The following is a 54,467-nucleotide window of genomic DNA, read 5'->3' as shown; positions in this document are numbered from 1 at the left end:
AATCAAAGTCAAATTCTTCAGCAGCACATCATATTATTGTTCACAATCGTCCCTCGCGCGTCCATCAGACCGCTAAGAACAGAACTGAAGATATTGGCTTGCCGTGCCGCCTGAATGTTTTCGAGAATGATATCATCCAGAAGCTCCATTTGCTGTGACTTAAAGCCGATTTGCCCGCAGATATTCTTGAGTTTGGATAAAACAACGGCATTCCCCTCAATGGCATCAATATAGTAAACAAGACTTTCGCTTAAATTGAACATCTGCAGCAAATGCCGGTTTTCCATCGATACCGTAATCTTCTTTTCCAATTCGGAACTGATTTGACGAATCGCTCTGAGATGACTGACAAAATGACGAACCGTGTACAGGAGAAACCCCAGCATCACATCTCGAATATCTGCGGTATTCCGATATTCCCGTTCGGTGAAGCTCAACTCCCCGCCGGTATGAATAAATATCAAGCGGTCCGAATGAATAATGATGCCGGTCACCTTGATGCCCAATTCGATGGACTGAAGAACCATGGCCCTGTCCGGCACCTTCCAGATAGCCAGCAGACGTCCCCCCGTGGTATCAAGCCGCGGAACTTCATCAACATCCAGCGTTGAAGCCATATCATATTCATCGATTTGAAACTGCTCTCTGAGCACGGCCCGTTCCTGCTCATCCGGCGCAAGAGCAACCAGAATCTGCCCCTGACCCTGCGGCGATGCAATAACCCGATTATTGATTATTTCGTACTGCTTGATCATCGTTTTGTCTCCTGAGAGCTGCATCTCTTGACTCATCTTGGCTGAAATTTTCCAGTTCCTCGCGGCTCAGTACGGCAGCTTCAACCACGTACAGCTTTTGAACAGGGCATAATTATACGCGCAGGGTATAAATAATCAAGAAAGCTCCCCCCCCCGTTCAGACCATTGAAACCGCTAACTCCGACACATGTTCCGACCAGGGCCAATCCATATCGGCAGGAAAGCAAGCTGGCTGAGGACCGAAAAACTGATCAGCGCCGGCAGCGAGATGTCATAGAGTACCCCCATCAGCAGACTGCCCAAAAACCACGCCAACCCGTATCCCGCATTAAAAATCCCAAACCCCGTCCCCCGCCGTTTGCAGGGAAGTCAAATCGCTTTGACTTCGTTTCCGTTTCATGGACCTTAGACGGTGTTCTGGGCTTTATGCCGATAGGCAAATACCGTCACGTTCTCAAGCGTAACCATGCCCTCCTGAATCATCGCGTCGAGTTCGGGCAATATGGTCTGAATCCTTTCCGGCTTATCCACAATCTCAATCACGATCGGCAAATCTTCCGATAGACGCAGAATCTTGGCCGTATGCATCCGACTGTCAGCGCCAAAGCCCATAATACCCCGCACAACGGTCGCTCCGGCCAGTCCCTTTTGCCGGGCCAGGCGAACGATCGCCTCATACAGCGGCTTGCCTTCATATTTATCCGCCTCGCCGATAAAGATCCGAAGCAATTGTGATTCCGATGGCAGTTGCATCTGTGCCTCCCTGGATTATAATGATCCAACTTAAAATGTTCCATTTCGTCGCGGCTAAGTACGTCCGCTTCAACCACGTGCTTCCTGAGCTGGCGGAATAATCAGTCCCGCTGGGTATATCAAATCCACTTTCCAAGTGCCAAACCCGCAATCATCGCAACAATCCCCAGCGTATTGTGCAGCAGAATATTGCCCGCCGCTTGAACCCACTCGGCGTCCTCCAGCAGCCGGCTGGTTTCAAAAGCAAACGTCGAAAAGGTCGTAAACGCACCGAAAAATCCCAGAAATACGATAATTCGCATCTGACCCGACAGCGTCAGCCGCTCTTCCAGAATCGCCCATACCAGCCCGAAACACAGACAGCCGACAACATTCACCACCGCCGTCCCCAGCGGAAACGCCGTCGAAACATGCTTCTGCACCAGCCCCGAAAGCCAGTACCGGGCCAGCGTTCCGGCCGCCCCTGCAAGACTCAAATACAGCAATTTTAGCAGCACAATATACTCCTGCACTTATGTATATGTTTTTTTGATTCCAGCATGATCAGATGGGGGATATCGTTTGTAAAAAATACTCCCACAGTCTGTTCTGCTGTAGGAGTTATCAGCCCTGGCAGGCGGTTATACGGGGAACTCCATCCCCATTCCAAATCGATTGATTCAGACATCATCCCAATTGTACACAAAATCCACACCGTGTAAAAGCTTTTTTTGAGTTTGTCGCGAATAGTCCCGCCCGGCATAAAACCCCGGGCTGGTCATGTCCGTTTATTCGCCTGGCGGAACTGCCGCGGCGTCATCCCCGTCACCTGCTTGAACGTCCGCGTAAAATAGCTCTGATTATTATACCCCACCTCAAAACACACCTGCGTACAGTTCATCTCCGTCTTAAGCATCAGCCGCTTGGCCGCATTGATCCGGACATTCGTCAGATAATCAATCAGCGTAATGCCCATCTGCTCCCGAAACAAATGTGCCAGCCGCGACACACTCAGATGCGCCTCACGCGCAATATCCGCCAGCGTGATCGGCCGGTTATAATTCGCCTCCATATACTCCATCGCAGGACGCAGCTGACTCATCTTCCGCGCATCCTGACACGAATACACACTCTCGATAAAATCATCCAGCGCCCGACTGATCCAGGCACACAAATCATCCTGCGTATGAATCGACAGCACCTTGTTGATATAGTCCAGATTCTTATTCAGCAGCACATTGATATCCACCCCCCCCTGCGCCGCCGCACGACTGAGCACACTGAGCAGTTCCACCAGCCGCGCCTTGAGCACATTCATATCCCCGGGACTATGAAACAAAATCATCCCCAGCAGATTATTCAAAATCTCCCTCGCCCCCGTCCGATCGCCAATCTTGACCTTGGCAATCAGCTCCCGCTCCGACTCATACGGATACGGTTCATCCGCACCAAGCCGCTTGCTCTCCTGAATCACCTCGCTGATACGCGACTGCTGCTGGGTCTTCTGACGCCGCCACTGCACCACACACGGATCCAGTTCCGCCGTCTGATACAGCAGCACATAGAGAAATTCCGCCGCCTCATGAATCTTCCGCGCGGCAACCACCTGCAGCTCCTGGGCGGCTTTGTGCAAATCAAAAAAATCATAACGAAGCCCCCGAAGCCGTTTCTTCAGCTCCGCATCAAACAGCTCATCCGGACGCTCCCAAAGGCACTTGCCGAAAAACATCCCGCCCAGCGGCGTCTCCCCATCCATAATCGGCACACACACCAGCACAATCCCCGCATGACACAAGCTGATATACGGCTGACCCGTCTCTAAGGCGATATTCATACTCCGTAATCGGTCTTGCCGACACCGTGCCGCCCCGATCCGTGAATTCCGAATCAACCGGCAATAATACGGATGACACGGCTGCGAACACAGACCCACTACCTCCTTGCCGTCCAGCCCGGTACACTCCAGCGGCAATTGATAATTAGCGACAAAAGACGTCTGTATCACCTTGAATTGGTCCCTGCTAAGCTGGTCTTTTAAGTCCAGTTTGGTCGATATCGTCCCTTGCATAAACCCGCTAATCTCCAAAATTATCTAATCCCTCTGAATAGCAAAATATTATTATAGTAATTCACAAACAATTATACAAGCCCCAAATACCCGACTCAAAAGCCCCCATACCCGCAGCAGGAGACCTCAAGGCTTAGGTCCTGACCACCTTGGCCTTCTTCGTCCTGCCAACATTGACAAAAAAATACCGCAGGGCATCAATCGGATGGTCATACACCCCATCCTTCTCCGGCAGCTCGCTGGACGGATTGGCCGGATAATGATAACACCGCATCGCCTCAATCAGCCGTCCGCACTGGGGATCAATCACCAATCGGCTCTTGCCGTCGCCGGACTTGACCACCTGCCGAATCAGCTCAATCCCCTCCACAATCCGCGACGCATGATACGTGCACTGAATCCCCCGGCGTGCAAGCTCCATCACCGGACTGGTCCCCGTTACCAGATTCCGCTGGGCACCCGCCGGATCACAATACGTCCCCGCTATCGTATCCAGCCCCCCGGGCGTCCGACGCAGCACCACATCAAGATGCACCGACAGCTCTTCCCCGGCCTCCTGATACTCATCCAGGACTCGAACCACACCCGCTTCATCCTGCTGAATCCACAGGCACACATACGGACTGCGATGCCCAAAATCCATCGCCAGATACAGCGGCAGCCCCGGATCATACGTCACCGGACGGACATGCGTTTCCATGGCAAAGTCCGCAAACACCGCATGGTCCATCCGAGGCCGCAGACACAGCATCTCCGACTCAAACGCCGCCCGACTGCTCCGACGCATCTGGTCAATCACATCGTCAATCTTCAGATACCCCGACGCCTGCTGGGCCTTGCCCCCGCAATCCGACCACAACGGACACTGCGAACAGGTCCGCCCCTCGCACCGCTCGATCACCTCCCACACACACCAGCGAAACAGCCGAATCTTTGATTGATACGTCCCGTCAATCAGCCGCTGCATCACGCCGTACGGCTGATGCATCGTGCTGAAAATCTCCATCGCACCGCGAATCCCGTCCCGCGTCTTGGGCACAAATTGCGCCGCCCGAAACACATCCTCCTTGAACAGCTCCGCCTCATCGCACCGCAGCTTGTGAATATGAATCCCGCGCACATCCCGCGGCGAATGCGCCAGCACACCGACATCCGACCGGTTGCTGAACCGGCACCGCCCCACCCGCACCTTGCCCTCCAGCATCGGCCGATACGCATCCGTCAGCGCATAGTCACAAAAATACTCATACATCCGACTGCTCTGGTCCAGCGACCCCGCCAGAATTCGCGTCTTGCACCCCGGCTTAAAGATGCTGTCCAATAGCGTCGCCACCGCCGCCAGCCGCGTCTTGCCGCCCCCGCGTCCGGCCCACACGATGCAATCCGCCGAGTCCTCCGCACCCACCGCCTCCGGCAGTCCCGCAAAATCCGCACTGTAGGCATGCCACAGATAATCCATCGGCGCATTATGCCCCGAACAAACCGCCTTGTCCGGCACATCCAGCCCCAGATGCGTCTTGACATAGGTATGAAGTTCCGCCCGCGACTGCGGCGCGCAGACTATCTCCGCCGCCGTCTCCACCAATTGCTCCTGCACCTCCACCGCCGCTTTCTGCGCACGGCATCCCCCTGTTGGCACCTTCTTCTTCGCCATTGTCAAGCTCCTTTATGAAAAATGGATAAATATGAAATGAATAATATGAAATGCATCGTATGGGCACCCGCCGGCCGCTCTTCATAATACAGCAACCCCCAGCACAAGCGACGGGATTTGTATCAATATACGCCCATACTCATTCCAACAGTAAGGGCAGGCCCCCATGCCTGCCCTGATTATCCAACGTCGCCGAAACTGAACGCTTCGATCTATCCCCCATTCTTGTATTCTTGTATCCCTGTATTCTTATATTCTTATATTCACCATCGCCTTGCCGTACACCAGCGTCCCATCGGCCAGCTCACCCGACACCGTCACTTCCACCGGCCCATCCGCAACGGCATTCAAAAACGCCTGCTTGTCAAACCACCCGACAACAAACACATCTCCGCCGGATACCACCCGCCGTTCAAATACCGACTCCACATCCCCCGGACTCAGCCGCAGCCGGGTATCCAGCCCATTCACACCCGCCGGCAGCTTGAGCATCGCCGTCACATACCGCGACGTATCACTCCGCCGAATCGTCGTCGGCACCATCGTCAGCATCCCCGCCTGTTTGCGAATCACGCGAATGACCGTCTCATCCGGCGGCGACACCATAATCCCATCCGATATCGCCAGCCCTGCCGTATAAACCCCAACCGGCAGACGCACGATTGCCGCAGGCTGTCCGTCAATCAGCGTCAGACCCGCCACCTGCCAGATATACGCAACGATATCCTCCCCCGATGACCTGCTGCCGTCCAGAACCACCTCGGCCGTCCCATCCGCATCCGCATACACCGTCTGATCCGGCCCTGCATCGACTTTGGTCTCCACAACACCCGCCGACCGCATCACCTCCATCACCTCCGCATCCGTCAGCGTCCCCCGATAAATCCGCACCTCATCCAGCGTACCCGAATAATACATCGGCTGGGGTGCGAACGACCCAAGACAGACATCCTGCCCGGCTGCCGTATCCATCGCACACGCCTTCACCTCGCCGGTAGCCTCCCGCTCCCCGTCCACATACAACCGAACCTCCGACACATCCGGCGTCCCGTCATTGTCCAGCACCGCCGCCACATGATGCCACTGCCCGTCGTTAATCCGTGTCGTGCCATAGATATACCCGCCCTCCACTTCCGCACGCAGTGTCCCGTTTTCATTGACCCGCATAATCCACTTGCGGCCTGTCTCTTTGCTGCCCCAGCTGACAATTTGTCCGCCGGCTTGGGTCGTCTTAACCCACGCCATACACGTCCGCGACAGTTTTCCCGTAATCCCCTTATATCCCGGCACCGTCATACAGTCATTGATCCCATTAAACAGCAGCGCGTTGCCGATCTTGCCCACAATCCAGGGATTGCTTTCTCTGTCATTAACCTGCCCATCATGCCCGCCGGCACTGTCCGCCGCCGTCGGCCCCGATTGCTCATCCAGCTTCCAATAGGCCTCCAGTGTCGTCGGCACCGTCATACCCGTCTGAACCGTAATCGCCGCCGATGTCAGGGCGTAATCATAAACCCGCACCTCATCCACCAGACCCGAAAAATACTGCGGCAGCGGCATAAAACTTCCAATCGCCGCATCCTGCCCGACCGCCGTATCCATCGCACAGGCCTGGAGTCCGCCGATAGCCTGACGTACCCCGTCCACATACAGCCGAACCTCCGATACATCCGGCGTCCCGTCGCTGTCCAGAACCGCCGCGACATGGTGCCATTGCCCATCGTTCACAGGCATTGTCCCGTAAATATACCCGCCCTGCACTTCCGCACGCAGCGTCCCGTTTTCATTCACACGCATCACCCATTTCTTGCCCGTCTCATAACTGCCCCAGCTGACAATTTGTCCGCCGGCTTTGGTCGTCTTGATCCAGGCCGTACAGGAACGCGACGCTGTGCCGGAAATGCCCTTATACCCCGGCACCGTCACATAATCATCCACCCCATCCAGCACCAGCGCATAACCGCTGACGCCGTCAGCACGAATCGCCTCATCGCTGTGGAGCAGGTATCCTGTGTGACCGCCCAGGCTGTCGGCAATCTCTACTCCCGACACCTCATCCATCGTCCAGTACGCCGAAGGCTCATCGACCACCAACGGCTTAACCTGATTCACAATCACCGCATCGCTGACAGCATAGTTGTAAATCCGGACCTCGTCCACCAGCCCCGCAAAATACTGCGGCTGCGGCAAAAACACACCGATAGCAACGTCGTTGCCCAAATCCGTATCGATCGAATTCAGGCCGATAGCCCCAACCTCATCCAGCGCCCCGTCCACATACAGACGAATGTGCATCACCGTCGGCAACCCAACACTGTCCAGCACCGCCGCCACATGATGCCACTGCCCGTCGTTAATCGCTGTCGTGCCATACACATACCCGCCCTCAACCTCCGCACGCAGCGTCCCGTTTTCATTGACCCGCATAATCCACTTCCGGCTTGTTGCTTTATTGCCCCAGCTGACTATCTGCCCACCGGCCTGCGTCGTCTTGATCCAGGCCATGCACGACCGCGACCGCATCCCGGTCACCCCCTTGAACCCCGGAATCGTCACATAATCGTCCACCCCGTCCAGCACCAGCGCCCCTCCCGCTGCACCGCCAACCCATGCTCCGCTGCCGTCGTTACCCATCAGCTTGCCCGGATGTCGCCCCAGGCTGTCTGCCGCATCGGTTCCCATCGTCTCATCCAGCGCCCAATGCGCCAAAGGCTCATCGCGCATCGGGTCCGACGGCTGTATCGTCATATAGGTATCGATGGAACTGTGCAGCGCCGAAATCGCCGTATCATCCAGGGCAATATCATACACCCGGACATCATCCAGAAATCCGCCAAAATACTGCGGCAGCGGGATAAATCCGCCAATCCCCACGTCCTGACTCGCCGCCGTATCAATCGCACACGCCTGCACGCTGCCGACTGTATCCCGAACCCCATCCACATACAATCGGACTTCCGAAATATCCGGCGTCCCGTCGCTGTCCAGCACAACCGCCACATGATGCCACTGCCCGTCATTGAGCGGCATGGTGCCAACGATCCACCCGTTCTGAACCTCGGCACGCAGCACCACCGCCTTTTCCCATGAATATGTCCCGACTTCATCCAGTCGCACCACCCACTTCTTGCCCGTCTCAAGGGCGCCCCAGCCGATAATCTGACCGTCATTCATCCGGGTCGTCTTAATCCACGCCGTACACGTCCGCGACGTCTTGCCCGTAACCCCCTTATACCCCGGCACCGTCACATAATCATCCACCCCGTCCAGCACCAGCCCATTGCCGTTGCGCCCCGGCATCCGCACCTCATCTGAGGCATTCACCAGCATCCCGTCATGCCCGCCCACACAATCCCGCACCGCCAGCCCCGAAGGCTCATCCATCATCCAGTACGCCGCAGGCAGCGCCGGCACCGGCCAGATCAAACGCCGCAGTTCCTCTTCCTCCAGTGCCACATCATAAATCCGTACCTCATCCAGCAAGCCCGTGTAATAAGAACCAACTTGAGAGGAATTGCCCCCTACAACAAACCAGCCCCTGGTGTTAGTGCTGATTAATAAATCCGGATTGGTCACCATATCCGGCGATTCAATAATACCATCCACATACAGACGGATATGAGACACTTTGGGGGCCTCCGAAATCGGCAGCACCGCCGCCACATGATGCCACTTGCCGTCATTGACCACCGTACTGCCTCGGACTAAGCCGCCCTGCACATCAACTAAAATCTTTCCCGTCGCACCCACACGAAAAGACCACAGACCTCCGTTGGTCGATGTTGAACCCCACGAGACAATCGAGCCGCCGTCAGCGTCCGTCGTCTTAATCCATGCCGCACAGGTGCGGGAAATAATATGGCCAATACCCGGATACGAAGATTGAACAAAGCTGTAATTCTCTAAATTTAACGCGTTGCCCCACCGCCCCGCAACCCACGACTGTAACGGACTTCCTTCCAATACCCCGTCGTATGAATTAAATTGGGGTTGCGCCACACCGCTGTTTTTGACCTTCGTCCCGGTTATTTCATCCATCTTATAATAAAGGACCGGCTCAGCGTTTCGCTGCCCAAGAACAATCTGCTTGCCCCCCGTCGTCATCGCCAGCCCGTAGGCCCCAAACCGCACCATATCCCGCGGCGTCCCCAATGTCAGATTCGCGGCCGCTGTCGGGCTTGAATTATAGGTATTTTCAAATACCCCTATCTGATCCGTGCCGCCAAACAGTAGATATTCTCCCAGGCCCGTCGTTGAACCCGTATAGTATCCATTCAAACTCCGATCCAATTCCATCGGGGTAGTTTCCGCACGGCTTTGTGAATATGTCTTGCCGGAACTCAAATCATAAAAAAAACTCCGGCCTGTACTGGTCGGCACCCCCATCACCATCCCGCCGCTTTGCTTGAGGTCTTTCATCGTCACTTGGACCCACCCCGTCTCCAGCGTCTCTATCAGGCTCGCCCCCGACCCATCCACCGCAATCCGCCGCAGCCCGCCCGCCTGGTCATACAAACACAGCACCGACGGCTCCGGCGTCGTAGTAATCTGCGCCCCCACCGGAAACTGTGTCGTCGTCATCGGCACCATCGCCTCCGTGGGCCGCATTATATGATCATCATAAATCCGCACCTTCCACGTCCACGTCATCCCGCTGGACGCATCATAAACCGCATGCACCACCGCCACTGCACGCGGCTGCCCCGGCAGCGTTACAATATCATAGATAAGCCCGTTGGTCGTATCATCCCCCCGTCCCGGCAGTTCGATCTGTAAATCCACCTGCCGTGTCGTCAAATCAATCCGCGTAATCACATGCCGCGCATGCGTCACGATATACAAATACTGCCCATCATCCGATAGCGCCATGTTGTATTTTTCCGAAAAATCGACATTGACCTCCCCAAACCCGAAGGTGCTTTCCACCACCCCCAGATAGGGGTCAATCACCGCAACATACCGCGTCGGTGCCTGCTCCGGCCGCACTACCACCGCATACAGCCGCTCAGCCCGCGCATCATACACAATCCCGCGCGCATCGAGTCCCGTCATGATGGAGTATTTCGTCGAAGGAGAAATAATTTGACCCGCCCACACCCCCATACTGCACAACAGAAACCATACCCAGACCACCCACACCCCTTGACCCCGCGTTTTCATAATCCAACCCTTTCCTTATAAAAAATCATTCTCTGCCTGTCCCGGCAGACATAAAAAATAACAGCCATAATGACGGTGTACCCGGCCGGGGGACAGAAAACCTCCTAATCCCTGTATATAGGTCAATACAATTATATGAAATTCTCCCCCATCAAGTCAAACTATTTGTGCAAATCCCCCTCTCCCCCATCGTTTTTTCAACGTTGCCGAAGAATCCAGCTTCAGTCTTTTATTTCACCCCCCACGCCTATCCATAGCAAGGGCAGGCCCTGGGGCCTGCCCTTTTAAGCTTAACGTCTGTCCGCCAAAATGAATGTTTAGAGGAACCCTTAAAATTGGTTTCGTATGTGGTGCCTCGGAGGATAGTTTTCTTCTGGTATTCCGGTATCCTTGTATCCTTATATTCTTACTTGCCCACCTCAAAACTCACTGGCAATCCCTTCTCCGGCTCAACCAGCAGATTCGTCACCGTATAAGACAGCTTCACCGACGCATCATCCTTGCCGCGGGCCACTTTGACCAGCTTGGTTGTCCGTGCTCCCAGCGTCAGCTTTGCCGGCCCGACCTTGCCTGTCCGCTTCAATTCCAGATTCACAAACGCATTATTGACAATCTCAAAATAAAACGCATCGTCGGTGGTCAGATACGCCGGCCGCACCGTCACGGATTTCTCAAACAGCGGCAGCAGATACTCCTGCCTGCCCACCAGCATGTTCCCCACCCACACGATCGTCCGCCCCGCACGCACGGCCTCTTCGACCGCTTCCACCGTCCGTTCTTTGGCCAGCACCAGCGTCAGTGTTCGGTGCTTGTCCGGCGTGTACTGGGCATCATACGACGGCTGATGAATATCCGAATTGCCCAGCATCGTCATCCCCTTGTCCAGGCACCACCGATGCGCCAGCGGATAATAATCATCCCCATTGGCCACTTCCATCCCGTGCAGCCACTGCTTGTCAAACATCGTCGTCTGCACATCTTCCCACTTGCCCTTGTCTTCACCCTTCCAGGTATGATGATTCCAGAACACAAACCCTTCCTGTTCGTTGGCCACCCGCACTGAATCCAGCACATTCTTGTTGTCAATCGGGTCAATATCGGTGATAAAGATGGCGTTGTAATGCCCCGGCGGTGTATCTTTGGTAATCTCGCTGCCTTTGATCAGCAGGATATTCATCTCTTTGGCCTTACTCTCCGCAATCGCATAGGGCCGGGCATGATTGGTCGGGATATCCTCCTTGTGCGGCTGGTACTCGATATGGTCGGTCAGGGCAATCGCATCCAGCCCTTCACGCCAGGCCTCTTCCACACGCACCGTTGGCCAGACCAGCCCATCCGAAAACACCGTATGCACATGAAAATCACACACCAGCGTCTTGTAGTCATTCGTATCCGGAAAATACCGCAGCCCCGGACGCTCCGGCTCCGCCCACACACACGCCCCCAGCAACACCATCAACACAACACCTCGGACAATACCCTGCAACTTCATCTTTGGTTCTCCTGATTCTGTTTCCATTCCAGTTCTCATAACATCCCATCCATCAACTCACGCAGGAGCAGGCCCCCGGGCCTGCCCTTTTTAGCTTATCGTCTTAAAATGGGTTTCGTATTTGATACTTCGGATTAAGATTTATCTTCTTGTATTCCGGCATCCTTGCATTCTTATATTCTTGTATTGCAGCCCAGGCCTCCGTGCTTGGGAATCAATCCCTATCCGCCCCTGGCGGAATCCTTCATTTTGCATTTTGATTTTTGCTTTTTAATTTTTTTCAAGCAGTTTCTCCGTCTCCTGTTTCACCCAATCCGGCCGATCCGTCGTAATACTCGCCACCCCCAGCTCAATCAGCCGCCTGGCCTCCGTCGGCTTATTCACCGTCCAGGCCGCCAATTCCAGTCCCGCCGCCCGAATTTTGTCCGCCAGTTCAGCCGTTACACCCGCAAAATGCAAATCCAGCCCATCCAGCTTCTTTTCTTTGGCCGTCTGAATCACCGCCGGATCAATCGGAATATACGCCTGCGTAATCTTGTCTTTCTCTCCGCCTGCCAGCCAGTACGCCGGAATATCCGCCATCCGCTCCTTGCACGCACTGATCGTATTCAGATTAAATCCGATAAACACAATCTGCTTGCGATGAGCATTCCCTTCGAGCATTTTTGCCAGCGCCGGCACCAGCCGCTTGTCGCTTTTCAATTCCACATACAGCCGCCGTCCCTCCGGAATCGTCGCAATCACCTCCTCCAGAAATGGAATCTTCTGCCCGGCAAACTCCGCCCCCTTGAACTTGCCCGCATCCAGCGACCGCAGCTTCGCCGAGTCCGTCGCCTCGACCTTCATATCCACTCCCGTCGTCCGCCGCGTCGTCGCATCGTGAATCACCATCACCCGCCCGTCCGCCGACAGATACACATCCACCTCCACCGCATCCGCCCCCACCTTCCACGCCAGCTCAACCGCCGCCAGTGTATTCTCCGGCGCCGCATACGACGCCCCGCGATGTGCGACATACTCTACGTGTTTTGTCTTCATATCCGCTCCCGACGAAGCCCCCGCCGAACAGGAACTCCCCATAATCACCCCCACACACATCACCGCAGCAGCGGCCGCTTTGCTCATACGTCCCATCTGATCCTCACATGTTTTTGATGATTTATAACCTAAAGGATGGCTCTAAATATAGCGTTCCGGCGGTAAAGAGAAGATTTTGCTCACTGGCAAGGCAGGCAAAATGAGCTTTATCTGGCCAATAAAGCGGCTTTTGCCTGACGCCGCCAGAGACAAAAAGAGTCCTGGGTCCGCCAAAATGAAAGATTAGAGGAACCCTTAAAGCTCCAACCCATAATACAGAAAACAGTCGATCGCTTCAACACCAAAGGTACAACATAAAAAAATGCAGGGAAAGCCCCTTTTTCCTCACTCAATCCCCGCCAGGGGCGACACACTGTTATTCTTGAGTTCTTATGTTCTTGAGTTCTTGTGTTCTTGAGTTCTTGTGTTCTTGAGTTCTTGTGTTCTTGATACATCAGACGAATCGCACACCGGTCTGGTTACACCCTCCCCGCCAAATCCCTGCCCTTTGTCCAGAGCCGCTGAGGCTTTCCTGTCTGGAGCTGTTTATCCCCCAGGACAACCCTGGCATCAATCCACCATGTTCTGTTTGTTAATAGACCTTCTGAGCCGCTTCTTCCCGCGTGGCTACATAATTGCTCTGTGAACCATCTCCCACCCCGCCGGTGTACCAGCGAATCTGAACATCCCGACCCTCGGTCTGCTGGATCGGCGACACATGCCCATCCAGCCACAGCGTATTGGAATACCCCGTACCCTCCGGTGAATACGGCGGCACATTCTGCACCACATCACTGGTCCGACCGTGCCGGAAACATTCCAGCAGTGCATCAGGAAACTTATCCCGGTTGGCAACACGCCATTGCGTCAGGTTAAACGGATTCCCCGGCTTGATATGAAACATATCCCCGTTATTGTCCAGCTTCTGCTCAAAATGATCCTGCATCACAATCATCGTCCCCGGCGATTTTATCCGCCCCAGAATCCGGTTGGCCGCAAACCCGTTAAGCCCGAAATGCGCCCAGTAATAAATCTCAATCGGATCTGACGCATTCCACGTCTGCAGCTTATACCGCGAACTGGGACAATGAAACACATTCATATTCTCGGCATAGGGAAGATACGCTATCCCCCAATAGGCGTTGATATCATCCTTATCATACATCTGGCCGGGCTGGTCCTTGATATACCAGTACCCCCGATTGGGTCCCCAGTGCGACCGCCCCTTGTTTTCTTCCGCATACGCCAGAAACGCCACTCCAAATCCCTTCTGATGCGCTGCGCAGGTCATCTGCTGGGCATGCCGCTTGACCTTCCGCAGCGCCGGCATCACAATCGACAGCAATAATCCGATAATCGCAATCACCACCAGCAGTTCTATCAGTGTAAATCCGTATTTTTCCTGCTTGTTGCTCACATCTGATCCTTTCCTGTTACACTCCGACACAATCCTGACACTGCCCAGGTCTCCGTACCTGAGAGGTCCCACAACAACCCCTATCGCACACGACGGGATTGTATGATTCGCTTTAACGTTGCCGAAGCATCCGGCTTCGGTCTCTCATCGCAAACCCAGGCCTCCATGCCTGGGCACTTCTTGTATCCCTGTATTCTTGTATCCCTGTATCCTTGTCTTTACTGCAGCCAGTGATCGACAAACACCATCAAATCCGCGATATCCACAAGGCCATTGCCATCCGAATCCCACCGGTTGTTAAACCCGGCAGTCTGGGCACTCCGCTGCCAGGTGCGGGCAAAGGATGCAAAGTCATTCATATCTGTCGACGGCTGAACATAGTGAAACGTCCAGGCGGCATCAAAAGGAATGTAGGCAAAGATAAAGTCCGTATCGTTAACTGCCTGGGTTGCCGACAGTTCCATACAGGTCACGACAAATTCGCCACGGTCGCCGGCATAGCTCATCGCAAAATGTCCTGGCGCCCCCGCCGTCTGACCATAGCTATTCAGCATCAGCACGCCCTGTTCCGGACTGCCGCCGGGGATTCGCACGCGGTACACACCTTTGTCCTGACGCGTTACAGTCGCACGGCCGTTGCTCTTTTTGACCACGCCATTGCTGCCGACATGGCCAATCATCACCTGGTCGCTGTTATACGGCAGATACAGGTATCCAAATCGTTCCGCCGTATAACCGAATGCACCCTGATTGGTCCGGGTTACCACATCCCAGCCGGTTCCATCCGCCGACGGAGCCGCCGAAGCCGTGGTATTCTTGGCCGCATTCTGAGCCGTCACAAACAGCACCCCATCTTTGGCACTGACCCCTGCCAGCGATACCCGATAACTGCCCGCAAGCCCGCCTGAGCTGACCGTCGGAGTCCTGCCGCCCGAGGCCGCAACCGCCAGCGTGGTATCCACATGCCCTCCGGAAAAGCCGTCGCTATAGGGGAACCAGGCCGCCGCAAAATCCGAATCCCCTTCGGTTACAGCCGACGCCGCCTTATGAACCACCACGCCCTGGCTGCCTTCCTTGATGGCCCGGTCCGTCGAAATCGTCGGCACATACGTGCTGCCCGAATATGTCCGGGTCGCCTGACGGGCCGTCGCAATCAGAATCCCCTTGTTCATCGGCAGCTGGTAGCCGTTGCAGCACATCCCGTAATCCCCGCTGTCATAATGGTACGACGACAGGTAATTCCGGCTGTTGCGGGTATAAATCCCGCCCAGCACTGTCGCGGTATTATTGACCACCGAATAATCGCCTGCCGCCATCCCGGTCACATCGGCCGTCCGATTCGGCCCTGGAGCCGCCGGAGCATTGGCAAACGGAATGAACGCAAATGTAAACGCTTCATACTGATTCGTCTGCAGGTTGTAGGTCGTGCCGTTATCAATCGGCAGGTCGCGCGTCTGAATCAGCCAGTCATTGCCATCCGGCTGATAGGTAATGATATTGTCATCCGAATACGACCCCGGCCCCGAACACACCAGCAGCGTCCCCGTCTTCGGACTGTGGCCGTCAATGCTGAGCCGGTACGTCCCCGTCGATTCATATTTTACCCGGAAATTCTTCGTCCCGTTGAGCACCCCGCCGCTGCCCCAGATGACACCCGCGGCAATCCCCGGCGTCTCATACGGAATATAGATATAATTGAACGGATCCTGCTCCCACGACGCACCATTCACACCGTTGTCATGGGTCGTAATCATCCAGCCGCTGCCGTCAAACTGCGGGCTGGCGCTGGCATAATTGTCTTCATTCTTGCCGCCGCAGACAATCAGCACCCCGTCCCGCAGACTGTCCACACCCGGAATCGTCAGCTTCCAGGCACCCTTGGCCGTCGCCGAAAACAGGCTGCCGCTGAACGGATACGGACGACTCATCCCCGCCGCCGAAACCAGCGTCTCATTGAGCACCACAGGCCCCGAACCATGTACCACCCAGATATCCTTGTTGTTGTCCATATTCAGGGCACGACCGCCGATCCAGCCGCCGTCAAACGGAAAATACGCCACACCCACATTCACGTTGTCCTCATCCCCGCCGGCATACCCCGCATAGGACAAGGATGTCGTAAAGACCGCAATCCAGGCGTTGGTCTGACCATATCCCATCGCCGGCGTATGAAAATTCAGCTGAAGCCCGTTCTGTCGACCGTTTTCGGCAATCGATGCAATATGCACCCCGTTGAGCAGATCGTCTTCCAGCACATTGCCGATTCTCACCACGTAATCGCCGCGATTGGACTGCCCGATCGGATAATTCGGGTCATTAATCGACATCATCGCCGTCCGCTGACCCGAAGGAATGCTCAAAATAATCTCGTTGGGTTCATTGCCTTCACTAAGCTCAACCACTTCAATATTGGCCGCCTGCACCGTCGGAATCACTTCACGCCGACGGAACTGACTGAGCCGCTCCGCAAAATTCAGCGGCACACTGAACCGGCTCGTCGAGTCGGTCTTCTCCGCATTCAAATAGGGTGAGTACGTCCGCACACGAAGCTCATTGGACACATCATCCAGCTCCAGTAACCGCATCCAGCCGTTGCCCCCGTTGTCATAATTCTGATAATCACAGCACATCTGAATCACATCCCGACCCCAGGCGTTCTTCGAAATCAGCAGGCTTTCCCCGTCTGCCTCGCCATCGCCTTCCGAATCTTCACTGGAATGATGCCCGTTGAGCACCAGAAAGATCTGGTCGTTATTGTAAATCAGCTTGGTCCACTGTCCCAGACCGCCATTGGACGTCACCGTATTATACCCCACCGTCGAAAACGGCGGAATCAGCGTATTGGGGTCCTCCTTGTCGGATATATACGCATGGGTCGAATAAATCGCCGGCAGGTCCGGATGCGCGTCCAGCACATCCTGCGCCCATTTGAGGGCTTCATCATCCGGGAACAGCTCCAGGTTCAGATGCAGCCACTGCCGCCCGCCTGCTTCAAACACCTGGTAATGGCTGGCCCCGCTGCGATTGCTGCCGCCGTACCACGAACACCCCGCATACCGATGGCTGCCGAAGAAATACAAGTACTCCGCATAGCCGCCGTATTTATCCGTGGCCGTATGCATATCGTGATTGCCCATCGACACCGAATACGGCACCCGCTTGTTCGGATACAGCGCCGGGTCACCGTCCAGGATGCTCATGGCCGCATGGGCATTGAGCCACTGGTTTGGATCATCACCGTAATTATTGACAATATCCCCCAGGTGCGTCACAAATCGGATGTTTTCGGAGGCTGTATGATCTGCAATCCACTGCGTCTGACGGTTGAATATTTCCGGATAGCTCTTCGAATAATTCTGTGTATCCGGCAGCACCGCCACCTTGAACGGCGCGGCCCACGACCACACCCCCATTACACACACCATCATCACACACGACATTCTTTTCATCATCATCTCATCCTTTCTGAACTCACTGCGTACTGTCTGTAGATTCATTTTAAACTAATCCTGCTTGAACTTTTCCGGTTTGTCGCGGAATGATCATACCCATTGGGTATACATTCATCACGGCTGCACCATGGAACTGCCTCCCGGCCATTCCACACAGAATACGTTCTCGTACCCTCCCCCCTGAAGGCACAGAAATTACGCGACCATTGTTATCCGTCGATTAGATAAAAATGAGAGAACTGTAAAATTCAGAATAGATGAAAAATCACTTTCGCCCGCATATCAAACCGACATGCAGGCAAAATTTGGAAAACTAACAGAACCGTGACACGATGCTCACAATTTCAAAGCAGACTCCGTCAGATGCCCCTCTCGCCTCGGCACAGCATTGTCCTTCCTGCCCCTGCTGTTCTTCATCATAAAAACAATAAACCCGGAACATGGATGTCGTATGGTTCGAATGGACAATCGAAACTGGAAAATCCCCCCCTGCATACCTATTATACCTACATACTTGTATACCTGAATTGTATTCTTGCATCCCTGTATCCATGTATCCTTACATTCTTATTTCCCCCCTTGACTTTCCCCCCCTCAAAACCGCATAATGTCACGATGGAATGGAGGTTATTTCGAAGGAGCCGCCTGTGCGGAGCTTGTTACACGACAACTCGACATTACCAATCAGGGGATACACTCACTGTCTATCCGTATTTTTCCCTATTCTTTATGCAAACCGTTTGCATACGCCCCCGGAGACTTTCATCCTGTCTTCACGTTTCATTTTTATCTGCTTAGAAGGACGGTAACATGATCAAGTATCACTGCCCCAAATGCAATCAGAAACTCGGCGTCCCCGACAATTACGCCGGCCGGCGTGTCCGCTGCAGCAAATGCAACGAACCGTCCATCGTCCCAAGACCCGTCACCGAAGTCGTCATTCCTCCAGCCGCAGCACCTGCAGCCCAGTCCCAGTCCATCGCCGCGGTGGACCAGGCCGACGCCGACCCCAAAATCGCCCGCAAACTCGCCGTCCAGACCCTGCGAGCCTCCAACAAAACCAACCTTCTGGAGTATTTAGCCAACGCCTCATCCTCCACCGCCGGCTACCCCCTCCCACAACCAACCGATGCCGAGATGGACGTATTGAGCAAAGCCGACAGCGTGTCAGCACAGTGGCAAGAAGAAATCGACCTCCGTAATGCCGCCAGAAAATACTACCCCGCCCTGAGTGCCGTTTTCATCCAGGCCGATATCCAGCGGAAAATGGAAGCCCCCGACGGCGGATTTCGCTTTGCCCTGATCAGTTCACTTGGTTTGCTGGAAGTGTTCTGGATTTTCATCGGCCTGTCCGGCGCCTACACCATGTCTGTCTTTGAATTCTGAATCGCGGAGTGGTGTCCCCCGGCTTCCCCCAGCAAAATAGACGGACTGATCTGACCCCGTGAATACGTGCGGTATAAAACGGCCTGTGGCCGTCGCGGAATAATCATACCCGTTGAGTATATCTCGCGTCGGCCTTCTCCATCCGACGCGAGATTTTACATTGTCAACGCCACTGCTAACGTGCCGCCCCGACCAACTGATGCTGGGCGATAAAAGCACCATAGTGCTTATCCTGGCCCTGGATATGATTGACCAGCCAGTCTTTCAGGAATGTCGCCACACTAACCGTCGGCACCATCTTGCCGCTCTTGATTTTATCCATCAGGTCGCCAACCTGCATGGCCAGCTTATGATGCAAGGCCTGGTGAGCCGCAATGTCTGGATAACCCGCTTCATGCATCAGCTTTTCTTCGGAATTGAAATGCGTTTTGGTGTACTGCACCAGCGACGGCAGAATAGTCTGTACCACCGCATCCCCCTTGCTGGTCCGCATCGCTTCGTAAAGCTGGTTGACCATCGCCACCAACTGCTTGTGCTGAATATCCATCGCCGGAACCCCCACCGAAAAACTGTCCTGCCACTGTATGAATCCCATTGCTGTTATCCTTTTGCTTAAATTATTTTGTTCCTGCTATTTTATGTTTTGTCGCGGCAAAATGACACAGGTTAAACATATCTCGCGTCGGACTTCTCCATCCGACGCGAGATTCTACATTGTCAACGCCACTGCTAACGTGCCGCACCCACCGGCTGACGCTGGGCAATATACGCAGCATACTGCTTATCCTGAACCAGAATATGATTGACCAGCCAGTCTTTCAGGAACGTTGCCACACTGACCGTCGCCACCATCTTGCCCCCTTTGACTTTTTCCACCAGGCCACTGATGTGCTGGACAAACTTGTGATGAATCGCCTGATGAGCTGCCAGCTGCGGGTATCCCACTTCATTCAGCAGCTTTTCTTCGGAATTGAAATGCGTTTTGGTGTACTGCACCAGGGAGGGCAAAATACTCTGGACCACAGCTTCGCCTTTGCCCTGTCGCATCGCCTCAGCCAGCTGATTAATCATCGCAATCAATTGTTTATGCTGAAGGTCAATTGCGGTCACTCCAACCGAATAACTGTCCTGCCACTGTACAAACGCCATCGCTGTTCTCCTTATCACTGAATTTTCTGTTTGACCTTGCGACATTTTACCGGACGTGCCCGATACCATCAATCGCTTTGACACAACTGTTGTTTTCATCGTCCGAATGGGCAGACAGATTAACCATTTTTTGAGATGGAGCAGCGACACCGACCGCCTACCCGGCCGCTTTCTCCTGGGCCACCAGTTTGCGCGTCGCTGCCGACTGCCCCTGTTGAGCAGCCTTGAATGCATCCGCCTGAGCCGGATAAGTGCGCTTGAATAACTCATTGCCCGCGATAATCTCCTTCAATGCCCGTGACTTGTCCTGGGCCTGCCGCAGGAACTGAACCACTCTGGCCCCATACACTCCGCCAAGCAGACCCGCCAGCCCAATGCCAAGCTCGATTGCTCCCTCTGCCGCCTGCCACATATCCGGCCGCTCCAGACTCTGCTGATACGCCGACTCCGCAACCGGCCCCCCCGCGGCCAGAATCTGCTGGGCCGTATCCGACGCAGGCAGTTCATCCGGCAAGCCATAGTCAGCCACAAACGCCAGACTCTGCCTGGCCGACAATGCCGTCAGCCCCTGCAGTTCCGGCGTCGTATTTTCCGCTTTCGCTTCCGCCGCCGCCAGCTCCGTCGCCCGCCAGTGCAGATACGCATTGGCCTTTTGCTCCTGCCCCGGCGAAAACCGCACTGCCCCACAGCCGCACCCCATCACCCCGCACCACACCAAAACCACCATTCCCATCATGTACCGCATACCCAAAGCTCCTTTCAAAATAAAGTAATCATCCGTACAGACAGCCCACCGGCCGCCCTTTTTCTTTAATACCCATCCCCTATCAATTCGTGTAGGGGCAGGCCCCCGTGCCTGCCCTTTTTAGCTTAACGTCTTAATATGGGTTTCGTATTTGGTGCTTCGCATCAAGGTTTTTTCTTCTTGTATTCCTGCATCCTTGCATCCATATATCCCTCTTCTAAATGCCCCTTTTGTGTAATAGGTCAATCCTGAGGTGCCTATTTTTTCTCTATTTCCCGCAATCGATACTCATGCGCCACAACCGTATCGCTGATCCGCTCGAGTTTCTCGCAGAATTTTTCCTGCGTCATCAGAACCTGCCGCACATCACGACCCAGCACATCCAATTGCCGCTGCAGATTCACCCAACTGCCCACCATCAATCCCGTCAGCGTCACCAACTGTACCAGCATCGATACATTCACCCGCTTGTCCAGCTTCCATCGTGTCTCCATCTGAACCTCCCATCCTTTTGCTTTCCCACTCAATTCTTTTTCTTCGACGAACTACACACTCCATACTATGAACTCTTCATTTCCTGACACACCTCACAGCCCCGCCGATAATCATCCGCTCCGGCACGCCGTCCCGTTCCACATCCACCGCAATCCGCAGCCGGTTGAATGCATGGCCATACAATGTCTTGTAATAATCATGCCGGACCGCGAAAGCCTTGCCCGCATCCGTCGTTCCGGCCTGTATCACGAACACCATCATCAGCACGCGATACACGCTGACCATCCGCAGCGGCGTCGCATCGACAATGTGTTCCGGGCCGTAGGTGTTCTCAGGACAGCCCGGCCGCAGCCCCAGCCGCGCCGTGATCTCCTCGGCGGCAATCGCCGCCTGCGGCTCGAACGTCGCAATCCGGTAAATCAGCCCCGAGCCCGTGCCGATCGGAATCGCCGGCGTCTGGCTGTCGGCCCGCACCGCCGAGACCTCAAGCCGCGTCGCCGAAACGACCGCGACGACTTCGTAGGCCGCATGGATCGCGCCATCCAGTGATTGCAGCACAATCACATGACCCGCTGAGACGCCTTTGCTGATGAAGTTTTCCCCCGCTGCCGAAAACACCGTGCCCGCCAGCACCCCGTTGGCCCCGCTGCACAGCACCTGCCCGGCAAACGGCGACTCCGCAAACACCCCCGGCTCCACCCGCACCACATCCGCATCACACGAAAATAACACCATACAAAGCTCCTTTCTGAATTGTTGATTCTTGACTGATGATTGAATAGGCATGACAGCTTTACATCCGCTGCTGCAGAAAATAGAGTATAAAACAGGGATGCTGTCTAATGGGCTTTGTTACTGATAGACAGCACCCCTGCACATGGTAACACTTTTGACCCTATGAACTTGTCAAAGAAATTTAAGCCTTCGGCTACCAGCTACCGGCTTACAACGTTTAACCTCAGCATCGGTGCAGCTATTTGCTTAGGGCTGGGAGCTGGAGGCTTTTTTACGCCTTATTCAGACCTTTGATGAGGCCGTGGGCGGCTTCATTTTTGAGTTCCAGCGTGTACTCGCCGATGAGTTCGCCGCATTCGTAGTCGCCGGAGGAGGCCAGCGGCTTGAAGTGGAAGCTGCGTCCGGCCAGCGGCATCACGGCCAGCCGCGACGAATCAAGCAGCAGCACCGCATCCTGCGGCATCCAGCGGGTTGTAACGATCCGGCAGACGCCGAAGTCGGACTGGTACACGCTGACCATATCGCGGTAGGCGGTGTCATCGGGGCCGTAGCTGCGATGTGCAGTCAGGAATGAATTGATGCGGCGTTTCTGGCAGCCGTTGACGACGATCAGGTCAATATTGCCGCTGCTGGTTTCCCAGATTTTGCGGAGGGCATAATTGATCTTGGCCTCGTCCAGATCCAGGCCGGCGGGGAAATCCCCGGCTCCGGCAGTGAAGATGTGGGTCGTCAGGTGCTGGATGATGCCGCGCATGGTGCGGCGTACCGTGGGGGCACCCTGCGGATTCACGGATGCCTGGCCGCCGTTGATGACGGTGTTTTCCAGATCGCGCAGCAATTCGCGGAGGCGTTCCTGTTTCTGGTAGTCCATTTCATCGGCCAGGCCGATCTGATTGGCCGCCAGGTCTGAGCCGCTGACTTCGACGGCGGCGGTGAAGATTTGCGTGAAGTTGCCTTTGCGAACGCGATTGGTGAATCGTGCCGCGGGTTTGTCATCGCCTTCGAGGGCGGCATTGCCCAGAATATTGATGACGGCATTGTCTTCCAGAGCTTCGGGGGTGGTGCCCGCATAGCCGCGAACCACGGTCAGGGCACTGCCGGTAATGGCGGTGACCAGCATCAGCTCGTACGAACCGCTGATTTGGATCTGGTCACCGACGCGGAAACGGCTGGGGTTGACCACGTCGAATTCGGTTGCGGAGGCCGGATTCATGATGCTGTCATCACGCACGGTGTCTTTGTTGGGCAGCAATTCATCTTCCAGCCACTGGTGAAATGTCGAGGACGCCGACCGCAGCGAATCGCCAAGGGCATCCAGCAGCGGGGTTTCATAGGGCGAAACAATCCCGATGATGTCCGACACATCTTCGACCAGTTCCGGCAAATTGGCTCCCGCGGTATAGGTTGCTTTTCCGGTAAACGACATAAACGCTCCTTTCAATAATTAATGGTTGTTTGAATTATTTTCATTTTCTGCGTGTTTTCATGTACTGCATCAGTTGTCGGCGGTCGGCACAGACAGGCCTGGTGGTCTGCTGGGCGAGGGGGCCGGCCTTGTCTTTTTTGCCGCGGGTGGGCTGCATCGCCTGTGGTGCGACCTGCGGGGTAAACAGATAGGGCTTCTCGCGTTTAAGCTGGTCGATGACCTGCTCGGGTTTGGCGTCTTTGGTTTGCGTCAGACGCTGCTCAGTGAGCAGGAAGGCCGCTTCCATATCTGCGACGCCGGCAGCAGTGAGTTTGTCACGAAGCCGCTGTTCGGCACGGACCTGCGAAAGGGTCTGTTCCAATTGCCGGCGAAGCGATTCGGTTTCTTCGAGTTTGCGGCGGGTGTCGATTAGTTCCTGGTCTGCCGCCTGGGTTTTGAGGTCATTGTCTGTCATGTTCATCTCCTTCGATATGGTATCGTGTATGGTTTCTACTGCACTTTTTGTTCAATAGGGTCTGGAATTTCGGGTAACTGGGATTTAAGCTGAGCCTGTCGGAGTTTATCCCATTCGTCCTGGGGCAGCGGATTTGGAAATTCGATATCGAGGATGCGATCCTGCGGGTCAGTGTGGTAGAGTCCTGCTTTGTCGAGAATGTCGAGGACCATTTGCCCGATTTGCCGGATGCCGCGGCCATAGGTGAACTGCTTGCGGGCGGTGCGAGCGAGTGTGCCCATAAAGGTCAGCTTCAGTGCGACGCCGCTGGTGAGGTTGCCGAGTTTGTTTTTGAGAACGCCGGCGACGACGGGTGTGACGCCGGAGATTTTGTCCATAGCCTCGCGGATTTCGGCGATGTGCATGTTTTCGCTGGGCATAGCCTGATCACCGCCAAAGGCTTCGATGGAGGCGTCGGGATTATCCGTGCACCACATCCGGCCGGGGGCGATGGGTTTGTCGGTGACGTCGTCAATCCCTTTGACCAGATACATCTTGAAGGCCTGCATGGTCAGGCGGCTGGCCCGGTCGCTGAGGCGGGTGTTCAGTTCGTCCTGCAGGGCGACCAACTGGGCGACATCGCTGATACCTTCGTAGAACAGCGGCTGGGCGATATTCTGGATATGCACCACCGGCACAAAGCCCATCGGATTGACGGACTGGGCGACCTTATTGCCGTCTTCGTAGCGCTGCCAGCCATCGGGGCCGATGATTTCGGTGACGGCGACAGTCTGACGGCGTGAGGCGGTATCTCGCAAAAACGGCGACAGAGATTGGCCATCGCGGGCGATGTCGTTTTTGGCCTGATAGAAATGCTGGATATAATACCGGATTTTCCGGCAGTCGTTTTCATCAAGGACAGGCAGTGCTCGGGGAGCGTCAATAAGCTCCAGGTCGATAGTCTCTGCGTGATGCAGGACGGATTGAATCCCATGGCTTAAGGAAGCACTCAAATCAATCGGCGGTGAGCCGGCAAGACGTGCAAGAATGGCGGGACCTGGTCTGACGATACAATCGACAAACCCATAGACGCTGCCGAGCACTGCCATATCCTGAAACAAGCCGATCCCGCCGTTGGCATCGAACACAGCTTTAAGAATTTGTTCAATGTCTCTGCGTCGAGCGGCATCGGGGGAGCGGCTGATAATTCTGATTTCTTTTCCGAAGAGAAAATCGACCATGGCGTTGATGCGCCAGGCGATGTCGTTTTCGATGACGACTTCCTTTCGCTGGATGTCGGAGAGGACTGTGCCGGCCAGAATGCCATCGCGGTCGGAGTACACGACGCCGGTGATGCGCGAGGGCAGGCCCATTTCCTGCGCCTGGATATAGGAGCGTGCGGATTCGGACTGCTTGGCGACGGCGGTCGCGATGGGCGTGGCGGGATTGTGGTAATAGTTCCAGAGCCGGGCGTAGTGGTTGTCCTGGTCGGGCCACTGTTCGGTGATGAGCCACTGGACAAATGCCTCGCTGAGTTGGCCGGGGCCGAAGAGGGTAAAATCGAATGCCATGGTGAGTTCCTTCCTTTTGTTTTATTGTTTTATTCACTTTTTCAATTTTCATGTGCCTCCGTATAGGGGACGGTTTTGCATTTTTTGTTCGAAAAATCGAAATAGCACAGGGCGTGAGATTTTTTAAGTTCAGGCAGAATAAGGAGAAAAATTTTTTTATTTTTTTGACCAATAGCAAAATAGTGTTAGCGTAATTTGTGCTATCTGGACAAAAAGAATCTAAGAACACAAGAACAGAAGAACTCAAGAATAATTGACAACTTTCTATTTTGTAAAAGGCTCCGGATATTATTGGACATCCCTGCCATGGGGGAGAGTGGTCCATATTCCATAACAAAAGGACCTTATATTACTTGTACTCCATATTCCATGTTTTAGGGAGTGAAGGGCTTGCAGTGAAGGGCTAGCAGTGAAGGGCTTGCTTTGAAACCGGGCATTTTGGTATAATAAAGTATTGTTTAGTGGGGATTGTGTAGATATTCACGAATCAGAGGAAGTCGGCTGAAACCTAAAAAAAGGATGCGGTATGAGAACTCTTGCAACAATACTAATCGGGATAGCAGCACTGTCTTCGTTTTGTCAGGCGTATGACTGGGGAACCAACCCCGGCGACGGCTCGGCGGGCAATCCTTACCAGGTCAGCACCGCGGAACAGTTGGTTGCGATTGATTCGGACCCTGCGGTACTGGATAAACACTTCATTCAGACAGCGGATATCGACCTTGATCCCGCCCTGCCCGGCAATATGGTCTTTTCCACCGCGGTCATCGCGCGGGATACCGACAACACCAACGACTACACGTTTGAGGGGGTCGCTTTTTCGGGCTCCTACGACGGTAACGGCTTTGCCATCCGCAATCTGACCATCACGGCGACAGCGGGCGAGGATTTTCTTGGCCTGTTCGGGTATGTCGAAGACGGGCTGCTGTATCGCATCCGGCTGGAAAATGCTGCAATTCACTGCGAAGGAACGGCGTCCAACTGGTGCCGAAATATCGGCGGACTGGTCGGCCGATACACCGACTCGGCACCCGCGACGACGATCCGGGATTGTTCGGTGGATGCGTCAATAACGCTGAAGAATGCCGAAACCGCCGGGGGCCTGATCGGGCATCTGCTGATCGGGTCGGCGTGGCGGTGTTTTGCTGCGGTGAGTATTCAGGGCAGCGATCAGGCCCAGCATCTGGGCGGGCTGATTGGGACGCTGTATAATGCATCCGTTCTGAGCGATTGCTATGCCGAAGGGCAGATTCACGGCACCCGCAACATCGGCGGGCTGGTGGGGTGGAATCCTGATTCGGAACTTCGCAACTGCTGGGCGAGCGTAGCCGTCAGCGGGACGCAGAATGTCGGCGGGCTGGTGGGCAATAATACGACAAGCAAGGCCAGCGGCCTGTTCTGGGACAAGACCGTCAGCGGCACAACCAAGGGCGCTGGCATTGGCTATACAACCGGCATGGCGGGCAAGACGACGGCGGAAATGCAGACCCAGGCGACGTTTACTGCGGCGGGATGGGATTTTCTCGGCGAAAGCGCCAACGGCAGCCTTGAGACATGGCGGATGTGCACGGACGGCGTGGACTACGCCCGGCTGAATCGGGAGTATCGGCGATTTGGCGACTTTGTATGCGGCGACGGCGTGGAGGCCGGCGATTTGATGTATTTCGTCCAGCGGTGGCTAATGAGCAATTGTGCGGCCAGCGATGACTGCGACGGCGCGGATATCAATCGGTCGGGGACGGTAAATCTGGCCGACTATGCGCGGCTGGCGGAGTACTGGCTGACGATGTAAGGGGAGTTGAGAATTTAGAAATCGAATTATTGATTTTCGATTGACGATTGAGGAAGACTTCTGGTTTCCAGTAATGAGTTTATCGACATATCATTCTTTGGCGCCATAGTCTTTGAGCAGTGTGACAATGTCGGGATGATTCCACTGTTGTGCGACGCTCAGGGGGGTATAGTCTTTGCCGAAAAAACGGGCCTTGATGGTTACGTCCGCTTCGGCTTCCAGCAGCAGCCGTGCAATATCCGTATAGCCCAGCCCGCAGGCCACCATCAGGGGCGTCAGGCCGTTCTTGTTGACAATATTGACGTCGGCGCCGGCCTGAACCAGCCGGCGGATTTCCGTGATATGCTCGGCCTTCATGGCCTCCGAGAGGACCTTCAACTGCTCAGTCGCCCGGGCATCGTGGGGTGCGGCCGGGGCGGGGAGCGACACAGCATTGGAATTTGAGGCCGAGGGCGCTGCCGGGGCGGCATCCGATGCGGATTTATTGCATCCAGCTGTCAGCAGAATCAGGACGATCGTTAATCCATACGCGGCTTTTTGGGCATTCATTATTTGAGTCTCCCTGCACATCACAATAAAAGTATATACCCCCCCCGCACCCCTGCCCAACGGAAAATCGCAAAAAAAGATGCCGGCCACTTTGTCTCTCTTATATATCTTTAATTGTGTAATCTGTGTAATCCGGCTTCTCACATATTTTGGGTTCCGTGCTGTATTGTATTTTTCAACCTGCATACCTGGGCACCTTGATGCCTGAATTCTTGTTCCCCATTAAAAACCGATCAAAATAATAAATATTTTCGGGTATTTTCGGGTGAAAAAATGCCCCGCCGACGTATCTGTTAATAGTAACGTCTGGATAAAATGGGATACCTTTCAGCCCTGATTTCAGCGAATAAAAAAGTCTCATAAAATGCGACTTATTAACATAAAAGCCAAAAGGCTTATGCAAATTCCTGACAATGCAATAAAATGTGGAACAAAAAAGGCTTAGGTAACGTCTTATAAGTAAATTTTCTTGATTTTTTCAAAAATCTTGATAGATTTTCCGACTTTTTGGGCATTATATAATAGAGAGAGTACTTTTTTAGTACAGATAGAAGAGAAAATAAAAGAGAGAAACATATAGAGAAAGGAAGAAAATGATTATTTTCAAATGCTCAAAGTGCGGCCACGAGTACAAGGTCGCGGATGAATATGCGGGCAAGAAAGCACGGTGTAAAAACTGTGAAAACGTCAACGTAATTCCCGCCCCTACGGCCAAGCCCGCTCAGCCGGCTCGTCCACTTGGCAGCGGTGATAGCGTCGCGGCCTACAATAACCTGCTGCAGGAACTTCTCCAGCAGGAAAAGACCGCCCCCACGGTTGAAGTCGAGACCAAATAGCCATCATTTGAACTTTTTCCGAAGGTATTTATTACCGGCGGTAAGTTAGCTTTTTGTTAGATTCGGGGTAGGGTATTGCAACAACCCTGTTCAAAAAGTAAACTTATCGCCGGTTTTTTCATTTGGGCCTTATAGAGGCATTAAAAGACCCAGATATACCTGTACAAAGATGGCTTCGTGGAGTTTTGACGTGGAATTATATCGGTTTTATCAAAATCCGCTGCCCCCCGGCCGGGTGCAATTAACCACGGCGGAGGCCCACCATTTTGTCAGTGTCCTGCGCGGCAAGCTCAACGACACTATCGAGTTATTCGATGGCCAGGGGACTCTTGCGCAAGCGATTGTTACCCAGATTCGCAAGCATGATGTCTATGCCGAGGTTCAGAAGCTGACTCAGCAGCCCCCTCGCCAGACCCGCAGGCTCATCCTTGCCACTGCAGTCGCCAAGGGCCAGCGCTTCGACTGGATGCTGACCAAGACCACCGAGTTGGGGATTGACCACATCGCCTTAGTCCAGTTCGACCGCAGCGTTCGTCTGGGCCGGGAGTCGGCCATTGAACGCTATCAAAGCATGACTATCGCCGCTTGTAAGCAATGCGGCCGGCTCTATTTGCCGCAAATCACCGGCCCTGCCCGGCTCATCGAAGTCATTGCCGAGCTTAAAAAGCAATACCCGCAGTCACGCCTTCTTTACGGCGGCCTCGAGGGCAAACCGACCAGCTTAGCCGAGCTGTCAGCCTGGAATGGAGACACCATCGTTTTTGTTGGCCCGGAAGGCGGTATGACCGAGCTGGAACATCGTCTGCTCGAACACCATGGCGCCACCGCCCTGCGGATTGGGCAGCACATCCTTCGCACCGAGACCGCCGCAACCGCGTTTTCAGCATTATTAGAGGCTCTGCGAGTTAATAATCCTGCTTGATAGCCCCTGCTGTTTCGGGACTCTTTGGGGGGCAATCCCTCTTTTCCGCAAAGATTTTATCGCTCCTAATCAGTAGTTTTACGTATAGATTAACAGCATTAAACTGATGAGGTGTGCAATGATGAATAAACCCATTAAAAACCTTGCCGAGGAATTAGAGGGCTTGCTCCTGAAGATCAATGAGGGCAAGACGGCGACTGACCTGCGGAAACAGGCCAGCCGGCTGATATCGGCGATATCCCCCAAAGATATTGCGGCTGCCGAGGACAGGCTCATCCGCGGGGGGCTGCCAGCCCGACGGGTCCAGCAGCTTTCGGCGGCGTTCATCCTGATGGGCCTGATGGATGGCAACAAGACCCACCTGCGGGACCGCTTAAATGAGCGCCATATTCTCAAGAAGGTGCTGGCCGAACACGATATGCTGCGGTGCTTTATCAGCGACCTGGAAGACGTTACCCTGCGTATCAGCCAGACGGACTTTATGGGCGATACCCATCACGATATTCGAAGGCTGGCACATATTGTTGAGCATATTCACGCGATGCAGGAACATATCGACCGTGAAAACGATGTGATATTTCCCTCGCTGCGCGCCCAGGGGTGGGACAGCCTGTGCCAGTCTGTAGAAAACGACCATATTTATATCGAGGCCGAGATTACCAACCTGGTCCGGCTGATTGATTCGTTTGGGCAAATCTCATTTGGGGTGTTTAAGGGACGGCTGCTGTCGATTGTCAAGAAGCTGTGCCCGATGCTCAAGGAGCATCTGTTCCATGAAGACCATATCCTGTTCCCGGTGGCTGTGGCGATGATCGACAATGCCCAGTTCTGGGACAAGATGCGGCACGTCTGCGACGAGATCGACTATTGCGGAATCCATTTGTAAAGCAGAGGAATACGTGGTATGGAAGGAGGAGTTCTTCATCTAATCTCTTGCTACCTCATGCCCTCATGCTAATGCGCCATCGGCGGGCTTTCTTTACCCCGATGCGTTGCAGTCCATACTCACATGCGCTTCATAAAAAAGGCTCCTGCTTTTTACAGCAGAAGCCTTCGAGTACTTATCTTCACAGGTTTATTTTTTGCGACGAGCAAGCAAACCGCCAAGACCAACGATAAGCAGGCTGGCCGGTTCTGGGATAACATTAATATTCTTCCAGACGGGATCATAACCACTACTGGTTTTGTCTAAGAATTGAATAGAAAAAGCAGTGCCATCTTTCCACTGGCCGGTTATCCCTTTGATCTCATTAGATGTGTTGTAAATCCATGACCAGCCAACTTGACAATAAAGGTTGATGTACGGGTCATTATTAATTACTTTCTGAAGGCTCTGAATGTAATTAATCTGCCCACCTTTTAGTATTGCTGTTGCATAGTTGCTGATAGTAAGGACATTTGATGCTCCTCCCCAATAGCCTAACGAACAATGGTCATATAAGATTATGTCTCGTATTCCACTGCTATGGCTTATTGGTGTTGAAGTTGACCAAACCTCAATACAACTATAATCTTTTGCAGATATTCGGTCTGCTCCGCCACCATTAACAATGAGCTTATCAGAGTTATACAGCTGAACGTCATATTGATAGTCACTAGAATTAATATAACTAATTCCAGCCAGAGACACAGAATAGAAGGAAACGATCCCCACTAACAACACCATTTTTTTCATCATAGAAAACCTCCAATCCAATTTTAGATTATTCTATCAAATACGTCCGGTTTTGTCAAGGAATTACTGGGTTTCTGTGCTTTGGAGACTCTGGAGTTCAGTAAGCAATATTGCCTTTATCTCCTCAATCCCTGCCGTATTATTGGACTTTTCTGCGGCTGCGCTGTTCAGGAATTCAAGGATTTGAATCAGGGTTGCTGCGGAAACTTCCGGCTGGGTTTTTGCAGATTCAATAGAGCTATCCGGAGAATAGGCCGAAAGACTTCGGGCACTGGAAAGCGATTGTGCCGACATGCTCTCTGTCTGAGCAACGGCGGCATTGATTTCTTCCAGTTTCCAGCAGGCCGCCCACAGCCAGTTTTCACAAAAAATCATGAAATCCCACAGGCCGACATGCAGGTCATTGTCAAGGTCACATTGCGGATTATACCGAAGCTTATCCTCATCTCCGATATACCCCGGTTCATTGGGTTCGCTTACATAACCCGGCGTATTCGGATCACACAGCGGATGAGTGGAGTCATACGTCAGCCAGGCCGCCGAAAATTTCGTAAATTCTGTCACATTCACCAGCCCATCGGCATTCCAGTCAAGGGCATTGTACACATCCGCCTGCGACAGGTACTCATCATCGCAGTTATAGACCTCGTCGGCCCCGACATCGACTCTGTCTCCGTATTGCCGCGATTCATTGTCATAATCAACCTGTAAGGCATATCCCATTGCCGGATCCGGGTTGCCCCGATCAATACAGGATGAGCCTGCCGACAGATGATAGTTGTTGGGGTCGGGAATTCCGTTGGGATCAACGGTGTAAGCAAATCCCGGCTCATCATTGAAGTTGTTGGTATTAACCGTATTACAATCCTGGATACAGCAGAAATTGGCCACCAAATCAGGATTAACCCCTGCAAACTGCGGCCCGCCGTTATTGTTGTAATAAACAATGCAGTTCTGCACGTCCGGATAATCCCTGAAATTCGGGTCATTGCTGGCATTGGCATTATCCGTAAAAAAGATGCCTTCTGCCTTATTATTGGCAATTGTGTTGTTATACAAAACTGGAGAGTAAGTTGGATTAACAATACAAATTCCTTCATAACCAATTTCACTTAGATTGCTCTCCGAAATAATACTATTCTTGACTGTAGGTGTTGAGTTGATGCAATAAATACCATATACGCCATTCCTCATAATCCAAGAATTTTCTACATTAAGGGTGTAATGGCTCCCTCTGTGATACACTCCATCAAACTGGCTTCCATATATTTTACACCACTTGATAGTTGCATTTCCATCTGTAGAATAAATCCCGTATCCATCGCTATTTTCAACAATACAATTTTCAATCGTGAAGTCGGCACCCATACCATAAACACCATACTCCGCCGCACCGGTTATGGTGAATCCGTCCAGCAGGGACTCGTCGCCCATTGTCACGATTGTCTCGTTTCGTTCTGACTCCGCAGAACCGGTCAGGATGGTTCTATTCCGCTTTGTATTCCTCTGACTGCGGCTGGTTTCATATCCCGCAAAACCGCCATAAACACTTACTCCTGCTGGTATTGTAAAGGTATGAATGGGCAAACGACCGGGGTCATAACTGCCCTGCGCCACCCATATTTCGGCCACACAACCCGAAGTTGCCCTCGTTAAAGCACGCTGCAGATCGGTATAGGCATTTGCCCAGTCTGTACCGATATTCAAACCGGCTGCATTCGGATTGACATAGACAATTCCATCACCCCAGCAGCAGACGGGAATAGCGCATGTTGCCGAGATATTTCCAGCCGATGTCGCCAGCACCGCCTTATTCTGCATTGCGATTCCCGGTTCTGCATTGGTATTGACAATCACCCTGATTGTTTTGCTGCCTGATTCATACGCATCCAAGGTTCCCAATTCCCATCGGTAGGTATGTTTCTGATCGTTATAATTGGGGTCGGAGGAAACGAATGTCATTGTGTTGGGATTAAAGACATGGCTGACCGGATAAGTCACCCCTGCAGGCAGGTAATCCAGCAATACGGCATTTTCTATGACGTTGCCGCTGAGGTTTTCCCAGTTGATGGTAAATGTAATTTCGTCTTCGGGGAAATAACAGCTTTGCGGATTGACAATTTCCTTGCCCAACGCAAGAAGTCCTGTGGCTTCCTGTTCCGGACCGAACATATAAGCCAATGTAATCGAAGCGGTTTCGTTTGGGTCCAGTGCTTCCATGCTCCATCCCATAGCACCGTCAACCTCTTCCCCGTAAATCCGGTCAATACCATTCAATTCCCGATTTTCAATATTCAAATGTGTCCCCGGATCGGGCTTGAAGTAGCCATATTTACTTTCATACCAGTGTCCTCCTCGATAGACATCATTATCAATCCAGTCCGGCTCTATTGTGGAAGAGACCGAGACAAAATCAACATGTTTGGCATTGCCGAATGCCGGACCATTCCATTGAGTCAGATCATAGCAAAAATTGCCTATGGTATGTACGGGATTATAAGGTGTATAATCCTCCAAGGGATCATAGGGCGCCAGTGTAGTGTATGTGGAATTAACATAACCACTGTATTCATCCGCACCGTGAGAATGCGAAAAGATATAGAACTCAAAATCCGTAATTGGAGCCAATGCTCTGAAGGTATAGGTCTGCAAGATACAATACCGATCCGAGTAGATAAAGCGGGGCTGTCCGGATTGTTCATCAATATAACTGATTGGACTGCGGCTGATATAGAAATTGGGGTCGCGGAATGCAAGGTCAACCACTTCATAATCCACGGTAACTTCAATGTGATTATTATGAATAATGGATTTGCCGGTATCGTAAAGCGGTACCGGATTACTATTGGGATCGGCCCATGCCTGACAGATGCTCCCCATAACAAAATCGCTGTTTGTAATCCAATCCGGAAAATCAAACTGACGTGTCAGCCACATGGCATTTTGGTTTTGTGTTCCAATACCATTGTAATAGATTGCCGCCCCATATTCTCCACTGAGTATTTCGTGGTAATCAAATCCATGATATGGTGAAGGACCATAATAAATCCAGTCTGAATACCCTGCTGCATCAAAAGTTCCAAAAAAATAGGGCGCCCGATTTGTCTGGTCTTTATCTCCAAGAGTCAAACTCTTCCCATTAAATGAACCCAAACACACCGATCCAAAAAGCAACAATACCCCCGCCAATAAACCTTCAACAAAATAACTCTTACGATTGCTCATGCCAACCATCCTTTCAAATAAACACCCCGACAATTTATTTGATGTCCTTTGCGCTCCGCAAGACCGACCCGCTTAGCGTACAAAAAAGGAGCATCAGCAAATACGCTCTGTCAAAAAACGCCACAGATACTGAGCAGTTTCTCCTAAGACCCCGGCGATCTATGCTCGCAGCATAACGTGACACTAAAAACGTGTCAATTCATAAATATGTCATAATGCCGTCAATGGCAACAAAATCTCAACACAACCTGAAGTATCGCCCCATCCCTCAATTTCTGCGGGAACTCAGGGAGGGTGCCGGTTTGAGCCAGCGTGAACTGGGAAAGCGGCTAAATAAGCCTCAAAGCTATATTTATAACTGTGAAACCGCCAACCGACGGGTCGATATTGCCGAATTTATTGAATGGGCCAGGGCATGCGACATTAAACCCGATACCGCATTCAAAAAATATCTGTCTTCCACTTTGTAATATAGAAAATCCGGCTATATATCAGGCCGAAAACGCCTTTATTTTTACTTCTGACGAAAGCGACAATTATCAACATCAGTTCTCATTCCTGTAAAGGATGCCCCTCCCAGCGGCAGGGTTTCAACTGAAAACTGAATTCCCTCATCCGAGGGAATGACAATGCTGGGCAAGGATGGCCGACCGCAGGTCGCGCCCTACACGTTGGGATTGAAAGGGGCAGGTATAGGGAATAATACAAAAATATGAAAAACAAGTATGCCGGTATGCCAAAAGGTGACGCGGGCAGAGAAGGCCCTTTGGGAATGGAGAATTAAGCGGAATGCCTTGGGCATGATAATTAACCTCAAGCACGGGGGCTTGAGCTGCATTTACGGGGGAAATTTGGGGCCGCGGGCAAACATGGGCGGGTTTGTCGTTATGGTTGATACAGACGGCCTATACACGCCCGGGAAAGGATGCGTCAGGTCCAGGGGGACAGTCTGTGCCAGTCTGTAAAAAACGACCCTATTTATATCGAGGCCGAGATTACCAACCTGGTCCGGCTGATTGATTCGTTCGGCCAGATCTCATTTGGGGTGTTCAAAGGCCGGCTGCTGTCGATTGTCAAGAAGCTGTGCCCGATGCTCAAGGAGCATCTGTTCCATGAAGACCATATCCTGTTCCCGGTGGCTGTGGCGATGATCGACAATGCCCAGTTCTGGGACAAGATGCGGCACGTCTGCGACGAGATCGACTATTGCGGGATACATCTGTAAAGCAGGGATACGTGATATTCGGAGTTGCAGGAGACGCTTTAATCCACATCCTGGGCCCTTGTGATCCGGGGCTCATTTGACAAATCCAGCCCGCCAACGGCGGGCTTTCTTTCACCAAAGCTTACGTGAGACCAACAGGAGCTTAATCTTTTTCTATGGGGCCTGTGCTGGAAGATAAAAAAAGCGGAAACCGCGGATTAAAGAATTCGTAACCCTTTGCCGAAAAATAGTTTATCGTCTCTATCGTGCATCCCGACTGAGGTTTTTATATTGTCCGGAGGGGTGGTCTGAGATATACTGCCCCTCATTGCTCGAAAAAGATGGAACGATCCCGCCCTGACGGTGGTCTTAAATTGTATCTTGAACTCGTGACAGCGTAACCTTTAACCCGGAAAACTTAGTTTTTTATGATTCCAATACGAACCAGTATCAGCCCGCGGCATACCCCGTATGCCAACTATCTGCTGATTGCCGCCAATATCTTCATCTTCCTGCTGACCTACTGGCCGCATGAAGTGTTTATGTATGGTCAGCGTATCCTAGAGCCCTTGCGTCCTGCCGCCCAGCAGTTTATGCTCACCCCTGATCGCCCCTACATCTGGCAGTTTGTTACCTACGCGTTCCTGCATGGGGGATGGATGCACATTATCGGCAATATGTACTTCCTGTTTATGTTCGGCAACAACGTCAACGACCGGCTTGGCAATGTGGGGTATTTGTGCTTCTATTTCGCCGGGGCGGTCTTCTCGGGCATTGGCCATTCCCTGCTTCATACCAGCCCTGTGCTGGGAGCCAGCGGCGCTGTGGCCGCAGTCACGGGGGCCTATCTGGTGTTATTCCCAAATACGCTGATTACTGTCTTTTTTATGTTCTTTTATTTCTGGGATACCTTTGAGATTCGGGCGCTGTATTTTATCGCGTTCAAACTGATTGTCTGGGATAATATGTTCGAGCCCAAATTCTCTACCCAAGCCATCGCCTATGATGCCCATCTGGCGGGCTACTTCTTTGGGATCCTGGCAATTCTGGCCCTGCTGAGTGTCCGCCTGATCGACTCCGGCGGTCTGGATCTGTGGTCGATGATTCGCCAGTGGAACCGCAGGCGGGTCTTCAAAGATGCGGTCTCGGATGGCTATGATCCGTTCAGCCCACGACTTCGCAGGCCTGTCAATGCGTATGTTAAAACCACAGAACAGATGGAAGACAACCCCGAAATCGACTACTATCGCGAACAGATTTCTTCCTCTCTTGCGTATAAAAACATTGGCCAAGCGGCGGAATTGTACGAAGAGTTGCTCGAGGTTGACCCCAAACAGACCCTCGGTCGTCAACAGCAGCTGGATGTGGCCAATCAATTGATGTCCGCGGGGCGGTGGGGTCCGGCCTCACAGGCGTATGAGAATTTTATCACAAATTACCCAGGTTACGAGCACATTGAGCAGGTTCAACTCATGCTCGGATTGCTCTATACCCGATATATTCATAAGGTGGGCAGGGCAAGGGAGCTGCTGCAGGCGGCTCAAGAAAAACTGTCACAACCTGATCAACTCCGGATGTGCAAGGACCTGTTAAACGAGTTGCTCCGGCAGGAGGAGGGATGAAAAACGTTGACATCCTTGCAGGATGGTGCTAATTTGAATTGAATGGATACTGGAAACAGATTATCCTGAATTAATGATAAGATAGATAATATGGAGAATGCACTATGCGTATGATGAGAAATGGACTTTTCGCAGCCATCATTTTGACCTGTTGTGCGGTAGTCTTGGCAGAGGAATCCCCTGCCCCTGCACAACCAGCCCCTGCTGCGTCTGCTGCAGCGACTCCCACTCCCGCGGTTGTCCAGCCTGCCGGTCCTCAATTTCCTTACATGGCCGAAGTGATTGGCACTGAAGTCTATGTTCGCAGTGGTCCGGGCACGGCCTATTATCACTGCGGCAAGCTCAATGCCCCGCAGCGTGTAACCGTCGTCGCCGCGGAAGCCAATAACTGGTTCAAAATTGTGCCTCCTCCGGGCAGCTTTTCGTGGATTTCCAAGAAGTATGTGAGTGTGGATCCGGCCCAGCCCACCAAAGGGACGGTAACCGAGGATGTGGTCCGCGTCTGGGCCGGCTCAGACTTTGTCGAACCGATGCGGTCGTCGAGCCTGCAGACCAAACTGAACAAGGGGGCCTCCGTGGAAATCGTGGGCAATCCTGCGGGGGAAGGCGACTATTATAAGATTACGCCTCCTGCCGGGGCGTTTCTGTATGTCAGCGGTGAAAGCCTCAAGCCCATCCTGCCGGAAGTGAAGAAAGAAGAACCCAAAAAGGAAGAGCCTGGCGAGGCTGCCAAGCCCGAGGGCAAGGAAGGTGAAGTCAAGCTGACCGACGTGGCCACCGAAGTCAAGACCGAAGCGGTTGTCGAAGCGAAGAAAGAAGATCCCAAGCCGGTCGTGCCTGCTCGTCCTGCAAAAGAGCAGACTTATCTGAAAGAATGCTATGATTTGTCGGCCAAGCTGGATGAAGAAATCAAGAAACCCCTTCCCGACCAGAAGTATGATGAGTACAAGAAAGCCCTGGAACCCATGCTGGCAGACCCCAATGAGGCGGGGATTGCTGCTCAGTATGCCAAGTACCTGTCGGATCGCATCGCACGGTATGAACTGGCCATCTCGGCCGGCGACCAGTTAAAGCAGCAGGATCAGAAGATGGCCGAGATTCGCAAGCAGATTGATGAGGCCCGCAAGGCCCAGCTTGAAAAGATTGCCAAGCAGTATGAACAATATATAATGACCGGCATCCTGAAACAATCCTATGTCTATAGCGGCAAAACCGCCCAGAAACGGTACCTGCTGACCAATGAGCAGGGACGCGTGATTGCTTATGTGGTGCCCAGTGGAGCCGGTGTCGAAGCCAAGGCCGAAAACCTGTTTAACAAGAAAGTTGGCATCGTGGGCCGTTTCGTCAACAGCCCCAAGGAACTGGTCAGCCTGATTACCGCCACCAACATCGAAGAGGTCCAGCAGTAACAAGCCTTTTCACACGACCTGAAATACAAAAGCCCTTCCACAGTGGAAGGGCTTTTTTATGCACATCATAATCTTAGCCATGAATGTAAATCTGTAGTTTCAGAATTATGCCTTACTCCGCTGTTTTTTCAACTCCAAAGTCCCTGGGGTTGTTCAAAGCCGACTTGTCTTTTTACGTATTCAAACAACATAACCTGTTTCTATATATATAGTTATACTACCCCTTAAATTACCATAACAATAAGTTCCCCTAATATGCTTGACAGCGTCAAGCATATTTGATATATGTAATGTGCGCCGTGACTGCGTCGAATTGCAGGGTTGGGAGAAATCCCGACACGGCGTCTTTTCTTTTAATGCAGCTGCACAATTCCATAACCCTCTATCTTATTGCCCGGTCCGGTCCTTATTCTGTCGAATATTTGTTTATAAAAGCGGTCATCCTTCTTGGAATACCAGCGATAAATCCCGCCTGCCGTCATATCCGCAAGCTGGATACCGGTACTGAAATGTGAGGGAACGATAAATACACCTTCAAGAATGTTGTCAAAATGAGATGTATATGCTTCCTGGCCGTGCATCATCCTGTAATGTAAGTCCTGAAGACGTTTATCTTGCCGTCGTTCTCGATGGTCGCAGATAACAATACCATTCATTTTACTGCCTGCTTCTCTCGACAGGTCTTGAAGATAATATTGAAATCGCTCAATAAGGCGCTTATATGCAAACCAGTAAAGATCATCTTCTGTATTGATATGTTTCCTTTGGTAACATAATCTAATATCCGCAACAACCGATATGATCCTAATCGACTTATAACTGCTGATAATACGAAAAATATCTGTTCGAAATTGTTCTTTTTGTTGTTCATCCAGCTTCGAGAGCGGGGTATCTTTTCCTGGTATTGAATAAAAATAACGCCATTTAATCTCCCCGAATATGCCATATTTTTTCTTGATATTTCTTAGATCGGCGTCCACCTTAAACCATGTATCTTCAGATACAATAAGACCTCCTAAAACAAATTTGTCTTCCGGTCCATGTTTTCCTTTAGGAGCCAGCGAACCTGACTCGTCTATAAAAAGCAGATGCACAATCTATACTCCTGTCTTAATCATCATATCTTTGCAAGACACGCTGGCAACCTTGACGGCAATTTTGACCGCTTACCCTTCACGTATTTGTGTTCAAAGTATCGATTTTCCGTACTCTGGCCCTTAGCAATTTCTTCCTTTGGAAAACTGACGCTTTGAAGAGGAACACCCAAAGTATTACTTCACTCTTTCTTTATCTATCTCCACATTTTCACGGTTTCAAATTTCACCTAAATTGCGTTCAAAAGCAACGTTTATCCTTGCCTGATGGCTTTGTCGGCGATGTCTTTGCGGCAGTAGGCCCCTTCGAATGAAATCAGGGCGACGGCTTCGTAGGCTTTGGCCTTGGCCTGGGCGATGGTGTCGCCCAGTGCCGTGACACCCAGTACCCGGCCGCCGGCGGTGACAATCTGGCCGTCCTTTTCGGCGGTGCCGGCATGGAAGACCATGACATCCTTAAGCCTGGCGGCGGCATCGAGGCCGGTGATAACCTTGCCTTTTTGGTAATTGCCGGGGTAGCCGCCGGAGGCCATGACCACACAAACGGCAGGACGCGGGTCCCAGCGGATGGTGACCTCATCAAGCTTGCCCTGACAGACGGCAACAAGAACCTCGAGCAGGTCGCTTTTCATCCGCATCAGGATGGGCTGGGTCTCGGGGTCGCCGAAGCGGGCATTGAACTCGAGTACGCGCGGGCCGCCCTGTGTGAGCATCATGCCCGCATAGAGTACGCCTTTATACGGCGTGTCATTGCGATTCATGCCGTCAACCGTAGGGACGAGCACTTCGCGGATAATCTGATTCATCATCGCATCGGATACGATGGGGGCTGGGCTGTAAGCCCCCATGCCGCCGGTGTTGTCGCCGGTGTCGCCATCGCCAATCGGCTTGTGATCCTGGGCAGATTCCATGACGTAGATGCTCTTGCCATCCACAAAGGCAAGGATGGAGGCTTCCTGGCCCAGCAGCTTGTCTTCAACGACGACGGTCTTGCCGGCATCGCCGAAGATCTTATCGACCATGATTTTTTCGGCGGCCAGAATGGCTTGAGCGGGGTCATCGCAGACAAAGACACCTTTGCCTTTGGCCAGACCAGCAGCCTTGACGACGACAGGCTCGTCACGGGTGGCGATAAAGGCCTTGGCATCCTCGAACTTGTCGAAGGTCCGGCCTTCGGCGGTCGGGATGCTGTTGGACCGCATAATCTGCTTGGAGAAGGCTTTGTCAGCTTCAATCTGGGCAGCGGCGGCGGAGGGACCAAAGGCCATAATGCCGGCTTTTTCCATCTCGTCAACAATGCCGGCGGACAGCGGGTCTTCCGGACCGATGACGGCCAGGTCGATCTTTTTGCTTTTGGCAAAAGCAACCAGGGCCGGGATGTCGGTGTCGGATATGGCGACATTCTCGCCGTATTGGGCGGTGCCGGGGTTGCCGGGGGCGATGTAGAGTTTCCGGAGCTTTTTTGATTGGGACAGCTTCCACGCAATGGCATGTTCTCTGCCGCCTGAGCCTACAAGCAAAACATTCATATCTTATCCTCTTTTATTGAAATTCCAGGCCGCTGCCGCAGTTGTATTCCGGTTCGGCCCTGTTTTTTTGGGTTCTCTGCCGAGGGGGAATAGTACCCCGAACGCGGGCAAAAAACAAGGCAAAACAAGAATACATAGATACAAGGAAAGTGTACAGGAATACAAGAATGCATGTTGGGCGGCCCCAGGGGACGCGAATCGCGAATTAAGACGTGAGAATAGAGAATTTAGAATTCAAGGTGGAAATTAGCGGTTTTATTTTAAATATTGTTTGTATAGCAGAGGGAGTTTTAATATAATTCGGGAGCATTTTAAATCGGTTGTACTGACAAGTTGTGCCGGAGGGCGGCATTGGGATCGAGTTGTGTATCACCGTAACTGCCCGATAGAGTTGTTACGGACAGGGCTTATTACATTGTTCGATCACAAAACAGTTTATGAGGGAATGTAAGCTATCCTATCAGCTTTTATAATATACAAAGGAGCCATTATGGGTATTGATTATTCACTTGGAAACAACTATTATCGGGGTGTCAACAAGTCTTGTTTTACGGTTGCTTTAAACATTGCGAATGATAACCGCGAAAGATGTAAGACTCTTCTGGAAGAGGTGCAGCGCAGCAAGGGAGGCATCTCTGATGATCTGATTCATAAAAACATTACTCAGGAAATACAAAATTGTCTTAATAATATTCGTAATTATTTTTCACATTATTATCACAAAGAAGATGTTTTGTATTTCGACAATGCAAATCCTGTGAAAGTCTTTCTGGAGGAAACGTATAAAAACGCGGAAGAGAAGACCATCGGAGCAACAAAAGAAAGCGATTATAAAGGTGTTGTGCCACCATTATTTGAATCGCATAATGGTCAAGACAGGATTACGGCGGCGGGGGTTATTTTTCTGGCATCATTTTTCTGCCATCGGAGCAATGTCTATCGGATGCTGGGAGCAGTGAAAGGATTTAAACATACTGGCAAAGAGGAATTGAGTGATGGACAGAAACGAGATTATGGTTTTACTCGCCGGCTGCTTGCTTATTATGCACTCCGGGACAGCTATTCTGTGGCGGCGGAAGACAAGACACGATGTTTCCGTGAGATATTAAGCTATTTGTCGAGAGTGCCGCAATTGGCAGTGGATTGGCTGAATGAACAACAGTTGCTTACGCCAGAAGAACAAGAAGAGTTTTTGAATCGGCCCGCCATCAATGAATGCGGGGATAATTCGGACTCTTTATCCTGCGATAAAGACAAAAAGAAGAGGCGTACTCTCCGCAAAGATGAAAAATTTATTTTATTTGCTATCCAATTTATAGAGAGATGGGCAACTGAACAATCATTAGATGTGACATTTGCTCGCTATCAAAACACTGTGGAAAAGGCGGAAAATAAGAATCAGGATGGCAAACAGGCAAGAGTGGTACAATTAAAATACAGAAACCAAACACTCAATCCGGATTTCAATGAAAAATGGATGTATTATATTCGGAATGAACACGCAATTATTCAGATTAAGCTGAAAAAAACAAAAGCTGTTGCTGCACGCATTTCTGAAAATGAATTAAAATATCTGGTGCTACTGATTTTTGAGAAGAAGGGCGAAGACGCCATCAAGAAATTGAAACATTATATTTCCATTATGAGCAAAAAAATCAAGAGCTTATGGAAATACAAGCCGGAGGTTGAACGATGGATGCCGTCGTTTGTCAAGCATGCCGACAGGACGGTTACGCCGGCAGCGGTGCAGAGCCGGCTAAGCTATATTCGCAAACAACTTCAGGAGACGATAGAGAAAATCGGTCAGGAAGAGCCGCAGAATAATAAATGGCTGATATATAAGGGGAAAAAGATTTCGATCATACTGAAGTATATTTCCGACAATATCAGTGACATTCAAAGGCGGCCCAATGTGAAACAATATCATATTTTACGCGATGCGCTTCAGAGGCTTGACTTTGATGGATTTTATAAGGAACTTCAAAATTATGTCAATGACGGCCGGATTACGGTTTCATTGTATAATAATATCCAAGGAATCAACGATATTAGCGGGCTTTGTCAAAAGGTCTGTGAACTGACACTGGAGCAGCTGGCTATACTGGAGGCCCATGGCGGCTCCAAGCTGAATTGGTATATCGGACTTGAAGCTAAGGAAAAAGAATCGAAGTACGAAGAGACAAACGCACCGAAGAAAAAAGCCGAGCGATTTCTGGAGTCGCAGTTTTCTATCGGGAAACATTTTTTGCGGAAAATGTTTTATAGCGATTGTGGTCACAAACAGGACTGTGACGAAGAAAAGGGGCACGATACACAGACGAAAGAGCGAAAAAGTCTGTTTTGTATTGTAAAAGAAACACTCAAGGACATCAGGCCCATACACGATGACCGGTGGTATCTTATCGACAAGGATCCGAGGAACTATGACAATAAAAACAGCAGGATTATCCGACAGATGTGCAACACCTACATACAAGATGTTCTCTGTATGAAGATGGCAATATGGCATTATGAGAGATTACTCTCCGCGACTGAATTCAGGAATAAATTGGAATGGAATTTTATTGGGCAGGGAAATATGGGTTATGAGCGATATTCGCTGCTGTACAAGACGGACTGCGGGATTGTCATACAATTTACGCCGGCGGATTTTTTGCGACTGGATATCATTGAGAAACCCGCGATGATAGATAATATTTGTCAGTGCTTTATACTTGGAAACAAAAAACTCGATCCGGATTCCGAAAAGAAGATTACTTGGGATGAATTCAATAAAGAGGGCATTGCAAAATACAGAAAGCGGCAGGCAAAGGCCGTACATGCGATATTTCAGTTTGAAGAAGGGCTAAAAATACAAGCGGAGAAAAGGAAGTCATCTAGATACTTTTCATTTCAGGAGATTCTTGACGAAGCGGAAAAACAAAAGAAAATACAGATGCCCGATAAAAAGGCTATCAAAGACGTCAGAAACGATTTCTTTCATGAGGACTTTAAGTCAACAGAAGAACAGTGGGCGATTTTTGAGAAATACTTTCCAGTCGTCGAACGAAAAGACGGCACAAAAAAATGGCGTGATAAAAAGAAAAAATGATTGCTCTATACAGAAATTTACTGTTAAATATTGCTATAAATGGATTTGAGATAATACCTTGCAATCGAGCAGCTGGAGCAGCCCTCGATTTGCAGGGTAATCACAGCCAATGTAGATAGACCCAGATTGAGTTGGCGGCTGGAGCAGCCCTCGATTTGCAGGGTAATCACAGCCGGTATGGAAGGCAAAGCGTTGCGGTCGCAGCTGGAGCAGCCCTCGATTTGCAGGGTAATCACAGCTTTGTGTTTTCATTTTAGTTTCCCGCTTTTGCTGGAGCAGCCCTCGATTTGCAGGGTAATCACAGCTTGCTCTGAATACCAGCCAGAACAACGGCTGCTGGAGCAGCCCTCGATTTGCAGGGTAATCACAGCAGACTCAAAACAGGGTGACTTGCAGGACACAGGGGGAAATTTGAGGAATGCCTTCGGCATGGAATTTTACCCTCAAGCACAGAGGCTTGAGCTACGATAACAATTCTCAAGCAGGGAGGCTTGAGATACAATGGGAAAAAGCTGTTGCTGGCGACGCGGGGCTGCTGTTTGTTATGAATTCAACCGGCGTGGACAGGTTGATCCTAATGGCTTGGGGTTGTGAAGAATAAGGGCAAGCTAGGGGCAATTGTCTCTACAAAGTGGGGGAAGATGGTTTTGCGGCCTGGGGGGCGGGCCGGGTGGTGCGGCGGGTTCCGGTAACGGTAACCACACAATCCTGCGAGGGGACATAATGGCGATAGATGAAGGCCTGCATCATGTCCTGGCAGGCGGTGACCGGACGGGTGACGGACTTGCCGTCGAGCTGGGCACGGGCCTGGAATTGCAGAGCCATCGCGCGGGCGGGAGCATTGGCCGGGGCGGTCAGGGTCATACTGAGATCGTTTTGTCCAGGGGGAATCGGTCCGCCGCTCAAGACAAAGCCTTTGGGGGCGTTTTTGAGGGTCAGTTCCACTTCGCCATCGAATCCATCGCGTCGGAAGACGTGGACGTTGACGGGGACGCTGCGGCCAGCGGGAATGGTCAGGCTGGCCGGATCGACATAGACGGCAAAATCGGGCCGCGGCGGGCTGATACGCAGGCGATAGCCGTAGTCAATACCACCGTGGGACTGGGAATCGGTCAGGCAGACATCATAGACGCCGTCTTCGGGCAGCGTAAATGTCAGATACGAATCGGCATCGTGGGTCATCAGGCCGGATTCCTTGTCTTCGCAATCGTCATTCCAGGCCAGGGTTTTGCCGCGGGCATCTTTGAGGCGAATCAGTGAATCCAGCGGGGAGTGCAGGCGGCGGCTCAGGACTTCGATGACGATTTGCTGGCCGGCTTTGCCTTCGAATCCAAAGACATCTGTGTCGCCGGGCTGGGCGATGCGGCCGTTGATGATGCAAGGCAGGTCGATTTTCTGAGCGGAGGCGATGGTATTGTTGTCTTCGTTTTCATCGATTTCGGGCAGTGTATCGACGGCATAGAGTATGGGATTAGCGCACAGGCCGTCCTGTTGAAACTGGAGGGTGCGAATCGCGGGGCCGTCGGGGCGGGTATCGAGGGTGATTTGCTTTTCGGACAGGTTCCAGCCGTATGCAGTCGCGGTCAGGGGTTTATCCGCAGGGCCACCCAGCGGGAAAATAGAGGTCACAAACGGCTGCTGTGCCACGGTGATGCGATAAACGAAATCTTCGCGTCCGCGATAGATGGCGTCGTTGATGGTCAGGGTATAATCGCCGTCGCGAGGGATTTGGTAATACAGCACGGGGTCGGGGTCGAAACGGAAATCGTCGGCAAAAGCGACTTCACGGCCCTCGGCATCGGCCAGGCTCAGGGTCGCCTGAAACCAGCCCGGCACAGCATCGCCCAGGTAGGGAATCAGGCGACGGGCATGGGTTTGAATGACCAGATGCTGGCCCTGTTTGCCCGCAAAACGGAAGCGATCCACTTCGCCGGGCAGAATCTGGCCGTTGATGACCGAGGGAACGGTCAGGCGGGTGATGACGGGCTTGCCGGGGTCGGCATAGTCCGGCTCGCGGATTTCGGGCAGCGTGCCAATCTCGAAGAGCATCGGGTTGGTCAAGCCGCTGGCTGTCGCGAGGCGGATTTGGCGGTCGCCCGGAGCGGCATCGGGTGCGACGGTGATTTCAATCACGACGGTCTCGGCGATTTGCGGATTGATCTGGTTGAGATTGGGGCGGATGAATTCCTCGACCACTTTCTGGAGGCCTTCGAGGCTGAGGTTATCAAGATTGCGGAGCAGCGGATGGTCGGGCAGCTTGACCGGTTCTGTCGGCGTGGCGACTGCATTGGGATCGGTTTTGGGAGCAGCACTGTTCGGGGCCGGCGGGGCAACGCGACGCTGCTGGCCGGGTGGGGCAAATTTCTGACGGAGCTGGCGCAGGCGGCTGTTTAATTCATCCCGCTGCTGCTGGTTAAGGGATTTGAGCCGTCCCTGATAGGTGACGAGGGAGGCCTTGACGCCATCGCCGGAGACATAGATTTCTTTGACACCGCGGAGGTTTCGTCCGCCGACGGTGATCTGGACGGTTGTGCCCTGCTGTGCGCCGGCAGGATAGAGATAGCCGATATTCGGCAGTTTGGGGGCCGTTTCCGCCCAGACACTGCTGACACCGAGAATCAGAACCGTTACTGTTATTTGCGTTAATGTTCTCATAAGGAATCAGGCTTTGATAATTTCATTGAGTCGGCCTCCGGTTGGGACGCCGTCTTTGTTGACCGAGGGCATCACTTTGATATCCATGCCCATGGGGTTGGGCATCGGGCCGTCGGGGTCAATGCCCATCAACTGGTAAAACGTGCCGATCAAATCCTGCGGATAGACGGGTCGCTGGGCCACTTCTTCGCCGTGGGCATCGGAGGCGCCGACCACGCAGCCGCCCTTGAAACCGCCGCCGGCGACAAGGGCCGAAAAGCAATTGCCGTAGTGTCCGCGTCCGCCGTTCCAGGGTTCTTCCCACTGGACTTTGGGGGTGCGGCCAAAATCGCCGTAGCTGGAGACGATGGTGCTGTCCAGCAGTCCGCGGCTGGATAAATCCTGCAGGAGGGTTGCCAGACCTTTGTCGAATTCGGGCAGTTTACGGCGCATTGTCTCGAAATGCTGCTTGTGGGTATCCCAGCCGCCGTAATTGATCGCAACGTAGGGTACGCCGTGTTCGACCAGCCGGCGGGCCATGAGGCAGGACTGGCCAAAGGTGGTCCGTCCATACTGGTCGCGGAGTTCGGCGTTTTCCTGCGATAAATCGAACAGCTTGCGGGCGTCACCAAGAATCAGTTCGTAGGCGTTGTTCTGGCACTGATCGAAGCGTTTGAATTCGTCATTGCCGGGGATGGCTTTGCCCAGTAAATCAAGACTGCCCAGCAGTTGGCGGCGGTCTTTCTGACGCTGTTCGGTGATGCCTTCAGCGACAATACCTTCGACAACAAACGGCGTCTTATTGGGGTCGCCGCCGGTGACAAAGGGCTTGTATTTGGGGCCGAGAAATCCCACTTCCGAAAAACGGCCCAGGGCTGTGGTCAATACAACATACGGCGGAATGAGGCTTTTGTAGCCGTGGTCATAACCCTTGAACAGCGAGACCACCGCCCCTATCGACGGATAGACCAGCCGCTCGGCGGGGTTGCGACCGGTCTGCATCATATAGGTCGCAGTTTCATGGGCATTGCTGCGATGGGTCATGCTGCGAATGAGGGAATATTTGTCGGCCTGTTTAGCCAGCAGAGGCAGCATTTCGCCGATGCGGATGCCGTCGACGTTGGTTGCAATCGGTTTGGTGAACGGGCCGGTGTAGGCTTCGCCGGCATCGGGTTTGGGGTCAAACGTATCCAGATGGCTTGGGCCGCCCCACATCCAGATTTGGATGATGGCTTTGGCGGGTGCAGGCAGCGGCGTCCGGGCAGCCAGGCGGGCCGGCTCGATGAGGGTCGGTGCGACCGCAGTGCCGAGCATCCATTTGAGCAAATCACGGCGATTCAGGGTTAGGATTTGTGATCGATTCTGGGTCATGGTTAACGTCCTCAACCTTTAATGCCGGAATAAAAATTCTCTGCTGTTGAGCAAGGCCCAGGTTAAATCTTCGGCGGCTTCGCCGGAACGATTTTGTTTGGCGGCGAACAGCTTTTCGATCGTTTGATATTCCTGGGGCGTCGGATAACGCGATAAAATCGTCAGGTACAGGTTGGCGATCATCTCACGGGGTTTGCCCTTGCCGGCGTCGAAGATTTTTCGCAGCAGCGGGCTTTGTGTAATCTTCTTTCGCACGTCGGAAGAATTCAGCATAAATAGCCGCTGGACATCGGTAGGATGGCTGTTGCGTTCGGATTCGAGTCCGGTATCGCGTGCCGGGCGGCCAAACATTTCGAGAAACTGACTGGTGATACTGCCGTCGGCCAGTTCGATAGTGCGGTGTGCATCGGGAATAAAAGTAAACGGCTCGGGGATGGGGCTGGAGTATTTGACCCGGGTACCGCCCAGATAACAGAGGGCATCAATCAAAACCTCTGCGTCCATTTGACGCGGCGAGTAACAGCCAAAGAGGGATTCGACCTGGGGGTTATCGCTTTGCGGGATGGGAGATTGCTGATAGGTGCGTGAGGTGCAAATAAGCTTGAACAGATGCCGAATGTTCCAGTGGGATTTCACCAGCTCGGCTTGCAGATAGTTCAGCAAAGCGGGATTAATCGGGGGATTGTCCGGTCGGATATCATCCGGCTCGTGAATAATGCCGCGTCCCATCAGCCATGACCAGGCACGATTGGCCATCGCCCGGGCAAACCAGGGATTGTCCGGCTGAATCAGCCAATCGGCAAACACCTTGCGAGGGTCGTCATCGGGGCCGATTTTGACTTTGGTCCCATCGGGCAACACGGCCTCCAGGGGCTCTGTCTGGGCGGGGTCGGGATAGACGATTTCTTCTTTCCATTCGTCAGTGTTTTTGTAGGCAACCCGCGAAAAAAATACTTCCAGTTCCTGACGACGTGCCTGCGGCCAGGTCTTCAGGCGTGTCCCCATGAACGTCAGTGCCACGGCTTCTGCAATATCAGCGGGCTTTCGTCCCTGTATGGCCCGATAGAAATTGACTGGCGGGACGCGAAAATTGCTGCCGCTGGCTGTCAGCAACTGGCGGGCAAATTCGTCATAGGGTTTGTTATCGCGGACGGATTCGAAAATCCAGCGGTGGTAAGCCTGCACGGCGTTGGGCCAGAGATTGACCGGGTATTCGGCCTTAACCCGCAAGATATCGCACCATTTCAGGGTCCAATAGGCAGCGAATTCGTCGCGGGCAAGCACGGCATCAACCAGTTTGTCGCGTTTATCCAACCGCTTGTCACCCAGGAACTTACGCACTTCCTGGGCAGTCGGAAGCGTGCCGATTAAATCCATATAGATGCGACGGACGAAGACTTCATCGGAACAGAGGTTGGCAGGAGTAATCTGGTGCTCGACCAGGCTGTCCAGGACCGCCTGGTCGATGGGATTGTTGATGGTAAAGCCGGCATTGACCTCAAAGGGAATAACTGCCCCCGCCCCGTACACACCATACGAAAACGCCAGCACACAAATCAGCCAGAAAACAACCCAATCTCGCATATTCTTGTCCACTTCTCAGCAGCATTATTATGACCTGATTCTTCCTATTGTTGTTTCGCTATTCTCTTTTATAAACGTTCGTCCGGGACAGATATGACAAAGAAAATGGACAAAAACCAAGATTTGGATCGAATTTAGAAATCGTGAAATACAGGATATAACATATACTCAATGAATAGCAAAAGAACAAAGCCATCGCCGGGGGAGACAACCTCAAGCGTATTGCCCACCAGGCTGACCAGCAGGTGGATGCTGGCGGCGCAGGAAATAACCACACACTCAGCGCCCTGTTTCATCCAGTTAATGCTTATCCACAAATGGGAAAGCTGGGGGCCTGATTCAATATGAAGACAGCATTCCAACACCCTAATACGGGTCCACCTCCCAGTGGGCCAAACGCTGGGGATAAACGATTCCTGTGCCTGACGAAAAACAGGATTAACCCTCATTTAGATTGACAGAAAGCAGAAAAATCCGGTTATAGCTTGTCTATATTTTCCGCCGGATATTCCATTGCCTGCCTGGAGATATCATACGGCTACTGAGCCGCAGCTTTCACCCCGCTGGGGGGATAGTTGATCACGGTTGTCCAGGCCAGTTCTGCAAGCGCACGATTGAACGCTTCATCATTCCATTGCGGCTTGCCGGCGTTTTTCAGGACGCTGGGAATCGGCAACCCCACCGGACTGCGGCCATAGATCACAGCATAGTGCACATAGGCATTGAGTACCTGCAGAGGAGCTGTCGGGTGTCCGATATTATCCGCAAACAATTCAGCCTGCTTGTCCAGGCCCGGAAACTGTTTGTTGTAAATGAGAGTACGCAGAGCTGTCAGGGCCTGTGAGGTGGGTACCAGAAAGACGACCTGGCGTCCAACCTGTTCATTAATCTTTGCGGCTTGCTCCTGGGCAGCCTTTTCATTTTTCTGATTGAGCGTTTTGAGCTGCTCGGGCGTCTTTTCCCTGTCCGGCTGAGTCATGAGCAATGAAAAGTCAAAATCCTGATTGTCGATATCGGGTCCGCCCCAGGAAACCTGGACGGTAAACTTCATCTTGGGATTGTGCTCCAGACCCAATTTGACAAAGTTTTCAATTCCCTCGTCCGGGAACTGAATTGGAGACAGCGTCAACAAATCGACATTCCCTGCCTCCAAGGCCTGCCTGGCCTGATTGCGGCCACCCTGATGATTCCAGTGCTGAATGGTACGCGACACACCCAGACTCTGCACTCCAGCAATTTTATGTCCCTGGATACCGGAAGCCGAAGCCAATTCTGCAAGAATATCCGGAACATACCAATGCAAACTATGTCCGGCAGTGAAGATACGTAATCCATCCGGTTTTGCCGGGCCGGCGGTTTGAGCCTTCAGGTCCGAGAACAGAAGCGGAGCAAACTGATAGAGGCTGCGTCGCCAGGTCAACCATTCGTGCGCCGTCTCAGGGGACTCATAGTACACGTATTTCATCCCGACTTTATCCAGCATGGCCTTGAATGCACCCACAGAACCCGGGAAAGGGGCTGGTTCTTTGGTGCCCAAGCCCAGCCAGAAGAGTTTAATTTGCTTGTTGAGCGCCTGGCCGTCTTTAAAAGCTCCGTTCATGAACGTATCCGGATCAAGGACAGACGCATCGGGATAATTGGAAGTACCGCTGAAACCGCCGATATGAGAGAACACATCGAGATTGTTCATGGTAATCCGAATGGTCTGATTCGCGCCCATCGAAAGACCTGCCATCGCCCTGTGCTCGCGATCGGCAAGCGTACGATAGTGGGCATCAATCATCGGGATAATCTCCTTGATCATCACCTCTTCGAAAGCCGAGGTGCCGCGGGGATCTCTGCGTCCCCCGCTGTCATTTGCCCCCGGTCTGGCAGCATAACCATTATCCATAATGATAATCATGGGGACGGCTTTGTTTTCAGCAATCAGATTATCGAGAATCAGATTGGCCTTGCCCTGAACAGCCCAGCCCGTCTCGTCTTCACCGCTGCCATGCTGGAGGTACAGAACAGGATACCGTCTGGAGCTGTCTTTATAATAATCCGGGGGCAGATAGACAAAACACCGACGCCAGGCATTCGTAATTTTAGAAAAATACCGATGTTCACACAGTTGTCCGTGAGGGACATCCTTGAGTGCATAGAAATCCTGATCCCGGGCCGGGATTTCGATGCCGCTGCCCCAGCGGCTGGCACCATAGAAGTACATACTGCCGGGATCCGGGACCTGGGCGCCGTCAATCACGAGCTGATAGTAATGGAAGCCTTCGTCCTGAGGGTCAGACTGCCCTACCCAGGAGCCGTCTTCCTTTTTTGTGAGAGGATATTTTTTGCCGCCGATATCCAGAAGAACCTGTTTGGCATCGGGAGCCATGATTTGAGCTCGCACGCGGCCTTCAGAGTTGACCTGAGGATACAGGCGTCCGGGCTGATTGGTCGAGGCCGGCTTGAAATCCTCGGAAATTGCCTGGGGTTCGGACTGAGCAAAGACATTGCCGCCCCCCAGAATCGAAAAGACGAAAAAGCTCGTCAGCATGGCACAAGATAGTCTGGTTAGCATTTGAATTCTCCTTTTAATCAGCAATTACTGCAGACAAACACCAGGATGGCTTGACGCGGAGCCATACCGCTTTTATTCATCTGCATTTCCATCAATAGTTTCAATCGATCCATCGCTGCGATAGTTCAGGTCGATGATTTTCATACTGCGCAGCCAGGTTTTGCCGCCGGACACTTTACTGTCGTGATGGAACAGATACCATTTGCCCTTGTATTCAACTATGGAATGGTGGGTTGTCCATCCGACCACCGGTGTCATCACCACTCCCTGATAGGTAAATGGCCCATAGGGATTATCCCCCACGGCATAACACAGCAGATGGGTATTGCCCGTGGAATACGAGAAATAATATTTGCCGTTGTATTTGTGCATCCATGGGGCCTCGAAAAACCGACGGTTTTCATCTTGTGTTTTCAAGGGATTTCCGTAGGCATCGAGAATCACCACATCACGCGGCGGTTCTGCGAATTCGAGCATATCGCCGGATAGTCGGGCAACTTTGGCACAGAGCGCAGGTTCTGTCGGTTTTCGGAGGGCATCATCAGGCTCATATTTGCCGGTTTTGTACCGCTGCAGCTGCCCGCCCCAGATCCCGCCGAAATAGATATAATGCGTGCCATCGTCATCCTGAAAGGTCGATGGGTCGATGCTGAAACTGCCTTTCATCGGTTCCGGCCTGGCTCTGTAGGGGCCTTCGGGTTTGTCGCTGACCGCAACACCAATTCGAAAGATATCGTTTTGATCTTTTGCGGGGAAATACATGTAATAGGTCCCGTTCTTGCAGGCGACATCGTTGGACCACATCTGCCGGCGGGCCCAGGGTACATCTTTGATATCCAGAGCCACACCATGATCAATCACATCCCCTTCGGGATCCTCCATGGAATAGACATGATAATCGCGCATATCAAAGTGACTTCCCGTGTCATCTTCGGGAATTCCGGCATCGATATCATGGGAGGGGAAAATATAAATTTTGCCGTTGTAGACATGGGCCCGCGGATCCGCCGTGTAAATCGTTTTTATCAGATGACGAGGTTTTTTGGGCATAGTCTCTGCCTTTCAAACTAAGTTTCACTCTTCTGTCAGATGCGATTTTATGCCGGCCTGGGGTGCAGACTGTATCCCGCTGCAACGCCCCAGGAAACAATGTTCCATTTTAGTTCTTAAACCGCCACCAGTCAACACTAAACAGGTCACCTTCGCCTCCGACAAACTTCAGACACAGATCAATCACTCCTGTTATTTTTCGAATACTGCACGTGACCTCTTTCCATTCCTGGGATTCGCCGGCGGCAATGTCGCAGGTGCCCAGAATCAGCCCCTCGGGGCCGCCGACACGGACTTCAATTTTGCCGCCTTTTTTGCCGACCACAGATGCCGTGAACGACTTGACCCCGTCTCCAAAATTCACACCGCGAAGCTTGACCCAGTCGCCGTTGTGAATCTCACAGAGGTTCATTCCGCCGGCATTACACGGCTGCGTTTCAATTCCCTTTTGAGCATTGAATGTTTCGCCTTCCACTCTGTCAAAGGGGTTCAGGAAACCCACCTGAACCACGCTATCAAAGGTGGGCACCTTTTTGATGATTTTTCCGTTATCATCGAAATCAAAGCTGTCCA

General features: G+C 52.5%; 39 protein-coding genes, 1 pseudogene, 1 CRISPR repeat array and 1 riboswitch (1 of these 42 running past the window's edge). Of the genes and pseudogenes, 10 read left to right on the top strand and 30 right to left on the bottom strand.

Going from position 1 to position 54,467, the window contains the following annotated elements; genetic code table 11:
• Window positions 1-17: 17 nt before the first annotated feature.
• From ACQ9LF_RS05910 to ACQ9LF_RS05865, 10 genes are all read right to left on the bottom strand, one after another.
• Entirely contained in the window at window positions 18-755 is a 738-nt protein-coding gene (locus ACQ9LF_RS05910) for a CorA family divalent cation transporter (protein ID WP_462488453.1), read from the bottom strand.
• Between the two features lie 405 nt (window positions 756-1,160).
• On the bottom strand, window positions 1,161-1,508 hold the full coding sequence (locus tag ACQ9LF_RS05905) for a DUF190 domain-containing protein (RefSeq protein WP_462488452.1): 348 nt from the start codon (window positions 1,506-1,508) through the stop codon (window positions 1,161-1,163).
• Window positions 1,509-1,627: 119 nt separating this feature from the next.
• Entirely contained in the window at window positions 1,628-2,005 is a 378-nt protein-coding gene (crcB, locus tag ACQ9LF_RS05900; RefSeq protein WP_462488451.1) for a fluoride efflux transporter CrcB, read from the bottom strand.
• A 90-nt stretch (window positions 2,006-2,095) separates the two neighbouring features.
• A riboswitch (Fluoride riboswitch) is annotated at window positions 2,096-2,159 on the bottom strand.
• 106 nt (window positions 2,160-2,265) lie between these two features.
• On the bottom strand, window positions 2,266-3,555 hold the full coding sequence (locus ACQ9LF_RS05895) for a helix-turn-helix domain-containing protein (RefSeq protein WP_462488450.1): 1,290 nt from the start codon (window positions 3,553-3,555) through the stop codon (window positions 2,266-2,268).
• Window positions 3,556-3,688: 133 nt separating this feature from the next.
• Window positions 3,689-5,209 (bottom strand): phage terminase large subunit family protein, encoded by a 1,521-nt coding sequence (locus ACQ9LF_RS05890; protein WP_462488449.1) that lies wholly within the window; start codon window positions 5,207-5,209, stop codon window positions 3,689-3,691.
• A gap of 249 nt (window positions 5,210-5,458) precedes the next feature.
• Window positions 5,459-10,369 carry a LamG-like jellyroll fold domain-containing protein gene (locus ACQ9LF_RS05885; RefSeq protein WP_462488448.1) on the bottom strand — a complete coding sequence of 1,637 codons (4,911 nt, stop codon included), beginning with the start codon at window positions 10,367-10,369 and terminating at the stop codon, window positions 5,459-5,461.
• A gap of 406 nt (window positions 10,370-10,775) precedes the next feature.
• Complete coding sequence (locus ACQ9LF_RS05880) at window positions 10,776-11,861, bottom strand: Sb-PDE family phosphodiesterase (RefSeq protein WP_462488447.1); 1,086 nt, start codon at window positions 11,859-11,861, stop codon at window positions 10,776-10,778.
• Between the two features lie 270 nt (window positions 11,862-12,131).
• Complete coding sequence (locus tag ACQ9LF_RS05875) at window positions 12,132-12,986, bottom strand: glycerophosphodiester phosphodiesterase (RefSeq protein ID WP_462488446.1); 855 nt, start codon at window positions 12,984-12,986, stop codon at window positions 12,132-12,134.
• Window positions 12,987-13,530: 544 nt separating this feature from the next.
• Entirely contained in the window at window positions 13,531-14,355 is an 825-nt protein-coding gene (locus ACQ9LF_RS05870) for a type II secretion system protein (protein WP_462488445.1), read from the bottom strand.
• Window positions 14,356-14,573: 218 nt separating this feature from the next.
• Window positions 14,574-17,852, bottom strand: coding sequence for a metallophosphoesterase (locus ACQ9LF_RS05865; RefSeq protein ID WP_462488444.1), 3,279 nt, complete (start codon window positions 17,850-17,852; stop codon window positions 14,574-14,576).
• 765 nt (window positions 17,853-18,617) lie between these two features.
• Between ACQ9LF_RS05865 and ACQ9LF_RS05860 the strand changes: the two genes are divergently transcribed.
• Window positions 18,618-19,193: a zinc ribbon domain-containing protein gene (locus ACQ9LF_RS05860; protein WP_462488443.1), complete on the top strand. Its 576-nt coding sequence runs from the start codon at window positions 18,618-18,620 to the stop codon at window positions 19,191-19,193.
• A gap of 175 nt (window positions 19,194-19,368) precedes the next feature.
• Here ACQ9LF_RS05860 and ACQ9LF_RS05855 read toward each other — a convergent pair whose 3' ends face one another.
• The 8 genes from ACQ9LF_RS05855 to ACQ9LF_RS05820 all read right to left on the bottom strand — a co-directional run bounded on the left by ACQ9LF_RS05855 (window position 19,369) and on the right by ACQ9LF_RS05820 (window position 25,747).
• Window positions 19,369-19,788, bottom strand: a complete 420-nt coding sequence (locus ACQ9LF_RS05855) for a bacteriohemerythrin (protein WP_462488442.1) — start codon at window positions 19,786-19,788, stop codon at window positions 19,369-19,371.
• Between the two features lie 134 nt (window positions 19,789-19,922).
• Window positions 19,923-20,342 carry a bacteriohemerythrin gene (locus ACQ9LF_RS05850; protein ID WP_462488441.1) on the bottom strand — a complete coding sequence of 140 codons (420 nt, stop codon included), beginning with the start codon at window positions 20,340-20,342 and terminating at the stop codon, window positions 19,923-19,925.
• 157 nt (window positions 20,343-20,499) lie between these two features.
• Window positions 20,500-21,087 carry a hypothetical protein gene (locus ACQ9LF_RS05845; RefSeq protein ID WP_462488440.1) on the bottom strand — a complete coding sequence of 196 codons (588 nt, stop codon included), beginning with the start codon at window positions 21,085-21,087 and terminating at the stop codon, window positions 20,500-20,502.
• A 257-nt stretch (window positions 21,088-21,344) separates the two neighbouring features.
• On the bottom strand, window positions 21,345-21,581 hold the full coding sequence (locus ACQ9LF_RS05840) for a hypothetical protein (RefSeq protein WP_462488439.1): 237 nt from the start codon (window positions 21,579-21,581) through the stop codon (window positions 21,345-21,347).
• Window positions 21,582-21,657: 76 nt separating this feature from the next.
• On the bottom strand, window positions 21,658-22,317 hold the full coding sequence (locus ACQ9LF_RS05835) for a hypothetical protein (RefSeq protein WP_462488438.1): 660 nt from the start codon (window positions 22,315-22,317) through the stop codon (window positions 21,658-21,660).
• A gap of 271 nt (window positions 22,318-22,588) precedes the next feature.
• Entirely contained in the window at window positions 22,589-23,743 is a 1,155-nt protein-coding gene (locus ACQ9LF_RS05830) for an SU10 major capsid protein (protein WP_462488437.1), read from the bottom strand.
• Window positions 23,744-23,783: 40 nt separating this feature from the next.
• Complete coding sequence (locus tag ACQ9LF_RS05825) at window positions 23,784-24,197, bottom strand: hypothetical protein (RefSeq protein WP_462488436.1); 414 nt, start codon at window positions 24,195-24,197, stop codon at window positions 23,784-23,786.
• A 35-nt stretch (window positions 24,198-24,232) separates the two neighbouring features.
• On the bottom strand, window positions 24,233-25,747 hold the full coding sequence (locus ACQ9LF_RS05820) for a phage portal protein (protein WP_462488435.1): 1,515 nt from the start codon (window positions 25,745-25,747) through the stop codon (window positions 24,233-24,235).
• 526 nt (window positions 25,748-26,273) lie between these two features.
• Between ACQ9LF_RS05820 and ACQ9LF_RS05815 the strand changes: the two genes are divergently transcribed.
• Window positions 26,274-27,539 carry a GLUG motif-containing protein gene (locus ACQ9LF_RS05815; RefSeq protein ID WP_462488434.1) on the top strand — a complete coding sequence of 422 codons (1,266 nt, stop codon included), beginning with the start codon at window positions 26,274-26,276 and terminating at the stop codon, window positions 27,537-27,539.
• Window positions 27,540-27,629: 90 nt separating this feature from the next.
• Here the strand turns inward: ACQ9LF_RS05815 and ACQ9LF_RS05810 are convergent, their stop codons facing one another.
• Window positions 27,630-28,088, bottom strand: coding sequence for an ankyrin repeat domain-containing protein (locus ACQ9LF_RS05810; RefSeq protein ID WP_462488433.1), 459 nt, complete (start codon window positions 28,086-28,088; stop codon window positions 27,630-27,632).
• Window positions 28,089-28,681: 593 nt separating this feature from the next.
• On the opposite strand from ACQ9LF_RS05810, the gene ACQ9LF_RS05805 reads away from it, so the two are divergent.
• From ACQ9LF_RS05805 to ACQ9LF_RS05795, 3 genes are all read left to right on the top strand, one after another.
• On the top strand, window positions 28,682-28,924 hold the full coding sequence (locus tag ACQ9LF_RS05805) for a hypothetical protein (RefSeq protein ID WP_462488432.1): 243 nt from the start codon (window positions 28,682-28,684) through the stop codon (window positions 28,922-28,924).
• 169 nt (window positions 28,925-29,093) lie between these two features.
• Complete coding sequence (locus tag ACQ9LF_RS05800) at window positions 29,094-29,846, top strand: RsmE family RNA methyltransferase (protein ID WP_462488431.1); 753 nt, start codon at window positions 29,094-29,096, stop codon at window positions 29,844-29,846.
• Window positions 29,847-29,964: 118 nt separating this feature from the next.
• Window positions 29,965-30,732: a DUF438 domain-containing protein gene (locus tag ACQ9LF_RS05795; RefSeq protein ID WP_462488430.1), complete on the top strand. Its 768-nt coding sequence runs from the start codon at window positions 29,965-29,967 to the stop codon at window positions 30,730-30,732.
• 189 nt (window positions 30,733-30,921) lie between these two features.
• Here ACQ9LF_RS05795 and ACQ9LF_RS05790 read toward each other — a convergent pair whose 3' ends face one another.
• A complete protein-coding gene (locus ACQ9LF_RS05790; protein ID WP_462488429.1) occupies window positions 30,922-31,524 on the bottom strand; it encodes a PEP-CTERM sorting domain-containing protein in 603 nt (200 codons plus the stop codon).
• A gap of 60 nt (window positions 31,525-31,584) precedes the next feature.
• Entirely contained in the window at window positions 31,585-34,746 is a 3,162-nt protein-coding gene (locus ACQ9LF_RS05785; protein WP_462488428.1) for a right-handed parallel beta-helix repeat-containing protein, read from the bottom strand.
• Window positions 34,747-34,970: 224 nt separating this feature from the next.
• Between ACQ9LF_RS05785 and ACQ9LF_RS05780 the strand changes: the two genes are divergently transcribed.
• The 4 genes from ACQ9LF_RS05780 to ACQ9LF_RS05765 all read left to right on the top strand — a co-directional run bounded on the left by ACQ9LF_RS05780 (window position 34,971) and on the right by ACQ9LF_RS05765 (window position 38,981).
• On the top strand, window positions 34,971-35,216 hold the full coding sequence (locus tag ACQ9LF_RS05780; protein WP_462488427.1) for a helix-turn-helix domain-containing protein: 246 nt from the start codon (window positions 34,971-34,973) through the stop codon (window positions 35,214-35,216).
• Window positions 35,217-35,671: 455 nt separating this feature from the next.
• Window positions 35,672-35,971, top strand: a complete 300-nt coding sequence (locus tag ACQ9LF_RS05775; protein WP_462488426.1) for a hypothetical protein — start codon at window positions 35,672-35,674, stop codon at window positions 35,969-35,971.
• A 407-nt stretch (window positions 35,972-36,378) separates the two neighbouring features.
• Window positions 36,379-37,572, top strand: a complete 1,194-nt coding sequence (locus ACQ9LF_RS05770; RefSeq protein WP_462488425.1) for a rhomboid family intramembrane serine protease — start codon at window positions 36,379-36,381, stop codon at window positions 37,570-37,572.
• Window positions 37,573-37,676: 104 nt separating this feature from the next.
• Window positions 37,677-38,981 (top strand): SH3 domain-containing protein, encoded by a 1,305-nt coding sequence (locus ACQ9LF_RS05765; protein ID WP_462488424.1) that lies wholly within the window; start codon window positions 37,677-37,679, stop codon window positions 38,979-38,981.
• Between the two features lie 353 nt (window positions 38,982-39,334).
• On the opposite strand, the gene ACQ9LF_RS05760 is transcribed toward ACQ9LF_RS05765, so the two are convergent.
• On the bottom strand, window positions 39,335-40,075 hold the full coding sequence (locus ACQ9LF_RS05760) for a DUF3800 domain-containing protein (protein WP_462488423.1): 741 nt from the start codon (window positions 40,073-40,075) through the stop codon (window positions 39,335-39,337).
• 254 nt (window positions 40,076-40,329) lie between these two features.
• Complete coding sequence (purD, locus tag ACQ9LF_RS05755) at window positions 40,330-41,604, bottom strand: phosphoribosylamine--glycine ligase (RefSeq protein WP_462488422.1); 1,275 nt, start codon at window positions 41,602-41,604, stop codon at window positions 40,330-40,332.
• A gap of 490 nt (window positions 41,605-42,094) precedes the next feature.
• Here purD and ACQ9LF_RS05750 point away from each other — a divergent pair, with 490 nt between their 5' ends.
• Window positions 42,095-44,695: a hypothetical protein gene (locus tag ACQ9LF_RS05750; RefSeq protein WP_462488421.1), complete on the top strand. Its 2,601-nt coding sequence runs from the start codon at window positions 42,095-42,097 to the stop codon at window positions 44,693-44,695.
• Between the two features lie 71 nt (window positions 44,696-44,766).
• Window positions 44,767-45,066: direct repeats of the CRISPR family, unit length 36 nt; unit sequence GCTGGAGCAGCCCTCGATTTGCAGGGTAATCACAGC.
• Between the two features lie 253 nt (window positions 45,067-45,319).
• On the opposite strand, the gene ACQ9LF_RS05745 is transcribed toward ACQ9LF_RS05750, so the two are convergent.
• From ACQ9LF_RS05745 to ACQ9LF_RS05715, 7 genes and pseudogenes are all read right to left on the bottom strand, one after another.
• The gene (locus ACQ9LF_RS05745) at window positions 45,320-47,350 is read right to left on the bottom strand and encodes a pre-peptidase C-terminal domain-containing protein (RefSeq protein ID WP_462488420.1); all 2,031 of its coding nucleotides are present in this window, start codon (window positions 47,348-47,350) and stop codon (window positions 45,320-45,322) included.
• A gap of 6 nt (window positions 47,351-47,356) precedes the next feature.
• Window positions 47,357-48,700, bottom strand: a complete 1,344-nt coding sequence (locus ACQ9LF_RS05740; protein ID WP_462488419.1) for a DUF1501 domain-containing protein — start codon at window positions 48,698-48,700, stop codon at window positions 47,357-47,359.
• 18 nt (window positions 48,701-48,718) lie between these two features.
• Window positions 48,719-50,284: a DUF1553 domain-containing protein gene (locus tag ACQ9LF_RS05735; protein WP_462488418.1), complete on the bottom strand. Its 1,566-nt coding sequence runs from the start codon at window positions 50,282-50,284 to the stop codon at window positions 48,719-48,721.
• 134 nt (window positions 50,285-50,418) lie between these two features.
• Window positions 50,419-50,580 (bottom strand): hypothetical protein, encoded by a 162-nt coding sequence (locus tag ACQ9LF_RS05730; protein WP_462488417.1) that lies wholly within the window; start codon window positions 50,578-50,580, stop codon window positions 50,419-50,421.
• A 1,079-nt stretch (window positions 50,581-51,659) separates the two neighbouring features.
• Window positions 51,660-52,820, bottom strand: a pseudogene (locus ACQ9LF_RS05725) (alpha/beta hydrolase-fold protein); the annotation flags it as partial.
• Between the two features lie 96 nt (window positions 52,821-52,916).
• Window positions 52,917-53,894 (bottom strand): glycoside hydrolase family 43 protein, encoded by a 978-nt coding sequence (locus tag ACQ9LF_RS05720; protein ID WP_462488416.1) that lies wholly within the window; start codon window positions 53,892-53,894, stop codon window positions 52,917-52,919.
• 109 nt (window positions 53,895-54,003) lie between these two features.
• On the bottom strand, window positions 54,004-54,467 hold the 3' end of the coding sequence (locus ACQ9LF_RS05715) for a glycoside hydrolase family 43 protein (protein ID WP_462488415.1). It continues 892 nt past the right edge of the window; the window shows 464 of its 1,356 coding nt (coding positions 893-1,356); the start codon falls outside the window, past its right edge — the gene reads right to left on this strand; it ends in the stop codon at window positions 54,004-54,006.

The organism is Anaeroglomus insulsum (assembly GCF_050689095.1).
GTDB classification, from domain to species: domain Bacteria; phylum Planctomycetota; class Phycisphaerae; order Sedimentisphaerales; family Anaerohalosphaeraceae; genus Anaeroglomus; species Anaeroglomus insulsum.
This window is presented reverse-complemented; position numbering and strand designations above follow the sequence as displayed.

Bases quoted from the DNA above. Each gene is read 5' to 3' on its own strand.
- ACQ9LF_RS05825 (WP_462488436.1), bottom strand. From the start codon at position 24,197: ATGACAGACAATGACCTCAAAACCCAGGCGGCAGACCAGGAACTAATC.
- ACQ9LF_RS05815 (WP_462488434.1), top strand. From the start codon at position 26,274: ATGAGAACTCTTGCAACAATACTAATCGGGATAGCAGCACTGTCTTCG.
- ACQ9LF_RS05865 (WP_462488444.1), bottom strand. From the start codon at position 17,852: ATGAATCTACAGACAGTACGCAGTGAGTTCAGAAAGGATGAGATGATG.
- ACQ9LF_RS05805 (WP_462488432.1), top strand. From the start codon at position 28,682: ATGATTATTTTCAAATGCTCAAAGTGCGGCCACGAGTACAAGGTCGCG.
- ACQ9LF_RS05885 (WP_462488448.1), bottom strand. From the start codon at position 10,369: ATGAAAACGCGGGGTCAAGGGGTGTGGGTGGTCTGGGTATGGTTTCTG.
- purD (WP_462488422.1), bottom strand. From the start codon at position 41,604: ATGAATGTTTTGCTTGTAGGCTCAGGCGGCAGAGAACATGCCATTGCG.
- ACQ9LF_RS05765 (WP_462488424.1), top strand. From the start codon at position 37,677: ATGCGTATGATGAGAAATGGACTTTTCGCAGCCATCATTTTGACCTGT.
- ACQ9LF_RS05850 (WP_462488441.1), bottom strand. From the start codon at position 20,342: ATGGCGTTTGTACAGTGGCAGGACAGTTATTCGGTTGGAGTGACCGCA.
- ACQ9LF_RS05890 (WP_462488449.1), bottom strand. From the start codon at position 5,209: ATGGCGAAGAAGAAGGTGCCAACAGGGGGATGCCGTGCGCAGAAAGCG.
- ACQ9LF_RS05790 (WP_462488429.1), bottom strand. From the start codon at position 31,524: ATGATGAAAAAAATGGTGTTGTTAGTGGGGATCGTTTCCTTCTATTCT.
- ACQ9LF_RS05740 (WP_462488419.1), bottom strand. From the start codon at position 48,700: ATGACCCAGAATCGATCACAAATCCTAACCCTGAATCGCCGTGATTTG.
- ACQ9LF_RS05720 (WP_462488416.1), bottom strand. From the start codon at position 53,894: ATGCCCAAAAAACCTCGTCATCTGATAAAAACGATTTACACGGCGGAT.
- ACQ9LF_RS05895 (WP_462488450.1), bottom strand. From the start codon at position 3,555: ATGCAAGGGACGATATCGACCAAACTGGACTTAAAAGACCAGCTTAGC.
- ACQ9LF_RS05770 (WP_462488425.1), top strand. From the start codon at position 36,379: ATGATTCCAATACGAACCAGTATCAGCCCGCGGCATACCCCGTATGCC.
- ACQ9LF_RS05875 (WP_462488446.1), bottom strand. From the start codon at position 12,986: ATGAGCAAAGCGGCCGCTGCTGCGGTGATGTGTGTGGGGGTGATTATG.
- ACQ9LF_RS05910 (WP_462488453.1), bottom strand. From the start codon at position 755: ATGATCAAGCAGTACGAAATAATCAATAATCGGGTTATTGCATCGCCG.
- ACQ9LF_RS05830 (WP_462488437.1), bottom strand. From the start codon at position 23,743: ATGTCGTTTACCGGAAAAGCAACCTATACCGCGGGAGCCAATTTGCCG.
- ACQ9LF_RS05730 (WP_462488417.1), bottom strand. From the start codon at position 50,580: ATGAAACAGGGCGCTGAGTGTGTGGTTATTTCCTGCGCCGCCAGCATC.
- ACQ9LF_RS05835 (WP_462488438.1), bottom strand. From the start codon at position 22,317: ATGGTGTTATTTTCGTGTGATGCGGATGTGGTGCGGGTGGAGCCGGGG.
- ACQ9LF_RS05840 (WP_462488439.1), bottom strand. From the start codon at position 21,581: ATGGAGACACGATGGAAGCTGGACAAGCGGGTGAATGTATCGATGCTG.
- ACQ9LF_RS05775 (WP_462488426.1), top strand. From the start codon at position 35,672: ATGCGTCAGGTCCAGGGGGACAGTCTGTGCCAGTCTGTAAAAAACGAC.
- ACQ9LF_RS05780 (WP_462488427.1), top strand. From the start codon at position 34,971: ATGGCAACAAAATCTCAACACAACCTGAAGTATCGCCCCATCCCTCAA.
- ACQ9LF_RS05785 (WP_462488428.1), bottom strand. From the start codon at position 34,746: ATGAGCAATCGTAAGAGTTATTTTGTTGAAGGTTTATTGGCGGGGGTA.
- ACQ9LF_RS05735 (WP_462488418.1), bottom strand. From the start codon at position 50,284: ATGCGAGATTGGGTTGTTTTCTGGCTGATTTGTGTGCTGGCGTTTTCG.
- ACQ9LF_RS05750 (WP_462488421.1), top strand. From the start codon at position 42,095: ATGGGTATTGATTATTCACTTGGAAACAACTATTATCGGGGTGTCAAC.
- ACQ9LF_RS05845 (WP_462488440.1), bottom strand. From the start codon at position 21,087: ATGCGGTACATGATGGGAATGGTGGTTTTGGTGTGGTGCGGGGTGATG.
- ACQ9LF_RS05880 (WP_462488447.1), bottom strand. From the start codon at position 11,861: ATGAAGTTGCAGGGTATTGTCCGAGGTGTTGTGTTGATGGTGTTGCTG.
- ACQ9LF_RS05905 (WP_462488452.1), bottom strand. From the start codon at position 1,508: ATGCAACTGCCATCGGAATCACAATTGCTTCGGATCTTTATCGGCGAG.
- ACQ9LF_RS05860 (WP_462488443.1), top strand. From the start codon at position 18,618: ATGATCAAGTATCACTGCCCCAAATGCAATCAGAAACTCGGCGTCCCC.
- ACQ9LF_RS05745 (WP_462488420.1), bottom strand. From the start codon at position 47,350: ATGAGAACATTAACGCAAATAACAGTAACGGTTCTGATTCTCGGTGTC.
- ACQ9LF_RS05820 (WP_462488435.1), bottom strand. From the start codon at position 25,747: ATGGCATTCGATTTTACCCTCTTCGGCCCCGGCCAACTCAGCGAGGCA.
- ACQ9LF_RS05810 (WP_462488433.1), bottom strand. From the start codon at position 28,088: ATGAATGCCCAAAAAGCCGCGTATGGATTAACGATCGTCCTGATTCTG.
- ACQ9LF_RS05795 (WP_462488430.1), top strand. From the start codon at position 29,965: ATGATGAATAAACCCATTAAAAACCTTGCCGAGGAATTAGAGGGCTTG.
- ACQ9LF_RS05855 (WP_462488442.1), bottom strand. From the start codon at position 19,788: ATGGGATTCATACAGTGGCAGGACAGTTTTTCGGTGGGGGTTCCGGCG.
- ACQ9LF_RS05800 (WP_462488431.1), top strand. From the start codon at position 29,094: ATGGCTTCGTGGAGTTTTGACGTGGAATTATATCGGTTTTATCAAAAT.